At 67.9% G+C, this 55,969-nt stretch carries 55 protein-coding genes and 1 pseudogene (2 of these 56 only partly in view); 21 read left to right on the top strand and 35 right to left on the bottom strand.

The genetic code is table 11. The features are described 5' to 3' along the window. On the top strand, positions 1-73 hold the 3' end of the coding sequence (locus VFB33_03430; protein HZO80722.1) for a hypothetical protein. 419 nt of this gene lie to the left of the window's left edge; only the last 73 of its 492 coding nucleotides appear in the window; its start codon lies off the left edge, out of view; the stop codon is at positions 71-73. Between the two features lie 87 nt (positions 74-160). Further along, positions 161-1,165, top strand: coding sequence for a biotin synthase BioB (gene bioB / locus VFB33_03425; protein HZO80721.1), 1,005 nt, complete (start codon positions 161-163; stop codon positions 1,163-1,165). 106 nt (positions 1,166-1,271) lie between these two features. Here the strand turns inward: bioB and VFB33_03420 are convergent, their stop codons facing one another. From VFB33_03420 to VFB33_03395, 6 genes are all read right to left on the bottom strand, one after another. Continuing rightward, entirely contained in the window at positions 1,272-1,616 is a 345-nt protein-coding gene (locus VFB33_03420) for a hypothetical protein (protein HZO80720.1), read from the bottom strand. Between the two features lie 331 nt (positions 1,617-1,947). Then, a complete protein-coding gene (locus VFB33_03415; GenBank protein ID HZO80719.1) occupies positions 1,948-2,418 on the bottom strand; it encodes an OB-fold domain-containing protein in 471 nt (156 codons plus the stop codon). Positions 2,419-2,463: 45 nt separating this feature from the next. Further along, positions 2,464-3,693 (bottom strand): hypothetical protein, encoded by a 1,230-nt coding sequence (locus VFB33_03410; GenBank protein ID HZO80718.1) that lies wholly within the window; start codon positions 3,691-3,693, stop codon positions 2,464-2,466. 200 nt (positions 3,694-3,893) lie between these two features. Continuing rightward, positions 3,894-4,289, bottom strand: a complete 396-nt coding sequence (locus VFB33_03405; GenBank protein ID HZO80717.1) for a VOC family protein — start codon at positions 4,287-4,289, stop codon at positions 3,894-3,896. Positions 4,290-4,356: 67 nt separating this feature from the next. Continuing rightward, entirely contained in the window at positions 4,357-5,172 is an 816-nt protein-coding gene (locus tag VFB33_03400; protein HZO80716.1) for an SDR family NAD(P)-dependent oxidoreductase, read from the bottom strand. Between the two features lie 171 nt (positions 5,173-5,343). After that, the gene (locus VFB33_03395; GenBank protein HZO80715.1) at positions 5,344-5,772 is read right to left on the bottom strand and encodes a hypothetical protein; all 429 of its coding nucleotides are present in this window, start codon (positions 5,770-5,772) and stop codon (positions 5,344-5,346) included. 67 nt (positions 5,773-5,839) lie between these two features. Between VFB33_03395 and VFB33_03390 the strand changes: the two genes are divergently transcribed. Then, entirely contained in the window at positions 5,840-6,526 is a 687-nt protein-coding gene (locus tag VFB33_03390; protein HZO80714.1) for a helix-turn-helix transcriptional regulator, read from the top strand. Positions 6,527-6,538: 12 nt separating this feature from the next. On the opposite strand, the gene VFB33_03385 is transcribed toward VFB33_03390, so the two are convergent. Continuing rightward, positions 6,539-7,708, bottom strand: coding sequence for an acyl-CoA dehydrogenase family protein (locus VFB33_03385; GenBank protein ID HZO80713.1), 1,170 nt, complete (start codon positions 7,706-7,708; stop codon positions 6,539-6,541). A gap of 117 nt (positions 7,709-7,825) precedes the next feature. Between VFB33_03385 and VFB33_03380 the strand changes: the two genes are divergently transcribed. Beyond that, on the top strand, positions 7,826-8,821 hold the full coding sequence (locus tag VFB33_03380) for a LysR substrate-binding domain-containing protein (protein HZO80712.1): 996 nt from the start codon (positions 7,826-7,828) through the stop codon (positions 8,819-8,821). 23 nt (positions 8,822-8,844) lie between these two features. Here VFB33_03380 and VFB33_03375 read toward each other — a convergent pair. The 16 genes and pseudogenes from VFB33_03375 to VFB33_03300 all read right to left on the bottom strand — a co-directional run bounded on the left by VFB33_03375 (position 8,845) and on the right by VFB33_03300 (position 24,193). After that, positions 8,845-9,147 (bottom strand): annotated as a pseudogene (locus tag VFB33_03375) (ArsC/Spx/MgsR family protein). Positions 9,148-9,335: 188 nt separating this feature from the next. Beyond that, positions 9,336-9,998, bottom strand: coding sequence for a hypothetical protein (locus tag VFB33_03370; GenBank protein HZO80711.1), 663 nt, complete (start codon positions 9,996-9,998; stop codon positions 9,336-9,338). Positions 9,999-10,033: 35 nt separating this feature from the next. Then, a complete protein-coding gene (locus VFB33_03365; protein ID HZO80710.1) occupies positions 10,034-10,765 on the bottom strand; it encodes a competence/damage-inducible protein A in 732 nt (243 codons plus the stop codon). A 122-nt stretch (positions 10,766-10,887) separates the two neighbouring features. After that, complete coding sequence (locus VFB33_03360; protein HZO80709.1) at positions 10,888-12,126, bottom strand: RNA polymerase factor sigma-32; 1,239 nt, start codon at positions 12,124-12,126, stop codon at positions 10,888-10,890. 124 nt (positions 12,127-12,250) lie between these two features. Then, on the bottom strand, positions 12,251-12,448 hold the full coding sequence (gene rpoZ / locus VFB33_03355; GenBank protein HZO80708.1) for a DNA-directed RNA polymerase subunit omega: 198 nt from the start codon (positions 12,446-12,448) through the stop codon (positions 12,251-12,253). A 73-nt stretch (positions 12,449-12,521) separates the two neighbouring features. Next, on the bottom strand, positions 12,522-13,295 hold the full coding sequence (locus VFB33_03350; protein HZO80707.1) for a rhodanese-like domain-containing protein: 774 nt from the start codon (positions 13,293-13,295) through the stop codon (positions 12,522-12,524). 7 nt (positions 13,296-13,302) lie between these two features. Beyond that, complete coding sequence (locus VFB33_03345) at positions 13,303-13,836, bottom strand: OsmC family protein (GenBank protein ID HZO80706.1); 534 nt, start codon at positions 13,834-13,836, stop codon at positions 13,303-13,305. 44 nt (positions 13,837-13,880) lie between these two features. Further along, positions 13,881-15,044 carry a cobalamin-independent methionine synthase II family protein gene (locus tag VFB33_03340; protein ID HZO80705.1) on the bottom strand — a complete coding sequence of 388 codons (1,164 nt, stop codon included), beginning with the start codon at positions 15,042-15,044 and terminating at the stop codon, positions 13,881-13,883. A 102-nt stretch (positions 15,045-15,146) separates the two neighbouring features. Continuing rightward, positions 15,147-16,262 (bottom strand): ABC transporter ATP-binding protein, encoded by a 1,116-nt coding sequence (locus VFB33_03335; protein ID HZO80704.1) that lies wholly within the window; start codon positions 16,260-16,262, stop codon positions 15,147-15,149. Beyond that, positions 16,259-17,083: an ABC transporter permease subunit gene (locus VFB33_03330; protein HZO80703.1), complete on the bottom strand. Its 825-nt coding sequence runs from the start codon at positions 17,081-17,083 to the stop codon at positions 16,259-16,261. The genes VFB33_03335 and VFB33_03330 overlap by 4 nt, the downstream gene beginning before the upstream one ends. A 37-nt stretch (positions 17,084-17,120) precedes the next feature. Then, positions 17,121-17,951, bottom strand: coding sequence for a sugar ABC transporter permease (locus tag VFB33_03325; GenBank protein ID HZO80702.1), 831 nt, complete (start codon positions 17,949-17,951; stop codon positions 17,121-17,123). Positions 17,952-18,021: 70 nt separating this feature from the next. Continuing rightward, positions 18,022-19,197, bottom strand: coding sequence for an extracellular solute-binding protein (locus VFB33_03320; GenBank protein ID HZO80701.1), 1,176 nt, complete (start codon positions 19,195-19,197; stop codon positions 18,022-18,024). A gap of 70 nt (positions 19,198-19,267) precedes the next feature. Further along, complete coding sequence (gene otsB, locus VFB33_03315) at positions 19,268-20,047, bottom strand: trehalose-phosphatase (GenBank protein HZO80700.1); 780 nt, start codon at positions 20,045-20,047, stop codon at positions 19,268-19,270. 22 nt (positions 20,048-20,069) lie between these two features. Next, a complete protein-coding gene (locus VFB33_03310; protein ID HZO80699.1) occupies positions 20,070-21,569 on the bottom strand; it encodes a trehalose-6-phosphate synthase in 1,500 nt (499 codons plus the stop codon). Positions 21,570-21,823: 254 nt separating this feature from the next. Beyond that, a complete protein-coding gene (locus tag VFB33_03305) occupies positions 21,824-22,465 on the bottom strand; it encodes a peroxiredoxin (protein HZO80698.1) in 642 nt (213 codons plus the stop codon). Positions 22,466-22,675: 210 nt separating this feature from the next. Further along, positions 22,676-24,193 (bottom strand): mercuric reductase, encoded by a 1,518-nt coding sequence (locus tag VFB33_03300; protein HZO80697.1) that lies wholly within the window; start codon positions 24,191-24,193, stop codon positions 22,676-22,678. A 147-nt stretch (positions 24,194-24,340) separates the two neighbouring features. On the opposite strand from VFB33_03300, the gene VFB33_03295 reads away from it, so the two are divergent. Both VFB33_03295 and VFB33_03290 read left to right on the top strand, forming a co-directional pair. Next, a complete protein-coding gene (locus tag VFB33_03295) occupies positions 24,341-24,607 on the top strand; it encodes a hypothetical protein (protein ID HZO80696.1) in 267 nt (88 codons plus the stop codon). Positions 24,608-24,631: 24 nt separating this feature from the next. Then, positions 24,632-25,468, top strand: coding sequence for a hypothetical protein (locus VFB33_03290; GenBank protein ID HZO80695.1), 837 nt, complete (start codon positions 24,632-24,634; stop codon positions 25,466-25,468). 156 nt (positions 25,469-25,624) lie between these two features. On the opposite strand, the gene VFB33_03285 is transcribed toward VFB33_03290, so the two are convergent. After that, positions 25,625-25,966, bottom strand: a complete 342-nt coding sequence (locus VFB33_03285; GenBank protein ID HZO80694.1) for an antibiotic biosynthesis monooxygenase — start codon at positions 25,964-25,966, stop codon at positions 25,625-25,627. A 13-nt stretch (positions 25,967-25,979) separates the two neighbouring features. After that, positions 25,980-27,137, bottom strand: a complete 1,158-nt coding sequence (locus VFB33_03280) for an acyl-CoA dehydrogenase family protein (GenBank protein HZO80693.1) — start codon at positions 27,135-27,137, stop codon at positions 25,980-25,982. Between the two features lie 142 nt (positions 27,138-27,279). Here VFB33_03280 and VFB33_03275 point away from each other — a divergent pair, with 142 nt between their 5' ends. From VFB33_03275 to VFB33_03255, 5 genes are all read left to right on the top strand, one after another. Then, positions 27,280-27,885: a glutathione S-transferase family protein gene (locus VFB33_03275; protein HZO80692.1), complete on the top strand. Its 606-nt coding sequence runs from the start codon at positions 27,280-27,282 to the stop codon at positions 27,883-27,885. A 76-nt stretch (positions 27,886-27,961) separates the two neighbouring features. Continuing rightward, on the top strand, positions 27,962-28,342 hold the full coding sequence (locus tag VFB33_03270) for a nuclear transport factor 2 family protein (GenBank protein HZO80691.1): 381 nt from the start codon (positions 27,962-27,964) through the stop codon (positions 28,340-28,342). 279 nt (positions 28,343-28,621) lie between these two features. Then, a complete protein-coding gene (locus VFB33_03265) occupies positions 28,622-29,239 on the top strand; it encodes a hypothetical protein (protein ID HZO80690.1) in 618 nt (205 codons plus the stop codon). A 110-nt stretch (positions 29,240-29,349) separates the two neighbouring features. Beyond that, the gene (locus VFB33_03260) at positions 29,350-30,528 is read left to right on the top strand and encodes a CaiB/BaiF CoA-transferase family protein (protein HZO80689.1); all 1,179 of its coding nucleotides are present in this window, start codon (positions 29,350-29,352) and stop codon (positions 30,526-30,528) included. Beyond that, positions 30,494-31,396, top strand: a complete 903-nt coding sequence (locus VFB33_03255) for a nucleotidyltransferase domain-containing protein (GenBank protein HZO80688.1) — start codon at positions 30,494-30,496, stop codon at positions 31,394-31,396. Before VFB33_03260 ends, VFB33_03255 begins: the two co-directional genes overlap by 35 nt. A 4-nt stretch (positions 31,397-31,400) precedes the next feature. Here the strand turns inward: VFB33_03255 and VFB33_03250 are convergent, their stop codons facing one another. Continuing rightward, complete coding sequence (locus VFB33_03250; GenBank protein ID HZO80687.1) at positions 31,401-32,105, bottom strand: HAD family hydrolase; 705 nt, start codon at positions 32,103-32,105, stop codon at positions 31,401-31,403. Positions 32,106-32,239: 134 nt separating this feature from the next. Between VFB33_03250 and VFB33_03245 the strand changes: the two genes are divergently transcribed. After that, on the top strand, positions 32,240-33,142 hold the full coding sequence (locus VFB33_03245) for a pyridoxamine 5'-phosphate oxidase family protein (protein ID HZO80686.1): 903 nt from the start codon (positions 32,240-32,242) through the stop codon (positions 33,140-33,142). A gap of 147 nt (positions 33,143-33,289) precedes the next feature. Here the strand turns inward: VFB33_03245 and VFB33_03240 are convergent, their stop codons facing one another. Together VFB33_03240 and VFB33_03235 are read right to left on the bottom strand one after the other, a co-directional pair. Beyond that, positions 33,290-34,144, bottom strand: a complete 855-nt coding sequence (locus VFB33_03240; GenBank protein ID HZO80685.1) for an MBL fold metallo-hydrolase — start codon at positions 34,142-34,144, stop codon at positions 33,290-33,292. A gap of 143 nt (positions 34,145-34,287) precedes the next feature. Then, positions 34,288-37,722 carry a carboxyl transferase domain-containing protein gene (locus VFB33_03235; protein ID HZO80684.1) on the bottom strand — a complete coding sequence of 1,145 codons (3,435 nt, stop codon included), beginning with the start codon at positions 37,720-37,722 and terminating at the stop codon, positions 34,288-34,290. Positions 37,723-37,920: 198 nt separating this feature from the next. Between VFB33_03235 and hemW the strand changes: the two genes are divergently transcribed. Then, entirely contained in the window at positions 37,921-39,099 is a 1,179-nt protein-coding gene (gene hemW, locus VFB33_03230; protein ID HZO80683.1) for a radical SAM family heme chaperone HemW, read from the top strand. A 74-nt stretch (positions 39,100-39,173) separates the two neighbouring features. Here hemW and lysS read toward each other — a convergent pair whose 3' ends face one another. Both lysS and VFB33_03220 read right to left on the bottom strand, forming a co-directional pair. After that, positions 39,174-40,787: a lysine--tRNA ligase gene (gene lysS / locus VFB33_03225; GenBank protein HZO80682.1), complete on the bottom strand. Its 1,614-nt coding sequence runs from the start codon at positions 40,785-40,787 to the stop codon at positions 39,174-39,176. A gap of 11 nt (positions 40,788-40,798) precedes the next feature. Next, positions 40,799-41,017, bottom strand: coding sequence for a hypothetical protein (locus tag VFB33_03220; protein HZO80681.1), 219 nt, complete (start codon positions 41,015-41,017; stop codon positions 40,799-40,801). A gap of 184 nt (positions 41,018-41,201) precedes the next feature. Here VFB33_03220 and VFB33_03215 point away from each other — a divergent pair, with 184 nt between their 5' ends. The 4 genes from VFB33_03215 to ahcY all read left to right on the top strand — a co-directional run bounded on the left by VFB33_03215 (position 41,202) and on the right by ahcY (position 45,410). Then, positions 41,202-42,221, top strand: a complete 1,020-nt coding sequence (locus VFB33_03215) for a bifunctional oligoribonuclease/PAP phosphatase NrnA (protein ID HZO80680.1) — start codon at positions 41,202-41,204, stop codon at positions 42,219-42,221. A gap of 104 nt (positions 42,222-42,325) precedes the next feature. Then, positions 42,326-42,589, top strand: a complete 264-nt coding sequence (locus tag VFB33_03210) for an HPr family phosphocarrier protein (protein HZO80679.1) — start codon at positions 42,326-42,328, stop codon at positions 42,587-42,589. Positions 42,590-42,844: 255 nt separating this feature from the next. Further along, positions 42,845-44,032: a methionine adenosyltransferase gene (gene metK / locus VFB33_03205; GenBank protein ID HZO80678.1), complete on the top strand. Its 1,188-nt coding sequence runs from the start codon at positions 42,845-42,847 to the stop codon at positions 44,030-44,032. A gap of 61 nt (positions 44,033-44,093) precedes the next feature. Continuing rightward, positions 44,094-45,410 carry an adenosylhomocysteinase gene (gene ahcY, locus VFB33_03200; protein ID HZO80677.1) on the top strand — a complete coding sequence of 439 codons (1,317 nt, stop codon included), beginning with the start codon at positions 44,094-44,096 and terminating at the stop codon, positions 45,408-45,410. Positions 45,411-45,548: 138 nt separating this feature from the next. Here ahcY and VFB33_03195 read toward each other — a convergent pair whose 3' ends face one another. Beyond that, positions 45,549-46,829, bottom strand: coding sequence for an alkyl sulfatase dimerization domain-containing protein (locus VFB33_03195; GenBank protein HZO80676.1), 1,281 nt, complete (start codon positions 46,827-46,829; stop codon positions 45,549-45,551). A gap of 171 nt (positions 46,830-47,000) precedes the next feature. On the opposite strand from VFB33_03195, the gene VFB33_03190 reads away from it, so the two are divergent. From VFB33_03190 to VFB33_03175, 4 genes are read left to right on the top strand one after another with little or no spacing between them, the layout of a single operon-like run. Beyond that, positions 47,001-47,666, top strand: coding sequence for a riboflavin synthase (locus tag VFB33_03190; GenBank protein ID HZO80675.1), 666 nt, complete (start codon positions 47,001-47,003; stop codon positions 47,664-47,666). Beyond that, positions 47,663-48,139, top strand: coding sequence for an Rrf2 family transcriptional regulator (locus VFB33_03185; GenBank protein ID HZO80674.1), 477 nt, complete (start codon positions 47,663-47,665; stop codon positions 48,137-48,139). Before VFB33_03190 ends, VFB33_03185 begins: the two co-directional genes overlap by 4 nt. Before the next feature lie 26 nt (positions 48,140-48,165). Next, positions 48,166-49,341, top strand: a complete 1,176-nt coding sequence (locus VFB33_03180; protein ID HZO80673.1) for a GNAT family N-acetyltransferase — start codon at positions 48,166-48,168, stop codon at positions 49,339-49,341. A gap of 16 nt (positions 49,342-49,357) precedes the next feature. After that, positions 49,358-51,148: a hypothetical protein gene (locus VFB33_03175; protein HZO80672.1), complete on the top strand. Its 1,791-nt coding sequence runs from the start codon at positions 49,358-49,360 to the stop codon at positions 51,146-51,148. Here VFB33_03175 and VFB33_03170 read toward each other — a convergent pair. From VFB33_03170 to VFB33_03155, 4 genes are all read right to left on the bottom strand, one after another. Next, entirely contained in the window at positions 51,135-51,908 is a 774-nt protein-coding gene (locus VFB33_03170; GenBank protein HZO80671.1) for an enoyl-CoA hydratase-related protein, read from the bottom strand. The genes VFB33_03175 and VFB33_03170 overlap by 14 nt on opposite strands. Positions 51,909-52,015: 107 nt before the next feature. Continuing rightward, positions 52,016-53,095 carry a hypothetical protein gene (locus VFB33_03165; GenBank protein HZO80670.1) on the bottom strand — a complete coding sequence of 360 codons (1,080 nt, stop codon included), beginning with the start codon at positions 53,093-53,095 and terminating at the stop codon, positions 52,016-52,018. A gap of 130 nt (positions 53,096-53,225) precedes the next feature. After that, positions 53,226-54,173, bottom strand: coding sequence for an endonuclease/exonuclease/phosphatase family protein (locus VFB33_03160; protein ID HZO80669.1), 948 nt, complete (start codon positions 54,171-54,173; stop codon positions 53,226-53,228). Positions 54,174-54,203: 30 nt separating this feature from the next. After that, positions 54,204-55,969: the 3' portion of a thioredoxin domain-containing protein gene (locus tag VFB33_03155; protein HZO80668.1), read on the bottom strand. 319 nt of this gene lie beyond the right edge of the window; only the last 1,766 of its 2,085 coding nucleotides appear in the window; its start codon lies off the right edge, out of view — the gene reads right to left on this strand; it ends in the stop codon at positions 54,204-54,206.

Here is a 55,969-nt window from a genome sequence, read left to right as displayed (position 1 = left end):
GCGCCTATCCGTGGTGTTGAAGTCGCTCGAGGATAGCGCAGGCTGGATGGCATCGCTCACCGCTGCATTTTAGGCCCGTCCTCGAACAATCCGGGGAGATTCATCGTCAAGCGCGGAACCAGGCGCGGCTGTCAAAGTTGCAAGGCAAGGAAACAGGAACGTGGAACATCTGGATCTGAATGCACTCGCCGGGCGCGTGCTCGCGGGGGCGGAAATCGAACCCGACCAGGCGCATGCGATTCTGAACTGGCCCGACGAGCGGATGGGCGAACTGCTCGCCGCCACGCTCAGGGTACGCGAGGCGTCCTTTGGGCGGCGGGTCAAAATCTGCGTGCTGCGCAACGCGCAGAGCGGGATCTGCCCCGAGGACTGCCATTATTGCTCGCAGTCGCGCATCTCGCGCGCGGACATCCCGGTTTACAGGATGCAGAGCGTTGAGGAGCTGCTGGCCGGCGCGCAGGCGGCGGTCGCCAGCGGTGCGCGGCGTTACTGCATGGTCGGCAGCATGCGCGGCCCTACCGAACGCGACATCGAGCATCTCGCGCAGGCGTGCGAGCAAATCCGCGCGGCCTATCCCACGCTCGAACTATGTCTCTCGATGGGCCTGCTCAGCCGCGAGCAGGCGCAGACGCTCAAAGACGCCGGCGCCGGATGGATCAACCATAACCTCAACACCAGCCGCCGCTACTATCCCGAAATTTGCACGACGCACACCTGGGACGATCGCGTGCGCACCATCGAAAACGTCCGCGCGGCGGGACTGGCGGTGTGCTCGGGCGGAATCATCGGGATGGGCGAACGCGACGAGGATATCGTCGAGCTCGCCTACGCGACGCGCCGCCTGCGCGCCGACTCGGTCCCGGTCAACTTTCTCCATCCGATCGCGGGCACGCCGCTCGGCAACGCGCCGCGCCTGACACCCGAGCGGTGCCTCAAGGCGGCCTGCCTGTTCCGCTTGCTCAACCCGCGCAGCGAGGTCCGCGCCGCCGGCGGACGCGAACTCAACCTCGGCCCGCGCCAGGGCGAGATCTTCAACGCGGTCAACTCGGTCTTCGTCAACGGCTATCTGACGACCGCCGGATGGGACTACAAGCGGACGTGCGAACTGATCGAGCGTGCGGGCTTCGAGGTCGAGCCGGCGAGCGAGGGCGCCGCGGCGGTTTAAATGTCGCAGCGTCTAATCAATCCCTGCGTTTTCAGCTTAGTCGAGCGCGGGATGCGATCTGCGGGCGGCAGGCGCGTGCCGCTGCTTTGCCCGCGCACGCCGATGCTTAATGGTGATCGTGGTCGCCGTCGCGATCGTGACGCTCCTGCTGGTGTTTACTTAGCCATTGCGGATGGTGCTCCTGCACCCATGGCCGGTTGTTATCCAGCCACCAGTCGCGGTCGTGCCAGACGTGATGGTCGTCCCAGTCGCCGTAGCCCGGACGCACGGTCTGATAGGCATAGACCGGCGGCGCGCTATACAGCGGCGCTGCGGCGTACACTGGTGGCGCCGTATATCCCGGTCCATAAGCGTAGTAAGGACGCGGGCCGCCGTAGAAGCAGGCCCCCAGCGTCAGAGCGGCAAGAGCGGGAAACAAAGCCAGCGTGGTCCGTGAGGTTATTTTCTTCATAAATCCCCTCACCAAGGCATACGCTGACGGCACCCTGCGGTTTCCGGCCCCTTGGCTCATTCGCCGAACCACTGGGTATCGGTTGCCTCCCGCAAAGGCACCAGCGCGCAAAACGAATTATTTGGATCGTCCGACTGCCGAAGACCTCGGGGCCTTGCCAGACTGCTCGCGCCTGTTCATGTGACGCTCAGGGGCGCCCACGACGGAAAGCGACGTCGCCTGCCGGATGCGTGCCGTCAGGTCGCGGCTTGAAGCCTTCTAAAGGATCATCGACGCGGCGTTGAAACTGGCGCGCTTTCTGCGAAATGCCGCGCGTGGGCGTTTTCGCGGCTTACTCGCTGAAGCGCCAGACATTGGCCGCGGTGCCGCAGACGCGCCAGCGCGGGATAACGATGTTCGGGTCCGGTGTTTCGTCGAAGCTCACTTCGATCGGCAGCCCGATCGCAGTCTCCGATTCGTCGTTGATGAGCACGCCGGCCACGCGGGTCGCCGTGCCGTCGGCCTCGCGACAGTCGTCGAGCTCGACTATCGCGACCACGTAGGGCGCGGCGTTGACGAACGCGCCCAGGATCGGCTGCATCACCACGACGTAGCTGTAAATCACGCCGCGCCCCGCGGTCTCGAACCATCCAAGGTCCATCGACGTGCACTTGCTGCAAGCCGGCAGCGGCGGGAACCATTTATGCCCGCACGCGTTGCATTGACGGATGAGATATTTGCGCCGCTTCGTTCCCTCCCACCACTCCTTGGTGTCGGGGTCGGGCAGGATGCGCAGCTTGCTGTAGTCGATCTGTCCCGGCATCGAAAATCCTCCGGCTGACGTTGCGGCTTAAGCGCGCGCCGCGGTTCAGGCAACGATTCCGCGCAGGATAACCGAGCTGCTGGTGGTCTCGGTGCCCCAGCCCATCGAGCAGCAAATCCGCGCCTTGCGCAGCTGGCGGCATCCCGCCTTGCGGTCGTACGTATGCCGCCCCTCGGCCCATCCGGGACAGGCGTCGTCGGCGCGATGGCGCAGTTGGCGGACGTTCTCGATGATCATCTGCACGCCGTGAGTGTAGCCCTCGGAGAGATGGCCGCCGGAGAGATTCGACGGCAGCTTGTTGTCGATTTGCAGCGTGCCGCCCTTGACGAAATCGCCCGCCTCACCGCGCCCGCAAAAGCCGTAGGCCTCGAGCTGAATCAGCGTGGTGAAAGTGAAGGCGTCGTAGCAGGAGATGAAATCGACGTCCTTCTGGCTGATTCCCGCCATCCCGAACAGCCGGTTGCGCCCGTAGTTGCCGGCGACGTAATGGATTTCCGCACGCGAGTAGTTCCACGCCGGGCTGTCGGTGAGCGTGCGCGCCGTGCCGCCCATGATGAAGACCGGCGGCTGGCGCAGATCGTAGGCGCGCTCGCGCGAGGTCACGATGATCGCCGCCGAGACGTCGGTCTCCTGGCAGCAATCGAGCAGGCGGAACGGCTTGACCACCCAGCGCGAACGCTGATGGTCCTCGATCGTGATCGGCGAGCGCATCAGCGCCTTAGGATTGAGGCTCGCATGCAGGCGATGGGCGACGGCGACCTCGGCGAACGCGCGCGTCGTGCATCCGGTGTCACAGAGGTAGCGCATCGCGCTCATCCCGAAGCGCTGCGCCGGCGTGGTCCATCCCCAATGCATGAAGAACTGGTTGTCGCCGTCGGCGGTTGCCGCCGGCACCGGCCCGCCCGGCACCTGCCCGCCCATCCGGCGCCTCGAGCGCCCGTTCATCGAGCGGAAGATCACCATCACCTTGCAGTAGCCGGCCTCGATAAGGCCTACCGCGTGCGCGATCAGCGCCTCGGTGCTGGAGCCGCCGCCAACGATATCGACCGCGTAGTTGAGCCGCATCCCGAGCGCGGTCGCGACGTGGGCCGAGGTCGTCGAGTCGCCGACCTGGTAGCTGGTCATGCCGTCGATGTCGCGCGCGCCAAGCCCGGCGTCGGCCATCGCCTTGCGGATCGCCTCGCACGCCATCGAGAGCGTGGTGCGGTTGGAGGGGCGCATGTGCGGCGTCTCGCCGACGCCAACGATGCAGTACTTGTCAGTCAGGCTTCCCATGACCTCACTCGCTCCGCCGCACGCGCCGTTCCGATTTTACGCGTACTCAGCAGTGAGCCTCGCCGCCCTGGTCTGTTCATCCAGACGCTCGGGTATGATCTATGCCCCGAGCAATGGCAAAAGCTCGGCCGTCACTTCCGCAATCACTTCAGACGGCGCCTTGCCCGCGAATTGAGCGCGGCGGGCGACCCAGTCAGCGACTATGCGCCGCTCTTGCGCAGCTCGACCGTGTTGCCGTCGGGATCGAGCACCCAGATCTGACGCCCCAGACGGCGCTGATCCTCCTCGCTCAGCCGCGCCCGCATCGCGTCGCCGTCGAGGAACGGCACGCCCATCGCCTTGAGCTCGGCCTTGGTCTTGTCGAGGTCGTCGACCTCGATCGCGATATGCGGCCCGGTGGGGTCGGGGCCGTCGTCGCGCTTCTTGCTTACGATCAGATGGATCGAACAGTTGCCGACCCCGTACCACATTCCGCCGAAGGGAAAGTCAGGACGCTCGATCGGCTTGAGCCCGATCACCTTCTCGTAGAACTCGCGGCTCTTCTGGACGTCTCCGATCCTGAAAGCGGCGTGATTAAGTTCGACCGGCTTGACCATCGTCGACCTCCCTCCGGAGCGCGGGATTCGCGGGCGGGCCGCCGCGCGGCGCTCCGGGCGTTGTCTTTCAGTGCACTTCGGCGCCGCCGGCGACCACCAGCGCGGTGCCGGTGACGTTGTCGGCGCGCGCCAGATAGACCACGGCCTCGCCGATATCGGCGGGCGTCTGTTCGCGGCGCAGGTAAGTCATGGTGCCGACCGTGGCGTCGAACAGCGTCTCCTCTTTGCCGCCCCAAGCCTGGCTCAAGTACTTGTTGAGCACGTCGGTCCACATCGCGGTGCGCAGCAGCCCCGGGCATACCGTGTTCACGCGGATATTGGCCGGGCCGAGCTCCTCGGCCAGCGCCTGCGTCAGCGCCATCACCGCGAACTTGCTCGCGCAGTAAGCCGAAAGCCCGCCACGCGAGGTCTTGCCGGCGATCGACGCGATATTTACGATCGCGCCCTCCTTGTTGCGGGTAAGGTAGGGAATCGCCGCCTTGGCGCATAGGAACGGCCCCTTGGCGTTGACCGCCATCACCCGGTCCCAGGTCGCTTCGGACATCTCGGCAACCACGCCGGCCGCGATGATGCCGGCGTTGTTGACCAGGACATCGATCGAGCCGAGCGCCTTGGCGGTCTCGGCGGCCATCCGCTCGCAGTCGGCGAGCCGCGTCACGTCGGCGAGGATCGGGATGGCCTTGACGCCGAAGGCCCTGACCTCCTCGACCGTGCGGGCGAGCTCGGTATGCGCGGCGAGGTTGTAGGTGAGCGCCGGGTCCTTGGGGCTGCCGAGATCGACCAGCGCCACGTTGGCGCCGGCCGCGCCCAGCTTGAGCGCGATTCCGCGCCCGATGCCGCGCGCCGCGCCGGTGACGATCGCGTTTTTGCCCTTAAGTTCCATCGCCGCGCGCCTCCCTGTGCTCCGCTATTTAGCACGCCGGGGCCAGCGCGGGGCAAACGCCGCGCGCGGCGGGGCGGCCGAGCGCTGCCGCCCCGCTGTCATGCGCATCCACGGACTCACGATCCGCCCGCCGAGTCAGAACGCGAGGCGGAACGCGAAGGGCGGTCGGGATTAGGGCTCTTTGCGCGCGTCCTCCGCCCGTACCGGATCGATCACCCCGAACTCGCGGATGTCGTCCGGCTCGCCGCGGCAGATGACCAGCACCGTGGTTTCCACGGCGGCAAAGAAGCCGTGCGGATGGCCTTCAGGATTCAGGATGTAATCCCCGGGCGAATAAATGAGCTCGCCCGCCTTGTTACAGTAGCCGCCCGCGAGCAGGTAGACATTTTCGTCCGAGCGCGCGACCGCAATTGCCCGCACCAGCTTGCCGGGCGGCGGCGTCACCTTGAGCAGATAGGCGATTCCGCCGCCCTCGGCCCGGCGGTCGCTCAGCACTGCGCGATGCACCAGTTCGCGCCCGTCGTAAACGGCCCCCGCGCCGAGGATGCGGCTCGCCGGAACCCATTGGGCATCGTTTTGCCTCACACTGATCGCTTTCATGATTCATTTCCTCCTTGCTGGAACCGCGTCCTTGATAGCGCAGGCACATTTCGATATGCATGGAATCATGTCCGTAGATCCCGACGTGCCGGCGGTGGCCGCGACCCTGGCCGATAGGTCGCGTGCGGCGATGCTCATGGCGCTGGCGGACGGCAAGGCGCTGCCGGCGGGCGAACTGGCGCGCTGCGCCCGGGTGTCCGCCCAGACCGCGAGCTGGCATCTGGCGCGGATGCTCGAAGCAAAGCTGGTGGCGGTCGAGATTCACGGCCGGCATCGGTACTATCGGGTCGCGAACGAGCATGTCGCGCGCTTGCTCGAAGCTCTCAGCCTGTTCGCGCCGCCACGGCCCGCTTTGACTGCGCTTCAGAACGACGCCGCGCGCACGCTGCGCTTTGCGCGCACCTGCTACGGCCATCTGGCGGGAACGATGGGAGTGTCGCTGGCGGAGGCGATGCGCTCGCGGGGATACCTGCGGGACAGCGACGCTGGATGGCTGCTGACGGCGGCCGGCGAATCGTGGTTCGGCGCGCTCGGAATCGATGTTCCCAACCTGCGCCGCGCACGCAGGCCGCTGTTGCGCCAGTGCCTCGATTGGAGCGAGCGCCGCTACCATCTCGCCGGAGCGCTGGGTGACGCGTTGGCGGCGCGATGCTTTGAGCTGGGATGGCTCGCGCGCGTCAGACAGAGCCGGGCGGTGCGTCTGACCGATCGCGGCCGGGCGGCGTTGCGCGAGCGGTTGGGAATTTCGTTCTAAGCCCGAGGCCGTTCACTCGAAGGCGTTGAGGCCGGTTACGTCGCGCCCCAGCACCAGGGTCTGGACGTCAAAGGCGCCCTCGTAGGTGTTGACGGTTTCCAAGTTGAGCATGTGGCGGATGACGGGGTACTCGTTGACGATGCCGTTAGCGCCGAGCATATCGCGCGCCATCCGCGCGCACTCCAGCGCCATCGCCACGTTGTTGCGCTTGGCGAAGGAGACCTGCTCGGGGCGCATCTTGCCCGCGTCCTTGAGTTGGCCCAGGCGCAGGCAGACCAGTTGCGCCTTGGTGATTTCGGTGAGCATCGTCACCAGCTTGTTCTGCACGAGCTGGTAGCCGGCGAGCGGGCGCGAGAACTGCCTGCGCGCCTTGGTGTAGTCGAGCGCGCACTGATAACAGGTGCGCGCGGCGCCGATCGCGCCCCACGCGATCCCGTAGCGCGCCTGGGTCAGGCAAGAGAGCGGCGCGCGCAGGCCGCGCGCCTCCGGCAGATGGTCGCCCGGCCCCAGGCGCACGTCGTCGAAGATCAGCTCCGAGGTCACCGAGGCGCGCATCGAGAACTTGCCGTGGATGTCGCGCACGGTGAAACCCGGCTTGCCGCGCTCGACCAGGAAACCGGTGATACCCTCGTCGACCTTGGCGTAAACCACCGCGACGTCGGCGAGCGAACCATTAGTGATCCAGCGCTTGGTTCCGTTGAGCACCCATCCGTCGCCGTCGCGCCGCGCCCGCGTTTCCATCCCGCCCGGGTCGGAGCCGTGGTCGGGCTCGGTCAGCCCGAAGCATCCGATTAGCTTGCCCTTGGCCATCTCGGGCAGGAAGCGGCGCTTTTGCTCCTCGGAGCCCCAGGCATAAATCGAGTACATTGCAAGGGCGCTCTGCACGGAAGCAAACGAGCGCAGGCCGGAATCGCCGGCCTCGAGCTCCTGCATGATGAGGCCGTAGGCGATGTTGTTCATGCCGGCGCATCCGTAGCCCTTGAGGTTGGCGCCGAAGAAACCCAGCTCGGCCATCCGCGGCACCAGCTCGAGGGGAAACTTCTCTTCGGCGAAGTTGCGTTCGATCGCGGGCAGGACCTCGCGCTGGACGAACTGGCGCACGGTGTCGCGGACCATCCGCTCCTCGGGGCCGAGCAGCTCCTCGATGTTGAAAAAGTCCAGATCCTTCAGTAAATCCGCCATCTTAGGCTTCCTCGGCGAGGCCCCGGCGCGCGGCGTGCGGCGCACCGCCACAGCTTCGGCCGGGACCTATTGCCTGTCGGCTAGCTATCAAATATCCTTATACGACTACTGAACGGTATGCATATCGAGACGCTCAAAGTCTTCTGTGACATCATCGAGAGCGGCAGCGTTTCTTATGCTGCGTCGCAGAACTTCGTCACCCAGTCGGCGGTTAGCCAGCAGGTCCGCAGCCTGGAGGAGAAGTACGAGTGTCGATTGTTAGAACGGGCGCGCGCGGGTGTCAAACCTACTCCAGCCGGACAGATCCTGTACAACGCGAGCAAGGAGATCGTGCGCCGCTTCGTCGAACTGGAGAACCGGCTGCGCGAGATCGGCTCGGTGGTGGCGGGCTCGATCCGCGTCGGCACCGTGTACAGCGTCGGCCTGCATGAGCTGCCGCCATATCTGACCGAATTCCTGCGCAGTTACCCGCAGGTAAATGTGCATCTGGAGTACCTGCGCTCGAACAAGATTTACGAGGACCTGGTCGAGGGCAAAATCGACCTTGGTGTCGTCGCCTACCCCGCCAAGCGCAGCCAGATCGTGACGATTGCCTTTCGCCATGACGAACTGGTGCTGGTGGTTCCGCCCGGCGACCCGCTGGCCCGGCACAGCAGGATCAGCGTGAGCGACCTGGCGGGGCAGAAATTCGTCGGCTACGAGCGCGACATAGCCACTCGTAAGGCGTCAGACCGCATCTTGCGCGATCACGGCGTCAAGCCCCACTACACGATGGAGTTCGACAACATCGAAACCATCAAACGCGCGGTCGAGATCGGCCAAGGCGTCGCGATCGTGCCGCGTTCGACCGTCGAGCACGAAACCGCGCGTGGCTCGCTCAAAATGCTGGAGTTCGTCGAAGGCACGTTTACGCGACCTCTGGCAATCATTTACAAGCGCGGGCGCGAGCTCTCGCCCGCCGTGCGCAAGTTCATCGACGTCCTGACCACGGCGAAGATCCAGTCGCCCGGGATGCGCGCCGAGGGCAACGGCTCACGCGCCGAAGGCGCCGGGGCACGCTCGGAGTCGCGCGCCGAACGCGCCGAGAAGGCCGAGCGAGCCGAGCGCGCCTAGCGCTCGGGCCACCGGGTCGATCTTTAAGCCAACAGCGAGCGCAGCCGCTCGCGATCGAAGCCAGCAACAATCTCGCCGCCCGCGACCACGAGCGGACGCTTGATCAAATTCGGCTCTTTGGCCATCAGCGCCAGCGCCTGCGTCGCGGTCAGCGTCTTGCCGGCGAGCTTCATCGCCTTGAACGCCGGGCTCTTGGGATTGAGGAAGTCGCGCGGATCGCGCCCCTTGAACAGCTCCTTGAGCTCGGCGGCACTCAGCGGCTGCTTGGCGTAGTCGCGCTCGTCGAGTTCGACCTTCAATTCGTCGCGCAAGAAACCTCTTGCGTTGCGGCAGGTGGTTCAGGTCGATTTCCAGAGAAAGCGTGCCTTTTTCATCCGGGTTGCCCCCGCCCTCGTATCAGAGACGCCTTTTCGCGCCGCCGAGGCCGGCCGAACTCGACGCTCGGGCGCGCGGCCGACGCGCCTTCATCGCCAAACCTCCGCGACGCGCCCGCTCCCGAGCGCTGTCCGCGCCTTTACTCGATCGTGGTCGCCGGCAGCGGCGGAGCACTTGCGCCCGCGCCGACCGGACCACTGCCGCTATCCGCAGGCTGCGGCTTCGCGGATGTCGCAGCACCGAGGCCAGTCGTCGTACCGGTACCGCTGATCGCGGCGCCGCCCACGCTCGCGCTGGTCACCGGCGGCGGATTAGCTGCCAGCGTGGTTGCCGACGGCGCGGCCGACGCCGTGCGAGGCGCTGCCGCCGAAGCTCCGCCGCTCGCGCCAGGCGCCTGCTGGCCGGGTATCGGCGCGGTAGAGGTCGGTCCGCTGAAATGGATCGGCGTCTGCCCCGCGACCATGTCCGGCGTCAGCACATAATCGCCGCCCAGCGAGCTGCGCCAGATCGTGTCAGCGGTCTGCGTGTTACCGCCGGTCAGCAGGTAGCTCGCTCCGCCGGTGATTCCGCCGAGCACGCCGTAAACCACCTTGGCCGGCACATAGAACAAATTGCCGACCACGGTACCGGCGCCGATCCCGACGCCTTGCCAGTTGACGCCGCCCTGGGCGGGCTGCGGCACTTGGGGCTGGTTCGGGTTGGACGCCGGCGCCGCCGACGTTCCGCCCGGGCTCTGAGCCATTACCGGCAACGCGATCACAAGCGCCCCCAGCACTGCCAACAAGCCTGTCACTTTTCGCATCTCACTACCTCCTCCCCCCAGACAGAATGAAAAGCCTATTCGGTCCTCACCACCACATCCCTCGGCAGAAGACTCATCAGATGCGCAAAGGCCCGCTCCAGGTAGTCGCGGTCCTTCGATTCCAGCGTCAGTTTCACCCGGTAGGCGGGGTCGCCGAGCCTCGGATATGAGCCGAGCAGAAGATTGGGGTATTGCGCAAGACACTCATTGAGGCAGCCTGCGATCGCGCCCTCGCGCGCGGAAGTGTAAATCGTGCGGATGTAGTACGGGTCGGTCGCGAAGCGCCCGAGCAGCGCGGAGAGCTTGGCTTCGAAGAGCTGCGGGATGCCGGGCAGGATGTAGATGTTTTCCACCTGCACGGTGGGAAAGCGGATGTCGCCGCCGGCGTGGAGCACCGCGCCCTCGGGCACCACCGCCATCTTGCGGCCGGCGGCGTCGAGGCGATCGGAGAAGTGCTCGCGGATGAGGCGCTCGAGCTCGGGATGAACGGCGAGCTTGCGTCCGAAAGCCGCCGCCACGCCTTCCATCGTCACGTCGTCGTGAGTCGGGCCAACGCCGCCCGAGGTCAGCACGACGTCGAAGCGGCGCGCGCAGGTGGCGACCTCCTCGGCGATCGCGGCGACGTCGTCGGGGATAACCGCGATCCGGTTGAGCGCGACCCCGACGCGGCGCAGCTGGCGCGCGGCAAAGTAGGCGTTGGAGTCCTGCACCTTGCCGGAGAGGACCTCATTGCCCACCACCACCAGCGCGCATGTTCGCTCTTGCATAAGGCCCGGCAGACCTATGCCGCCCACCCCACGCGCATTATCGCAGCACGCGCACGCGCTGGGCAACGGGGTGCCCCGCGCGCGCGCACAATCTTCGGAGGCGCACGGCGGCGGCGGCGGCGTCAGCCGCCGGCGTGCTCGATATCGGAGGCCTGCGCCTTGATAAAGTCCTTGAGCCGACGCTTGAGCCGCGACTCGATCTGGCGCACCCGCTCGCGGCTGATCCCGAAGCGGCCGCCGACTTCCTGCAGCGTGGGCGGCTCCTCCGAGAGCAGGCGGCTGCGAAAAATTTCGAGCTCCTTGTCCTTGAGCGTGGCGGCGAACTGCTCGATCTTCTCGCGCGCGAAGTTGCGCCATTCGTCCTCGGCCGCCGCCTCTTCGGGGTTGTGTGCGGTGTCGGGCAGGACGTCGAGCAGGCGCGCGTCCTCGTCGTCGCGTACGGGCTGATCGAGTGAGACCTCGCTTTGCGCCATCCGCTCCTGCATCTCGCGCACCTCGCTCTCCTTGACCCCGATGCGCTGCGCGAGCAGCCGCGGCTGCGGCGCAAAGCCCTCGGCCTCGAGCCGCTCGGTTTCCTTGCGCAGGTTGAAGAAGAGCTTGCGCTGGGCCTGGGTGGTGCCGATCTTGACCAGCCGCCAGTTGTTGATGAGGTAGCGGTAGATGTAGGCGCGCACCCACCATACCGCGTAGGACGGAAAGCGGATTCCGCGGTAGGGGTCGAAGTTGCGCACCGCCTCCATCAGGCCGACGTTGCCCTCCTGGATAAGGTCGAGCAGGTTGCGCGAGGCGTGGGCGAACTCGCCGGCGATCTTGACCACCAAGCGCAGGTTGGAGGTGACCAGGGTGTAGGCGTCGGCGGGGTCGTGATGCCGGTAATAGCGCTTGGCGACCTCGAACTCCTCCTCGCGGCTGAGCAGGGGGAAGCGGCGAATTTCGGCCAGATAGCGGCTGAGCGGATCGAAGGGGACCAGCGCGCCGCGTTCCTCGCCCTCGGCGCGCTGCTCGCTGACCTCCTCGCCCGCGCCCGACCCTTCGCCGAGTTCCTCGGCGCGCGCGAAGCCGTCGGGGAGATCGCCGACCCCGGCGATATCCGGCATCGAAGTCTGCGTCTCGCTCGTACCGTGCTCGAGGCCGGCCCCCTCTTGCTCCGCACCGACTTCGGGTGCGGCGGCATGCGCGGCGCTGGCCTCGTTGGCTGCTACGTCGGGGATCAGTTCGGCGCTGTCGTCGGGCACCATCTCGGCTTCGACCGGGATCGGCTCGCGCCGCTTGCGGGCGGTCGAGGTGCGATGGCGAGCGGGAGGAAGAACCTCGGGCCCGCGGTCAGCCTTGCGCCTGCGGGTATCTGCTTTGCGCGCCAAATAATTCTCCGGACATCCGCCGGCGCGGCCGCTCGCGGCTCATCTGTCCCGACGATCCGCGCGGGAGTGGCCCACGAGCCGCTGGCCCCGAGGGCGCTCGGGGCTGATCCCTGGGAGCCCGGCCTCAGGCGCCTTCGGGCCGTTTCAGATCAACCTTGCCGGCTGCGATCTCACGCAGAGCGGTGACGACTTCCTTGTTGTCGGTCTCCACCAGCGGGCGCGCACCCTTGAGCAGTTGCTTGGCGCGCTTGGCGGCGCCCAGCACCAGCTCAAAGCGGTTCGGAATCTTCTCCAGACAATCTTCGACCGTGACTCGTGCCATCGCTAATGATCTTCCGGTGGGAGAAGCGGTTTGTCAACGCGCCCGCCGCCGCGACGGCGGCGGGCCGAGCGGACTATCTTTCGACGGCCATCCCGGCCCGCGCCCACTCTGCAAACGAGCCGTCATAGAGCCGGACCTCGTAGCCGAGCTGGCTGAGCGCGAGATAGCCGAGCGCGGCGCGCGGCCCGCTGCGGCAGTACGCGATCACTTTCTGCCCGCGTCCGATTCCGGCCGCCGCAACCTGCCGCTCGAGCTCCTCGCGCGAAGCGAGCAGGCGGTCGCCCGTGCCGTTGAGTTCGCGCCAGACCAGATTGACCGCGTGCGGGATATGGCCCGGGCGGCCGTCGAGGTCGCGCTCGCCGTTGAACTCCTCGGCCGAGCGAAAGTCCACCAGCCGTTCGCTCGCGTTGGCGCGGACCTCGTCGAGCGTCGCGCGGATACGCGGATTCGGAGACGGCACGAAACGGCGCGGCGTGGCGTCGACCGGGCGGTAGACGACCTCGCGCCCCTCGGACTTCCATCGCTCGAAGAAGACGTCGAGCAGATAGACCTCGGGCACGCCCAGGTACTCGAGGATCCAGGCGACCATCGCCGCGTTCTGCCCCTGCGGCGAGTCGTAGAGCAGGGGCGCCGCGCCGTCGCCGATGCCGCCCGCGCCAAGCCACGCGCCGAGCACCGCCGGGTCGAGCAGCCTGCCATCGTCGCCGAAGGCACGGTAGGCGGGCAGGTTGACCGCGCCTGGCAGATGGCCCGAGAGATACTTCATCGGCCGGCGCGGATCGACGAGCACGAAGGCGGAGGAGCCGAGGCGCTCGGCGACCCGCTGCGGGCCGACCAGCTTGACCATAGCGGCGTCAGACCTTCTCGAACTCGGTGATGATCTCCGTCGGGCGCGCGATCGTCTGGGTGACCGGCGAACCCTCGACCGCCAGCCGCCACAGCTCACGCAGCGTCTTCTCGTCGGCGTCGGCGCGCACGAAGAGCTTGGCCTTGACCGACGGATAGCCGGGGTTGCCGGTCTGGCTATGGCCGGCCCACTTCAGGATGTTGTCGAAGTTGCCTTCGAGCGCGACCTCGAGGTCGTGGATACGCACGCCGCGCTTGGTCGCGTTGAGCACGAAGCCGACCGTAAGGCAGCTCCCCATCGCCGAGAGCAGCTGCTCGTGGGCGCTGGCGGCGGCGTCTGTAGCGTCGAGCCCCTCGGGCTCGTCCATCTCGACCACGTGTTTGCGCATGTAGGCCTTGGCGCGGAAACCGCCCTGCCAGACCACGCGCGCCTTCCACGGGCCGGTGACCGCTTTGAGCGTGGCCGGGTCGTCGCGCATCGCGCACAGGATCTGGTCGATCTTGTCGGGGTGCAGGCCATTGAGGGTCTTTTCGTCAGCCATGATTGAGCCTCCTTACCACGGGTCGCGCGCCCGCGGCGGCGTGATCACGCGTACTCCCTGCGCAAAATTTCGGCCGCCCGCGCGATCGCTTGCAGCTTGCGGTAAGCGACCGGTGCGGTATTGACGCAACGCTCGGCAAAGGTGCCGAAGCCGCAGTCGGGATTGAGGTAGATCTTGTCGGGGTCGAAGTAGCGCAGGACCTCCTTGACCCGGCGCACGATCTGCTCGGGCGCTTCGATCTCGTCGGTGCGCGGATTGCTCACACCCAGACCGAGCTCCTTCTCGTTGCGGTACTCCTTGAAGACCTCGATTTCGCCGGCGCGCGGGGTCGCCATCTCGAGCACCAGCTGATGGACGTTCATGCGCATCAGCCACGGCAGCAGCGGCCCGTAGTTACCCTGGAGCAGGACGCTCTCCTTGCGGCTCCAGTTGCCGCGGCAGACGTGGACGCCGAAGTGCACGCCCTCGATTCCGTCCACCGTCTCGTTCATCAGGCGCACGGCGAACTCCAGCTCGTTGGTCGGGTCGCTGCGCGAGCCGAGCGCGGCGCACATGAAGGTCTGCTCGGCCTCGTCGCCGTACACCACCTGCGAAAGCGAGGGTTCGTCGAGCTGAATGAAATCGATGCCGAGCTCCTTGAGCCGCACGATCTCGCGGCGCAGGATTTTCACCACGTCGCGCGCGAGGTCCTCGCGCCGCGGATAGGCCTTGTCGGAGAGCCCCTCGAACCAGCTCGAGCGCGTAAGCAGGTAGGGACCGGGCAGCGGGACCTTGGTCGCGCGGCTGGTGTGCTCCTTGAGGAACCTGGCCTCGTCCACCGCCAGGCCGTCGCGCTCGCTTATCTTCTCAATCGCGATCGGGCTCTTGATCGCGAAGGCGGGAACGTCGAGCGCGCGCAGGATCTCCTCGAAGCCGGCGCGATCCTTGACGTAGTCGAGCAGCTCGGAGAGCTTCATCAGCTTCATCCCGCCAAGCTTGTCGACCACGAAGGAATAGAAGTTGTCGCGCCGCACCTCGCCATCGGCGACGATATCGACGCCGGCGTCCTCCTGGTATTTGATCGCGGCGAGCACGGCGTCGTCGGCGATCTGGTCGAACTCGGCGGCGGACAGTTCGCCGGCCTGGCGTTGGCGCAGCGCACGCACCAGCCAGTCGGGCCGTGACCACGAACCGACCACGGTCAGCGGAAAAAGCTTGGGTTGGGCCATTCGTAAAGGCGTCCTCAAGGGAATCAATGTCGCCGCTACTCTTGCAGCGCCCGTCAATTTACGCAAGGCCGGTTCTTGAGGGCGGACACGCAGGCACGTGTACTATTCCAGGCGGCGGCCGGAGGCGGGGTCGAAGAAATGCAGCCGCGCGCGGCGCATCGCGAGCATAACCGGCGTCGTCGGCTCGAGCCGCTCGGCGCTTTCGGCCTTGAGGCTCAAGCTCGCGCCGACCCGCACCGTAACCAGGTAGCGGGCACCCACGAACTCGGCATCCTCGACCTCGCCCGGGATCTCGACCGCGTCGGCGGCGCAAGCCGGGGACTTGTGCGGGCTGCTCACGCTCACCGACAGGTCGCTGGGCCGCATGCCGAGCGTGACGTCGCTATCGACCGCCGACGGCGGTTGCACGGCGACGCGCGCATCGCCGAGCATCAGCGCCTCGCGCTTGGGCGCGAGTGCCACGCGCACCAGGTTCATCGCCGGTTCGCCGACAAAGCGGGCAACGAATTCGGTCTGCGGACGATCGTAAACCTCCGCGGGCGTGCCGACCTGTTCGATCCGCCCGGCGCGCATCACCGCGAGCCGGTCGGCAAGCGTGAGCGCGTCGGTCTGGTCGTGGGTGACGTAGAGGAAGGTGCGGCCGGTGCGGCGATGGAACTCCTTCAGCTCGACGCGCAGGCTCTGGCGTAGCTGCGGGTCGAGGCTGGAGAGCGGTTCGTCCATCAGGACCACGCGCGGCTCGCGCACCAACGCGCGGGCGAGCGCGACGCGCTGGCGCTCGCCGCCTGAGAGCTCGTGCGGGCGGCGGCCGAGGTCGAGATCCAGCCCTGCCATTTTGGCAGCCGCGCCGACGCGCCGCGCGATCTCTCCGCTCCCCATTCGGCGCAGCCGCAGCGGAAAGGCGATATTGTCAAAGGCGCTCAGGTGCGGGTAGAGCGCGAAATTCTGGAACACCATCGCGACCTCTCCGCGCCCGCCGGCGCCGTCGCCGAGCGCGCGCCCGCCCAGTTCGATCGCGCCGCTTTGCGGCGTGTCGAGCCCGGCGACCAGCCTGAGCAGCGTACTCTTGCCGCATCCGGACGGCCCGAGCAGGACGAAGAATTCGCCGGCGGCAATTTCAAGGTCGATCGCGTCGAGCCCGCCGCCGGAGGCGAAGCGACGGCGGACCCCGCGCAGGCGCAGCACGGGCGCCGCGGCCGCTTCGCGCGTGGCGCTCACCGCAGCCCCCCCGCGGCCATCGCGCCGCGCAGCATCGGGCCGAGCGCGATCACCAGGCACACCGCCGGAACCATCATCAGCAGCGCAAGCGCGCTCGCCGCGCCGACGTCGCCGAAGACCATGTAGTAGTAGAGCAGGGGCGGAAGCGTGCGATGGGTCACCTGGATCAACAGCGCGTAGCCGAACTCGTCCCAGCTCAGGATGAACGCCATCACGAAGGCGCCGGCGAGCGCGCCGCGCGCCTGCGGCAGATCGATCAGCACAAAGACGCGCGCGGGCGAGGCGCCGTCGAGCCACGCCGCCTCCTCGACCTCGCGCGGCAGCGCGGCGAAGGCCGGATAGACCATCAGCGCCGCCACCGGCAGCGCGAGCGCGCTATGGACCAGCGCAAGGCCGAGCCCGCTTGGCGAGTCGTACAGCCCGACACGCCCCATCCCGATTGCGAGCGGAATCGCGACCGCGATCATTGGCAGCAGGCGCGCCGCCGTCAGCGCGCCGAAGCCGGCCGCGCGTCCCGCCCCCGAGCGCGCCATCGCGTAGCCGAGCATCGCCCCGAGCGCGGTTGCGAGCGCGGCGCTCAGCAGGGCAATGCCGAGACTCAGCAGGATCGCGCCGCGCAGTTCGGGCAGCGCGAAAACGGCGTGCAGATGGGTGCCGACGATCCGATGGGGCAGCCACAGCGGCGGCCAGGCGAAGCTCTCGCGCTCGGGCGTGATCGCCTGCTTAAGCAGCAGGTAGAGCGGAAGCGCGGCGCCGAGCACGATCGCCGCGGCGATCGCCGCGCGCACCGCCGCCCATCCCGCGCCCGCCCGCCGATTCATTGCGCGGCCCCTCCGCCGCCCACACATCGATACGCGTTCACGCCGCCACTCCAGAGGCGCCGAAGCGCCGGCCCAGCGCGATTCCCGCCAGCCCCATCAGTGTCACCATCGCCGCCAGCATCATCGCCGCCGCCATCGCGACGCGCGGCTCCTGCGAGTCGCTCCACAACAGATACGCGTAGGTCGAGAGCACCGGTGTGCCTTCGGCGCCGGTCAGCACCAGGGTGGTCGAGAAGATGCGCAGCGCATCGACCCCGCGCAGCACCAGCGCGCCGACCAGCGCCGGAGTCAGCAGCGGCAGCGTGACGTGGCGGAACGTCTGGAGCGCGCCCGCGCCGTCGAGCGCGGCAGCCTCGTAAAGCTCGGGCGGGATCGTCTGGAGGCCGGCGAGCAGAATCAGCATCACGACCGGCGTGACGTGCCAAGCATCGACCGCCATCACGACCAGCGACGCGAGCGCGCTTCCCGGCCGCAGCCATCCGAGCGGCGCGCCGCCCGCCGCGAGGAGGGCGCCGTTGAGGTAGCCGCGCGGGATAAAGATGTAGCGGGCGATCGCGAGCAGGACGATCTCGGGAATCGCGAACGGCAGAATCGCCGCGACCTCGACTGCCGCCGGCGGCTTGCGCCGTGCGCCAAGGTAGAGCGCAAGCCCGAGCGCCAGCGCAAATTCGATCGCGAGGCTGCCGAGCGGAATCGCCAGGTTGCCGAGCAGCGCGCGCCAGAACATCCGGTCGCCGAGCAGCGCGCGGTAGTTGCCGAGCGACAGGCGGCCGCCGACGTCGAACGAGAGCACGGCGCCGCTTACCGCCGGCAGCACCAGGAAAATCGCCATGAAGAGCGCCGGCACGGCGATGAACACGGCTCTCATCGTGCGGCCGGCGCGATTCATCGGTTCGTCCCGGGTTGCGATCCTCCGACCGCGCTTTGCAGGCGTGCGCTCATCGCGCGGCGCATCCGCCGGCAAACGTTTCCTGCACGGTGCCGCCGGCGGCGGCGATGGCCAGCGCGGCGGACGGCGAGTCGCCGTCGAAGAGCAGGGCGCGGAGCGCGCGCTGCCATCGGTTACTCAGAGCCGTATAGCATCGGATCGCCGGCCGCGCGCGCACGTACGGGCGCATCGCGGCGAACCCCGCGTACAGCGCGGCCTCGGCGCTTTGCGCGGGTGGCGCAACCGAACCGTACCATCCGAGGTCGGCGCTGAGCCGCCGCTGCGTGCCGGCCGTCAGGAGATACCTGATGAATTCGGCGGCGAGCTCCGGATGGGAGGCCGAGCGCGGAATCGCCAGGTAGCCGCCGCCGAGCGGCGTGGCGCGCCGCCCGTCGGGCCCGGCCGGCAGCGGCGCGCTCAGATCCTCGCCGGGCGCGAGCCCCTTGGAGGCCAGGTAGCCGATCGCAAACGGCCAGTTGAAATGGATCCAGACCGCGCCGCGCGCCTGCGCTTCGAGCACCGACATTTCGCGGAACACGGCCGACTCCGGGTTGAGATACGGCGCAAGGGTGCTGAGAAACCCGAAGGCTTCGCGCGCGCCCGGCGCGCGCGGATCGAGCGCGTCGCCGCCGGCGGCCCATACAAACGGCATCACGTCGCACACCGCGCCCTCGTAGCGTGCCGCCTTGAGCGCGAGCTTGCCCGGATGAGCGTGGGCGAAACGCGCGAGCTCGTCCCAGGTCGCCGGCGGACGGCGCACCTCGCGCCGGTTGTAGATCATTGCCTCCCACATCAGGCGATGCGGCACGAAATAGAGACGGCCGCCGTGAGTCGCGGCGTCCCACGCGACGGCGGGAAACAGCGCGCGCGCCGACCGCGGCACGATCGCGTCCAGCGGGCGCACGGCGTAGCGCGCCTCGCCCAGCATCGCCAGGTCGAGCTCGACGAGGTCGAGCGCGCCGCCGCGCGGGGTGCCCGCCGACGCACGTAGGACGTCGAGGAGATCGCCGTAGCTCTGAGCAATAAGGTTGACGCGCGCGCCCGAAGCGGCCTCGAATGGGCGCACGAAGCGACGGTAATTCGCGGCCTCGTTGGGAAACAGCGCCAGCGCGACGTTGAGCTGGCGCGCCGGCGCGCGCCCGCGCTCACATCCCGTACCGACCAGCGCGAGTATCAGCGCCGCCAACGCAAAGCTCCGGCTGGCAGGACAGTTTCCGCCCATCAGACGTTGCGACGCGGCCATCGCGGCGACCCGTTCAGGCCAATGACCCGCCGGCGGCCGCGCGGTCGAGCGCCGCGGCAAGACCGATGACCAGGCGGGCGACGTCGGCCGGCGCGTCCACGCGCCAAGGCGCGCGCGTCGGGCGCGGCTGGCCAACCATCACCGCCACACCGCGCTCGCCGAGCTCGGCGAAGGCGTCCTCGTCAGTGCGGTCGTCGCCGAAGTAAACCGGCACAAAGGCGGGGCCGGCCGCGGCGCTCAGCGCGCGCAGCGCGGCACCCTTGGAGGCGGCCCGGGGCAGCGCTTCAAGCACCATCTTGTTGTGCGCGGCGCGAAGACTCGGCGTCTCAGCGCGCACCAACTGCTCCAGCCGCGCGCACAGCGCCGCCGCCGCGACGGGGTCGGCGTTGCGGTAATGGAGCGCGACCGAAAGCCGCTTGTCCTCGACCTCGAAGCCGGCGGCGGGGTCGGCGTTGCGGCGCAAAAAGTCACGCACCCGGTCTATCTCGACGGCGCACTGCGCGGCCTCGGCCGGCACGCGCACAACGGCGTCGCGTCCGGCGATCTCCAGCCCGTGCACGCCGGCGAACATCACCTCGTCGCCCAGCCCGGTCATCCGGCGCAACTCGGCGATCGGCCGCCCGCTTACGATCGCGGGGGCGACGCGCTCAGGATGGCGCGCCAGCGCGCGTAGCGCGTCGACCACACCCGCGATCGGACGGGCAAGCGCAGGGCGGCTTACGATTTCGGCGATCGTGCCGTCGTAATCGAGGCAGAGCAGGAGCGGAGCACGGCGCGCGAGCTCTTCGAGCATCGCCGCCGGCAGCCGCGCGGGTCTATCCTCCGGCGGAGGCCTGTGCGGCAAGGGTCCGCTCGGGCAGCAGGGTGTCAAGGAAGCGCTCCGACCAACGCTCGAGGTTGTTGCGATGGATGTGGGCGCGCAGCTTGCGCAGGCGCGCGGCGCGCTCGTCGGGGCCCATCTCGAAGGCCTGCCTGAGCCGCGCGGCGATCGCGTCGACGTCGTAGGGGTTGACCAGCAGCGCGTCGGTCAGCTCGTCGGCCGCGCCCGCAAACTCGCTCAGGATGAGCACGCCGTCATCGGCGAGGTGAGAGGCGACGTATTCCTTGGCGACCAGGTTCATCCCGTCGCGCAGCGGCGTCAGCAGCGCGACGTCGGCGGCCTGGTAGTAGGCGACCAGCTCCTCGGCGCCGAACTGGGTGTAAAGATAACGGATCGGGACCCAACCCTCGGAGGAGAAGCGCCCGATGACCCGGCCGACCAGCTCGTCGAGCTGGCGTTTGAGCATCGCGTAGTCGGCGACCTTGGTGCGCGAGGGGACCGCTATCAGCACCAGCGTGACTCGGCGATGGAAGCCCGGATTGGTTTCAAGGAACCGCTCGAAGCCGAGCAAGCGCTCCAGGATGCCCTTGGTGTAATCGAGCCGATCGACGCCGAGCACGACGTGCGGCGTGCGCACGGCGCGGCGGATGCGCCGGGTGAGCTCGCGCACGCGCGGGGTTTGCGCGAGCTTGGCGAAGTAGTCGGCCGGAATCCCGAGTGGAAAGATGCCGACCCGCACGATGCCGCGCGCAGTCGCCACCTCGCCGCTGCTGCGGTCGACGCGCAGACCGAGGATGCGTTCGCAGCAGTTGAGAAACTGGATCGCGTAGGGCCGGGTATGGAAACCGATCAGGTCAGCGCCCAGCATCCCTTCGAGCATCTCCGCGCGCCAGGGGAAGACGCGGAAGAGCTGCTCGGGCGGAAACGGCACGTGCCAGAACAGCCCGATCGGGACCCGCGGGCGCAGCGCGCGGAAGCGCTGGGGCACCAGCGCGAGATGGAAATCCTGCACCCACAAGACGTTGTCGTCGGCGGCCTCGGCTGCGGCCAGCTCGGCGAACCTGCGGTTGACCGCCTCGTAACAGCGCCATTGCGCCGCGTCGAAGTGGCAGTTGGCGGTCATGAAGTGCATCAGTGGCCACAGCCCGCGATTGCACATTCCGTAGTAGTAGTGCGAAATGTCGCGCTCGCTAAGCGGGCAGAACACGATCTGGAAGCGCGGCACGCTGCTGCCCGGCGGCATCATCAGCCGCTCGGGCGCCTTCTTGCTTCCCGACCACGCAATCCACAGCCCGCCCTGACGCTCGAGCAGGCGCAGAAAGGTGGTCCCGACGCCGCCGACGGTTGGCTCGATCCGCTGCCGGGAGCCCTCGCGCACGATCCGGATCGGCGCGCGGTTGGACATCACGATGAGCCGGCGGCCATCGCGACGCAGCGAGCCGTTGGCGATGGCCGGAGTTGCGAGGGGCAATCTCTGCGGACCGTTGTGCTCCATCGGGTCCCCGCGATGCGCTCAAGCGCTGCTAAGCCCCCGAGTGCTGAAACGCAAATGCGAATGAACGGCAGTAAGGCCACTCTAACGCCGGGCTTGTATAAAGGGCAAGCGCGGCCGGCGCACGCGCGCAAAAGGACGCCAAAGGACAGGGCGGCGCATAATCCGACTCTCCGTGGCGCACCGCAACGCCACACGCGAAGGGCGCCGCGCACACTGCACGGCGTCTCGCGCGTGGCAATTGAAGGGGGCTGCTTTTATTTGTGCGGCGGCTGCGGGGTCATCCGCAGATACGGCCGCAGTTCGCGGTAGCCCTTGGGGAACTTTTCCTTGAGCACCTTGGGATCGGTGAGCGAGGGCACGATCACGCACTCGTCGCCCTGCTTCCAGTCCACCGGCGTCGCCACCGAGTACTTGTCGGTGAGCTGGAGCGAGTCGATCACACGCAGGATCTCGTTGAAGTTGCGCCCGGTGCTCGCCGGATAAGTGATCGACAGCCGGACCTTCTTGTTGGGGTCGATGATGAACACCGAACGCACGGTGAGCGTATCGTTGGCCTCCGGATGGATCATGTCATACAGCTTCGAGACCTTGCGATCGGCGTCGCCCAGAATCGGGTAATTCAGCTTGGTGTGCTGGGTCTCCTCAATGTCCTTGACCCAGCCCCTGTGCGAGTTTACGTCGTCCACGCTGAGCGCGATCACCTTGCAGTCGCGCTTGTCGAATTCCGACTTGAGCTTCGCCACCTGGCCAAGCTCGGTCGTGCACACGGGCGTGAAGTCCTTGGGATGGGAGAACAGCACGGCCCAGTGATTGCCAATCCATTCATGAAAATGAATCGTGCCCTCGGTTGACTCCTGAGTGAAATCCGGAGCCACGCTTCCAAGATGTACTGCCATTTTTCCCTACCTCGCTCCGATGTGGAGTTGGAACCAACTGTCCTCGACGGTCTGCCCCGCGCCAAAAAGAGCACCCCGTGAAGCTCTGCGCCTCAGAATCTAACTCCGATGCCTTAATCTGTCATCCATTCGGCTCTTCCCGATTTATGATAAATCGAGCTTGATAAGTTCTATTTAATACCAGCCCCCTGGGAAGGATGCAAATGCCCGCTAGCGACGCCAAGCGAAGTAGCGCGCGAGCAGCCGCTTGCGCGGCGCAGTCAGCCGCGAGCGGTTGTAAGCGTCGGCGATCTTTTTGATCGCTTCGGCCTGGGTGGGGTACGGATGGATCATCTCGGCGATTGTGCCGAGCCCGATCCGCGCCTGGATAGCCATCGTCAATTCGCCGATCATCTCGCCGGCGTGGCGCGCGACCAGCGTCGCGCCGACAATCCGGTCGCTGCCCTCGGCCACATGCACCTTGACGAATCCCTCGGTCTCGCCGTCGAGCACGGCGCGATCCACCGCACCCATCTCATGCTTGAAGGTTCGAATCGCGACCCCGCGCGACGCCGCGTCCGCCTCGCTCAACCCTACGTGCGCGATTTCCGGGTCAGTATACGTGCACCACGGCACGACCAGTCGGCTGGCGCGCGCGTGGCCGAAAAACAGCGCGTTGCGCAGCACGATCCGGGCGTGAGCGTCCGCCAGATGGGTGAACTGGAGCGCCGAACACACGTCGCCCGCCGCGTAGATGCGCGGGTTGGTGGTACGCAGATAGTCGTCAACCCTGATTCCGAGTTTGCGATCGTATTCGACGCCGGCCCGCTCGAGCCCGAGGCCCTCGACATTGGGTGCCCGCCCGGCGGTGACCAGGATTTCGTCCACTTCGATCTCGCGCGCCGCGCCGCGATACTCGAAGCACACCGAGCGACTGGCGGCGCCACGCACGACGCCTGTCACCTTGCACCCTGTTAGCACCTCGATGCCTTCTCCGACGAGCACGCGCTCAACGATCGCAGCCGCGTCGCGGTCTTCGCGCGGCAGTATCTGGTCCAGCGCTTCGAGCATCCAGACTTCGGCGCCGAAGCGGCGAAACGCTTGCGCCAGCTCGCATCCGATCGGCCCTGCGCCGATTACCGCGAGCCGCCGCGGCATCTCGGTCAGCGAGAAGACCGTTTCGTTGGTCAGGAATCCAGCCTCGGCCAGCCCCGGGATCGGCGGCGCCGCCGCACGCGCGCCGGTCGCGACGAGCGCGCGCGCAAAGCGCAGCCGCGCCTTGCCGACCTCGACTTCGTCGGCGCCGATAAAGCGAGCTTCGCCCAGGAAGACATCGACGCCGAGTTGCCTGAAGCGCGCGGCCGAATCGTTGCGGCTAAGCTCGGCGCGCAGCCGGCGCATCCGCCCCATCACAACGCCGAACTCGGCGCGCGCCGGCTGCGCCGCGAGCCCGCAGCCCGCCGCCCGGTTCACCTCGGCACTCGCGCGCGCCGCGCGAATCAGCGCCTTCGAGGGGACGCATCCGAAGTTCAGGCAGTCGCCGCCCATCAGCCCGCGCTCGACCAGCGCGACGCGCGCGCCGAGTCCCGCCGCGCCCGCCGCCGCGACCAATCCCGCCGTGCCCGCGCCAACCACGACCAGGTTGTAACGCGCCGCCGGTTCCGGATTGACCCATCCGGCGGGACGGACGTTGGCGAGCAGCGAAAGGTTGTGCTCGTCCAGTGGTGCAAGAACCGCTGCTTCCGCCATCGCACGCTCCCCTTCGCGGACCATCTCGGGCGCTCGGCCGCGCCTGGCAGCATTATCCATGTCGGCGCGCTATCGTGTAGGTTCTCACACCAGCCGGGCGGCGCGGCCGTTCCCGCGCCGCGCCCGCCAAAGGAGGTAACGCCGTCGATGAGCCGTTACCAGATGGACAAGTTCCTGCGCGACGTGAATCGCGACCAGACGCTGGCGCGCCGATGGCGCGAGGGTGCGGCGGAGGTGTTCGACGGCTACGCGCTGAGCGCCGAGGAACGCGCGGCGCTGGCGCGATGGGAGGTGCGGCGGCTGTACGAGATGGGCGCCAATCCGCTGCTCCTGCTGCTCTCGTCGATGGCGGCGGGAAAGAGCATGCGCGGCTACATCGCGGCGCTGCGCGGCGAGGCGCAATCGAGGGCCTGAAACGGGAGCGCAAGGAGGCACGTCATGGCTGAGATCGTCGCAGGAGTTGCTTGCTCGCACGTGCCGTTTCTCGCGATGCATCCGGGGTTCGAGTACGCCGAGGAGGGCCAGCGCAATCGCGTAACCGCCGGCTTCGCGCGCGCCCGCGAGCTCCTCGAGGCCGCGCGCCCCGACGCGATCGTCATCTTCTCCACCGACCATTTTGACCGCTGCTTCTTCGACAACCTGCCGGCCTTCCTGGTCGGCGTCGGCGACGAGGCCGCCGGTCCCGCGACGCCTACGCTGCCGATCCCGCGGGCGCGCGTCGCGGTCGCCGGCGCGCTCGGCCGCTTCGTCGTGAGCGAAGGGATGGAAGGCGGCGTGGATTTCGCGCTCTCCGAGGAGCTCGCGCTCGACCACGCCGAAATCGTGCCGCTGAGCTTTCTGACTCCGCGATGGGACGTGCCGATCGTGCCGATCGTGGTCAATGCGTTCGCGGCGCCGATGCCGTCGCTGAGGCGTTGCCACGACGTCGGCGCGTTCGTCGCCGGATGCGTGGCGCGCTTCGCCCAGCCGTGGCGTGTCGCAGTGGTCGGCACCGGCGGACTGTCGCACTGGGTGGGGCCGCCCGAGACCGGCAAGATCAACGCCGAGTTCGACCGATGGTTTCTCGAGCGTTTGGCCCGGCGCGAGGTCGAGCAGGTGTTCGCGAAGTATCCGCGCAACGAGCTCGAGCGCGTCGCCGGCAACGGCGGCAATGAAGTGCGCGACTGGCTGGCGGTGGCGGGTGCGATGCCGCCCGGGATGCGCGCCGAGGTGCTCGCCTACGAGCCGGTTGCGCAGTGGGCAACCGGCACCGGTGTGATGGCGTGGTCGGCATGACCTGAGCCGCCGAGGGCACGCACTTGCTGAGGTCAGCTTCTCGCGCTTGTTGTGGGGGAGGCGGCCGCCAGCCGTCGCGGCCGGCGGGTGAGGGTCGGCCCCGTCGTCCGACGCGACCCGCGCGATGCTGAATTTGCCGGGCCGCGCGCAATCCGCTCACTGGGCGCGCTTGAAGCTGTACTGATGGAGCGGCTGACAAATGCTCACGTCGTACTCGGCATAGAACAACTCGCGGCCGCGCTCCTGGGCCTTGCGATGCTCGGGATGGTCGCGCCATGCGGCGAGCGCCTCGAGCGACGCCCATTCAGTGATCCCCAGCGTCTCGCCCTTGTTATGCCACTCGCGAATCGAGACGAACCCGGGCATCCCCGAGGTGAGCTCCATCAGGCGCTGAGCCGTAGCGTTGTATTCCTCGCGCTCGGCCGCCGTCAGATCCTCGCGCATGCGAAAACGGAAGACGACCATCACGCGGCCGCGCGGCTGCTTTTCCTGAGTCATCGTCTTCTTCCCTTTACTCGCGCGACTCCAGCCCCATCCGGCGCGCGATTATCACTTTCATGATCTCATTGGTGCCGGCGTAGATCGTCTGCACCGCGGCGTCGGCGTAGTCGGTCGCCACCGGGAACTCCAGCATGAAGCCGTAGCCGCCGTGCAGTTGCAGGCACTGGCTGGCAACCCGCTTGAGCAGCTCGGTGGTCCACCATTTCGCCATGCTGACCTCGGTGACGACCTCGTCGCCGCGCACGTGGGCGGCAAGCAGGCGGTCAACGAAGGCCTGGCCAACCTCGACCTCGGTCATCATCTCGGCGAGCTTGAACTGCGTGTTCTGGAAGGCCGCAATCGGCTTGCCGAAGGCCTTGCGCTGGCGGGTGTAGGCGACGGTGTCCTCCAGGCAGCGTCGCGCGCTGGTGAGCGCTCCGACCGCGCATACCAGGCGCTCCTGCTGGAGCTTTTCCATCAGCATCTTGAAACCCGCGCCCTCGCGCCCGAGCAAATTGGCAGCCGGCACACGGCAATCGTCGAAGAACAACTCGCTGGTGTCCTGTCCGCGCAGCCCGAGCTTGTCCAGCTTGCGCCCGCGCACGAAGCCTGGGGTGTCGCGCTCGACCACGATCAGGCTGACACCGCGATGGGCCGGCACCGCCTTGGGATCGGTCTTGACCACCACCACCACGAGGTCGGCGATCTGGCCGTTGGAGATGAACATCTTGGAGCCGTTGATAACGTAGCTATCACCGTCGCGCCGCGCGGTGGTCGCGACCGCAGCGAGGTCGGAGCCGGTGCCCGGCTCGGTCATCGCGACCGCCAGGATAAGCTCGCCGCGGACCGCGCCCGGCACCCAGCGGCGCTTCTGCTCCTCGCTGCCATAGGTCACGAGGTAGGGCAGGATGATGTCCGAGTGCAGGCCCATCATCAGGCCGTGCGCGCGCGCCCACGCCAGCTCCTCGATCACGATCGCGTCATAGAGGAAGTCCGCGCCGGCGCCGCCGTACTCGGCGGGCACGTTGGCGCCCAGAAAGCCCGCCGCCCCCATCTTGCGCCAGCTCTCGCGGTCGCTCATCCCGACCCGATTCCATTCGGGAATCTTCGGCACCAGCTCGCTTTCGACGAAGCGGCGCACCTGGGTGCGGAACATCTCGTGCTCTTCGGTGAAAATGTCGCGTCGCATCTGGGTTCGGGGCCTCGGGGGAATCCTTGCATGGACGCGTCGACGTGCCAAATGGGCGGGCGCAGGCGACGGCGCGGGGTTTGTGCGCGTGCAAGCCGGCGCGCTAAATAGGATCGAACTTTGCGCCGAATCGGAGGCCACGATGCTCAAGCTTTATGGCACGTCGAAATCGCGTTCTGCCCGCTGCCTGTGGGCGCTCGAGGAGTTGGGGCTCAAGTACGAACACGTCCCGACCGAGGTCGCTAAGGCCAAGTCGCCCGACAACCTCAGGCTCAACCCCAACGGCCACATCCCGGTGCTCGAGGAGGATGGGCAAGTCTTCTGGGAGTCGATGGCGATCAACCTCTATCTTGCCTCCAAGTACGGCAAGCCGCCGCTGTGGCCGGCCTCGGCCGAGGACCGCGGCCATGCCTTCCAGTGGAGCTTCTGGGGAATGACCGAGGCCGAGCCGCATCTGGTCACGATCCTGCGCAACCGTATGCTGCTGCCGCCCGAACAGCGCAACGAGCAGGCCGCCCAGCAGGCGGCCGAGGCGATGAAGGCACCGCTGGCGGTGCTCGACGGCGCGCTCAAGGGGCGCGACTACCTGTTAGGCAAGGACTTCACGATCGCCGACCTCAACCTCTCGGCGATCATGAGCTTCGCGATGCTGGCGAAGATCGACATGAGCGGCGTGCCCGCAGTCGGGGCCTGGATGCAAAAGTGCCTCGGGCGCGACGCCTTCAAGAAGGCCCGCAGCCTGCCGTAGATCACGACCATCGGGCGGCGGGGCGCCCGACGTCCCGCCGTCCGTCAGTGCACAGCTCACGATTCGGAGGAGGCCTATGGATCGCAACCAGCTTGTCACGCTCAGCCGCCGCTTCCTCGATGCCTTCAACCGCAACGACCTCGACGCCGTGATGGCGTTCTTCGCCGACGACGCCGTCTATGACGAGTTCAACGGCAAGCGCAACGTCGGCAGGGCCGCGATCCGCGCCGCCTTCGAGCCACAGTTCGCCGGGCGCTGGGGCGCGATGAAGTTCCTCGACGAGGACCTGTTCGCCGATGCCGAGACGGGCAAGGTGATGGCGAGCTGGCGCTGCACGCTGCTGATGAAGGGCGAGCCAACCTTTTGGCGCGGACTCGACCTGCTGCACTTCCGCGGCGACAAGCTGGTGCAGAAACTGACCTACGCCAAGGCCAAATCGCCGCTGTTTGGCGAGTAACGCACATCGATTCCCGCGCGCCGCGGGCTCGGTTCGGTTAGCGTGCGGTGCGAAGCGTGTCGAGGCCCACGGTGGCGAGGCGGATCCGCCGCGCTTGCTGCGCTCTTGCAACGCATGCCCCCGCGCGTCTCATCCGCGCCGTCCTTTTCTGACCCAATCTAATCCCTGCCACGCGCGCGGCATGGCATAGCGCATGCTCGCTGCGCTTTCCACGCCGGCGTCGCTCGCTCGAGCCGGCGCAATCACGCACCGCAGGTGCCTAACTTGGGAGGACAGAGAATGAACGGAGCATGGTCGCGCCATGCGGGGGTACGTCTGTTTGCCGGTTCCCTGGTAGCTTACGCGCTGCTTGCGCTGGCCGCACCGCGCGCCGCTCGCGCCGACGGCGAGCATCACCGGCGACTGAACGTACAGTGGGTCAACCATTTCGACCTGTTGCCGGGAGATCCGTCGGTGACTTCCACCTCCGCGCTCTCGACCAGCTCGGGCGTAGGCAGCGGACTTACGGGGCTCGTCATCACTTCGAGCACGCTTGGCGACACCGATTCGTTCAACGGCAACAAAGTGGTCCAGATGGCGCTTGAGCTGCAGCAGAAGACCACCATCTTCGGCGTCCATCTGTGCTACGAGCTGTCGGATCCGGGTCCGAACGGCAGCTTCATCGATCAGATCCGGCTTGCCCAGGTCCAGGATCCGCCGAGCACTGCGCTGGTGCTGCTCGACGACCCGACGCAGCAGGATGCCAGCGGGCCGACCTGCGTCGATAGCGCCCTCGCTTCACCCCCGATCCAGTCGAAAAACGGCTCGGTGCTGCTGAGCCTGCGCATCCAGACCGGGAACACCGCCGACAAAATTGTCGTGCGCGCGCTCGGATTGCTGGTTAAGCCGCAGGACTGAGCAAACCGGATTTTCGGGATGAAGACGGCGGCGCGGCGGCCAGAGGGGCTGCCGCGCCGCTTTTTCATTGCTCCATCTTGGTGCTAATGACTAGGCAGGAGGCCACCACGATGGGAGTGCTGTCAGGCTGTAGAATCGTCGAGTTCGCCGGCATCGGACCGGCACCGATGTGCGCGATGCTGCTCGCGGACATGGGCGCCGAGGTCCTGCGCATCGACCGTGCCGAGGACGCCAGCCTCGGCATCCAGACCGAATCCAAGTACAACCTGCTTGGCCGCAGCCGCCGCTCGGTCGCGGTCGATCTCAAGCGGCGTGAGGGCACCGAGCTTGCCCTCAAGCTGATCGAGAAGGCCGACGCGCTGATCGAGGGCTTCCGCCCGAAGGTAATGGAACGCCTGGGACTCGGGCCCGACGTGTGCCTGGCGCGCAATCCGCGCCTGGTGTACGGGCGGATGACCGGATGGGGCCAAGAGGGGCCGCTCGCCCTCGCCGCCGGCCACGACATCAACTACATCGCGCTCACCGGCGCGCTTCATGCGATTGGGCGCAAGGGCGAAGCGCCGGTTCCGCCGCTCAACCTGGTCGGCGACTTTGGCGGCGGCGGGGTTTACCTCGCGCTGGGAGTAGTCGCCGCGATGTTCGAGGCGAGCAAGTCGGGCAAGGGCCAGGTGGTCGACGTCGCAATGATCGACGGCGCGGCCTCGCTGATGACGGCGATCTACGGCCTGTTCGGCGCGGGGATCTGGAGCGACAAGCGCGGCGAGAACATCCTTGATACCGGCTCTCACTACTACAACGTGTACGAGACCAGCGACGGCAAGTACGTCGGGATCGGCTCGATCGAGAGCAAGTTCTACGCCGAGCTGCTGCGCCTGACCGGGCTGGAGGGCGAGAAGCTCCCGCGCCAGAATGACCGTGCCGCATGGGAGGCGATGCAGCAGCGCCTGCGCGCGATCTTCAAGACCAAGACGCGTGACGAGTGGTGCCGCATCATGGAGGGCAGCGAGGTTTGCTTCGCCCCCGTGCTGAGCCTCGAAGAGGCGCCCAAGCATCCGCACAACCGCCATCGCTCGACCTTTGTCGAGTACGAGGGCGTGGTGCAGCCGGCGCCGGCGCCGCGTTTCCTGCGCACGCCGAGCGCGATTCAGCGCCCGCCCGCGCGCCCCGGCGAGCATACGGAGGAGGCACTGCGGGATTGGGGCTTCAGCACCGTGGAGGTCGAGCGGATGCGCGCTGCCGGCGCGATCGGCGTGCGTGGAGCAGAACCCCGAAAAGCGATGGGCGCCTAGACCGGACCTGCCGCAGTGGCTGCGCGCGCTGTGCGAGCGCGTTGCCGCGCGGCTCATCCGGGTCCAGGGCATCGAAGCGATCGCACTTGGCGGCTCGTGGGTGCGCGGGATTGCGCGGCCCGATTCGGACGTCGATATCGCGCTCTACTACGAGCCCGACGCCGCCTTCTCGCCCGAGGAGCTCGACACGGCGGCATCAGAGCTTGACGATCGCCACGCCCAGCGGCTCGTCACCAGCTTCGGCGACTGGGGCGAGGGGGTGAACGGCGGCGGCTGGCTCGTGATCGACGGCCGCCAGGTGGATTTCCTCTATCGCAACCTTGCCCGCGTGCGCGAGGTAATCGGGCTCTGTGGCGACGGCAAGCCCGGAGCGGTTTATCAGCTCGGCCATCCGCTGGGCTTCCAGACCCAGATCTACGTGGGCGAGATTTTCTTTTGCCGGCCGCTCCACGACCCCGGCGACGAGCTTGCGCGGCTCAAGCGGCTGTGCGCGCAGTATCCGGCGGCGATGCGCCGCGCGCTTATCGAAAAGCATCTGTTCGACGCCCGCTTCGAAATCTCGATCGCGGCCGGGCCGGCGGGCCGCGGCGACACGATGTACGCCGCGGGATGCCTGTTCTGCGCGGCCGGCCTGATGACGCTGGTGCTCTACGCGCTCAACCGCCGCTACTACGTCAACGAGAAGGGCGCGTTCGCCGAAAGCCGTGGATTTGCGATCAAGCCGACCGGCTTTCACGACGCGGTCGAGGCCGTGCTCGCCCGCCTCGGTGGCGCGCCGGATGAACTGGCGGCAAGCGCGGCCGCGATGGGCTCGGCGTTCGCCTCGCTCGAGGAGCTATGCGGCCGCGAGCTCGCAGCGTCCGGGTGAGCCCTCATGTGCGCTCGCCCACGCGCGCCGCGTTGAGCAGCGCGGGCAGCTCGTAATTGACCAGCTCGCCGATGCGCGCGATCGTGAGGTCCGCTGGCGGATAGCCGGCGACGTCGGCCCCGTGCGCGTAATGGCCCTGGCGCGGAAAGACCGTGGTCACCCGCACGCCCCATACCTTCTTCACCGCCGTCAGGATCCGAATCTTGTCGTCAACCAGCACATAGTGCGCGGCCGGATAGCGCCGCTCGACCTCGCCCAGTTCCTGCTCCTTGTGGATGTAAATGAGCACCCGGCCCTCGACCGCCTCGAACAGCCCCGAGCGCGCGACCTTGCGCGGCTGGAAGACCACGTCGCCGTCTGAGAGGATGACTGTCGGCCCGAAGGCTCCCAGATGATCGATCACGTCGAGCGAGCCGGGATAGAGCCGGTTGGCGAACGGGTAGTCCACCAGGTAGGCGGAAACGGCCAGCAGATGGGTGTCGTGTGGATGCTCGACGCGATAGCGCTGGAGCGCACCGAGGTAGTCCGCGTAGCCCAGCTCCTGGCGCAGCGCCTCGAAGATCGTCCAGTAGCGCTCCTGCGGCCCGGCGCCGACTTCGCGGACGAGAAAGCGCTTGAGGTCTTCGGTCACCCGGTCGTTGTCGAGCAGCGTGTTGTCCACGTCGAGCAGGAAGACGACCGGACTGGGCGAATCGATCGGCGGTGTCATCGCGAGCCTCGGTGTTTTCGGGATGCGCGCGCGGGCGGCCACGCCGGCGATATTTGGCGCGGTTCCCGTCGTACGGATTTTACGCTATCAGGCTGCATGGCCCTATCCGATGGCTGAGGGGCCCGCATCGCGCGATGAAATTCCACGAGGGCGAAATCGCGGTACAGACGCGCGCCGGCGGACGCGAGATGGCGGCCAAGATCGGCGGCGGCATCCGCGCCACCATCGCGCCCGAGCGGTGCGAGTTTGTCGCGCGCCAGCCACTGGCGGTCCTGGGAACGATTGACCAGGCCGGCCGCCCATGGGTATCGGTCATCACTGGCGAACCCGGCTTCATGCGCGTGCTCGAAGGCGACACCATGCGAATCGCCGCGCTGCCGCCCGTCGGCGATCCGCTGCTCGGCAATCTCAACGGACGGTCCCACGTCGCGATGCTAATCCCGGAGTTTGCAGCGCGCCGACGACTGCGGCTCAATGGCTGGGGCCAGATCGCCGACGGCGCCGCCATCATCGTGCGTCCCGAGCAGGTGTACGGCAACTGCCCGCGCTACATACAGGCGCGCGTGTTAGTCGGCAGGCAGGCTTGGTCCGCCACCGGGGGATCATCAGCCGCGGTCAAGTGCAAGCAGCTCTCGCCCGAGCATCAACGGCTCATCGCACGCGCCGACACGATGTTCATCGCGACCGACCATCCCAGGGCCGGCGCCGACGTCTCCCATCGCGGCGGCAATCCCGGCTTTGTGCGCGTAATCGACGCCGGCCGCCTCGCGATCCCCGACTACGCGGGCAACCGGATGTTCAACACGCTGGGCAATATCGCGGCCAACCCGCGCGCGGGGTTGTTGTTCGTCGATTTCGAAAGCGGACGCACGCTCCAACTGACCGGTCTGGCCGCGATCGACTGGCATCCGGCGCGGGCGGCGGCGATTGCAGGCGCCGAGCGCGTGGTCGACTTCACGCTCGACGAGGCGATCGACAATCCGCACGGCTTTGCCCTGCGCTATACTCTGCGCGACTACTCGGAATTCAATCCTTAGCGTCCCCGGCCATCCCGCGCGCCCTGCGCAGGCCCGCGCCACCGCAGGGGCCGGCGCGATTAAAAGGGTTCCCCCGTTATCGAAAAAGCGCGGGGCGGAACCAGAGCACCGCCCCGCCGATTGCCCTACCGCCGTGCGACAGGCCAGCTACTTTTCGAAGACGAACTTGCCGCCGCGGCGCACGATGTGCCCGGAGGTCGGTCCGGCGAAATGGGTGCCGATGACGTGCACCGGCTGGTCGCAGTAGCGCTCGACGAACTTTCTGCGCGTATCGGAGGCCATCGCCGGGTCGGTGTCGAACTCGCAGACCCACTCGGGATGAGCGACCTGGATCGGATGGTGGATCATATCGCCGGTGATGACCGCGTTCTCGCCGCGCGAGGAGATCCGCACACTGGTATGGCCCGGCGTATGGCCGGGGGTCGGCTCCAGCCAGACCTCGCCGGTCAACCTGCGCCCCGGCTCGACCAGCTCGGCCTGCCCGGCCTCGATCACCGGGCGCACCGAGTCGTCGATGGGCAGCTTGAAGTCGGCCAGACCATCGAACTTCGACCAGTGCTCCCACTCGCGCTCGCACATCATGTAGCGCGCCTTGGGGAAGGTCGGCTGCCAGCGCCCGTTGACCAGCATCGTGTTCCATCCGACGTGGTCGAGATGGAGATGGGTGCAGACGACGGTGTCCACCGAATCGCGCGACACGCCGGCCTTTTCAAGATCGGCCAGAAACGGCGTGTGCAGCATGTTGAAGTCCTTGAAATTGGGGCGCGGCTTGTCGTTGCCGACGCAAGTATCGACGATGATGCGCCGGCCCTCGGATTCGACCAGCAGGGCGTGAATGCTGAGCAGGATCTTGCCGCTGTCGTCGATGAAGGGGGCGAGCCATTCGCGTTCGCCCTTGATCGCGTCGACGGTCGCGTTGGCGGTGATCATGGTGCCCGGCCATACCGGCTGCTGTTCCTGGAGCCTGGTGATCCGAACGTCGCCGATTTTCCAGCTTTGCATTGGGCTACCTCCACGGGTTTGTTGAGCGCGCCTAACTTAGCCCGCCCGCGCGCACACGGCAAACGCGGTGCCTCACCTCTCCCTGGCCCTTCCCTCGGAGTAGAGGAGCGAACCAGGCCCCCATTGTGCAGGGCGCGGTCAGCTTACCATGTGTCGATGCAGGTGCGCTTCTTGCCCGTGCGCGGGGCAGGCGGCGGCGCGCTGCGCAGCGCCGTCATTATCCATTTGCGCGAGTCGAGCGGGTCGATGACGTCGTCGAACTCGAAGTGCGAGGCGACGTTGAGCGCCTTGCCCGACTCATACATCTTGGCCACCATCTTGTCGAACAGCGCCTTGCGCTCGGCCGCATCGTCGACCGCCGCCAGCTCGTTGCGGTAGCCGAGTTTCACGGCCCCCTCGAGCCCCATCCCGCCGAACTCGCCGGTCGGCCATGCCACGGTGAAGAACGGGGCCTTGAAGCTCCCCGCCGCCATCGCCTGCGCCCCCAGCCCGTAGCCTTTGCGCAGGATGATCGTGAAACACGGCACGCTCAGGCTCGCGCCGATGACGAACATCCGCGCCGCGTGCCGCACCAGCGCGGTCTTCTCCACCTCCGGGCCCACCATGATGCCGGGCGTGTCGCACAAAAACAGGATCGGAAGGTCGAAGGCGTCGCACAGCTGCATAAAGCGGGCGGCCTTGTCCGCCGCCGCGCTGTCGATCGCGCCGGCCAGATGGACCGGGTTGTTGGCGACCAATCCCAGCGGACGCCCTTCGACCCGGATGAGCGCGGTGACCATCCCCAGCCCGAATTGCCGGCGCAACTCGAGCACCGAGCCGCGATCGGCGAGCGTCTCAATCACGGCGCGGACGTCATAGACGCGCAGGCGGTTTTCCGGAATCAGTCCGCGCAGCAGGCGCTGGTCGGCGCACTCCCATCGCGGAAGCGGCCCTTGGAAATAGCTGAGGTACTTCTTGGCGACGCGCACTGCTTCGGCCTCGTCGGCGACCGGCACGTCGACCACGCCGTTTGGCACCTGCACCTCCATCGGACCGACCTCCTCGGGCCGGAAGATGCCCAGCCCGCCCCCCTCGATCATCGCCGGCCCGCCCATCCCGATATTCGACCCGGCGGTCGCGATGATCACGTCGCAACATCCGAGCAGCGCCGCGTTGCCGGCGAAGCATCGCCCCGAGGTTATCCCGACCAACGGCACCAGCCCGCTTAGCCGCCCGAAATAATGGAACGCCATGCAATCGAGACCGGCGAAGGCGAGGCCGTCGGTGTCGCCGGGACGTCCGCCCCCGCCCTCGGCGAAGACCACCACCGGCAGCCGCCATTTCTCGGCGAGCTCGAAGAGGCGGTCCTTCTTGCGATGGTTCTGCGAGCCCTGGGTGCCGGCGAGCACGGTGTAGTCGTACGACATCACCGCGCAGCGCGAACGCGACTCGTCGAACAGCTCGCCGTTGACGCGGCCGATGCCCGCGATCATCCCGTCGGCCGGGGTACGCTTTATCAGGTCCTCGATCGAGCGGCGCCGGCGCTGCGCCGCGATCACCAGCGGCCCATACTCGACGAGGCTGCCCGGGTCGCAGAGATCCTCGATATTCTCGCGCGCGGTGCGTTGGCCGGTCCTGCGCCGGCGCTCGACGGCGTCGGGGCGCGCGGCGTCGAGTCCGATGTGGTGGCGCTCGTGCACGGCGGCAAGGTCGGGCCGGATGTAGTCGGGATCGACGGCCTCCGCCGCCTCGCTTTCGGCGACGGAGACTTCGGCCTCCTCGATGAAGGCGAGCGGATGGCCCTCGAAGACGGCGTCGCGCTCGGCGACCGCGATGCGGCGGACGATTCCGCTCACGTGGGCGCGGATGACGTGCTCCATCTTCATCGCTTCCATCACGAAGAGCTGGCGCCCGCGATGGACCTGGTCGCCCTCGCGCACGTCGATCGAGACGATCGTGCCTTGCATCGGTGCCGCAACCGCAACCGTCCCCGGCGGCCCGGCGATCGCGGGGATGGGCGCGGGCGCGCCGCCCGCGGACAAGGCGAACGACGCGGTCGGCGCCGCTGCGGCGCCGCTTTTGCCGTGATGGAGCACGGCGAGCGGATCGACCGAATCGATCCGCGCGCCGGCAAGCCGCGGCGCTCCCGCGGCCGAGGCCCGCGCGCCCGCGCCGCCGTCGAAGAAGAGCCGCCGATGGTGCGCGTCGGCGGGCGCGACCAGCTCCGCGATGTGGTCCTCGATGAAGTTGGTGTACAGGCGGTTGGCGGCGAAATCGGGATGGCGCAGCAGGTTGAGGAGGAAGCCGATATTCGTCGCCACGCCTTCGATCCTGAGCTCGCACAGCGCCCGGTAGGCCCTCGCGATAGCGGCCGAGAACTCCGACGACGGTGAATGCGCGATCAGCTTGGCGAGCAGCGAGTCGAAGTTCGGACTCGTCGTGTAGCCGGCGTAGGCGAAGGTGTCGACGCGCACGCCCGGCCCCGAGGGCGGCTCGAAAGCGCTCAGGGTGCCGCCCGCCGGGCGCGTGCTGCCGTCCGCGCCCATCGACTCCATGTTGATGCGGAGCTGGATCGCATAGCCGCGCGGAGCCGGAACCTCCGCCTGGCACATCCGCAGTTCCTTGAGCGTCGCGCCCGCGGCAAGCTCCAACTGGAGCCGGACAAGGTCGATGCCAGTGACTTCCTCAGTCACGGTGTGCTCGACCTGGAGGCGCGGGTTGGCCTCGATGAAGGCGAAGGCCGGCTCGGCGTCGGGCGCCGAAGCGTCAACCAGGAACTCGAAGGTGCCGAGGTTGTTGTAGCGTGTGGATTCGGCGAGCTGGACCGCGGCGTTGAGCAGGCGTACGCGCAGCCGCTCGGGCAGGCCGGCGCTGGGCGCGATCTCGACGAGCTTCTGATGGCGCCGCTGGATCGTACATTCGCGCTCCCATAGATGGATGGCCGCGCCGGTCCCGTCGCCGACGATCTGGACCTCGACGTGCCGCGCGCGCGGCATCAGGCGCTCGACGTACACGTCGGGATTGCCGAAGGCGGCGCGCGCCTCCGACTGGCATCGTTTGTAAGCCTCCTCGACGTCGTCGAGCCGATGCACCACGCGCATTCCGCGCCCGCCGCCGCCGCTGACTGCCTTGATCACCATCGAGCCGCCGCCGCCCATCGCGGCCAGGAACTCGCGCGCCTCCGCCAAGGTGGTCGCGCCGGCGCTGGCCGGCAACACCGGTATGCCGCATCGCTCGGCCAGCGCGCGCGCCTTGACCTTGTCGCCGAACAGTTCGAGCATCTCGGGCCGCGGCCCAACGAACATCATCCCCTCCTCGGCGCAGCGGCGCGCGAAAGTGGGATTCTCGCTGAGGAAGCCGTAGCCCGGATGGATCGCGTCGCATCCGGCAGCGCGCGCGACGGCGACGATCTGCTCAATGTCGAGGTAGGCGGCCGCGCCGATCCCGCGAAGCGCGCGCGCGTCGTCGGCCTTGCGCGTATGCAGCGAGCGGGCGTCGTCCTCGGAGAACACCGCGACCGTGCGGATGCCCATCTCGGCGGCGGCGCGCATGACGCGGATCGCGATCTCGCCGCGGTTGGCGACCAGGAGACTGTTCATGAACCGTGCCGTGACCTTTCCATTTTTCGATGTCGCCTGCGCTCGACCATCGAATCCTCGTTGAGATCTAGCACGCAACGCAAGTGCTCCCGAACCGCCTGCAAAGCGCGCATTGCAGCCCGGGCCTTGGATAGCGGCCGTTCACCGAGGCCCCTACCGCCGTGGCTCCCGGCCAGCGTACAATTTGGCTCAAGTGGCATGACCCCTACCGACAGTTGTATCGGCGGCGCGGCGTTCTCGCTCTACGTCCACATCCCCTACTGCCACTCGAAGTGTCCCTACTGCGACTTCAATTCGTACGCCGCTGCGAGCTGGCCCGAGGATGCCTATGTGCGCGCGCTCGCCAGCGAGATGCGCGGGCGGGCGGCCGAGCCGGCGTGGACCGGGCGCCGCGTCAAGACGATTTTCTTCGGCGGCGGCACGCCGTCGCTCTTCCGCCCGGAGTCGATCGCCACGGTTATCGCGGCGGCCGAGCGCAGCTTCGGAATCGAAGACGGCGCGGAAATAACGCTGGAGGCGAATCCGGGCACGGTGGACGGCGCGAAGCTGCGCGGTATGCGCGCCGCTGGGGTCAACCGGATAAGTTTCGGCGCGCAGTCGTTCAATCCGGCGACGCTCAACTTGCTCGGCCGCATCCACAGCGCCGACGACACCCGCACGGCGGTGCGCCTTGCCCATGGCGCGGGCTTCGCGCGGCTCAACCTTGACCTCATCTTCGCCGTCCCCGGGCAGAGCGTGGATGACGTGCTGGCGGATATCGAGGCGGCCGTCGCGCTTGGGCCGGACCATATTTCGGCCTACAACCTGACCTTCGAGGAGGGCACCGCGTTTTTCGCCGATATGAAGCGCGGACGCATCCGCCCGCTCGACTCGGACCGCCAGGCCGAGATGTACGCCGCCGTACGCCGTGAGCTGCCGCGCCGCGGCTACATGATGTACGAGATCTCCAATTACGCGCCGCTCGGCCATGAAGCGCGCCACAACCTCAGCTACTGGCGCGCGGAGAGCTACCTCGGCTTGGGCGCGGGCGCGCACAGCTTCACACACGCTTCAGGCGGCAGCCGGCGATGGTGGAACGAGCGGATGCCCGCCCGCTATATCGAGCGCGCGCTTGGGGAGGGTATCGCGGAGGCGGGTGCCGAGGAGGTTGACGCGCGGAGCGCGATGGGCGAATTCGTTTTCCTCAACCTGCGCCTGCGCGCGGGCTTCGCGCTCGGCGATTTCCAATCGCGCTTCAACTGCACCTTCGATGAGGTCTTCGGCGCGCGGGCCGCGCCTTTGGTCGAGGGCGGCCTGATTCGCCGCGAGGCGGGACGCGTCTTGCTGAGCGAGCGCGGGCTAGAGCTCGCCGACTCCATCTTCGCCGAGTTCGTCTAAACGCTGGCTCGGGCTCGCGACTGCTCAAATCAATACACCGGCAGGCTGGGACGCCCGCCCTGAGGCTGGCGCGATCAGTTGAGCGCGGCCGAGACGATCTCGGCGACGCGGGCGGGGGTGGTCAGGCGGATGAAGGGGCCGAGGCGGGGGCCGCGCTCCTGGCCAAGCAGCACGCGGTAGAGCAGCGGAAAAATCTGGCCCGGCTTGTCGTAGTGCGCGCGGCCGAGCTCGTAAATCGCCTTTTCGATCTCGTCGGCACCGGCGCCGGCGTGGCGCACGAGCCAGTCACGCAGCGCCGCGAGCTGCTCGCGCTCGCCGTCGCTCGGCGTGTAGGGGCGCTTGGTCGGCTCGACGAAGTCGCGGTAGAAGTTCAGCGCGCATTCCATCAGCGTCCGCGCCATCTTTGCGGTTTCCGGGTCGCCCTCGATTCCGGGGTCGTAGTGCGCAAGGTAGCGCCAGATGAGCTCGCGGTCGGCGGTGCCGAGCGCGGCGACCAAGTTCATGATTAGCCCGAAACGGAGGGTCGAGTTGAAGCGGCGCACGCTTTGGCTCTGGAGCACGAACTCCAGTTCCGAGTTGCGCCGCGCCGTCTCCGGCTCCGCCGCAGCCCATCGCTGGAGCGCGTCGAGATACTCGTCCACATACTGCGGAATCGCTTCGAGGAAGAGCTTGCGCGCGCGCCGCGGGTTGAGGATGAGGAAATATTTGAGCACCTCGATCGGCGCATAGCGCCGCCATTGCTCGACCCCGACCCCGCGCCCGATCGACTTGGAAACCTTGTGCCCCTCCTCGTCGAGATACATCTCGAACGGGAAGCCGAGCGGCGGCCGCCCGCCGAGCAGCCGCAGGATCTGTCCCGACAGCCGCGCCGAATCGATCAAGTCCTTGCCGTACAGCTCGTAATCGACCCCCAGCACGTACCATCGCAGCGCCCAATCTACCTTCCATTGCACCTTGGCCCTGCCGCCGAGCACGCTCTGTTCGCCGCCAAAGCCGCATCCGTGGGAGCCGCCGAAGCTGCGCTCGCAGGAGAATTCGACCGTGGCGCGCTCGGGATGGTACGCGGTCACGAGGGTCGAGTTTATCTGACCGCACGCCGGGCAAAGCGGCATGAACGGTGACCATCCGCGCCGGTTCTCCTCGCGCAACGTCGGCGTGACGATCCGGATAATCTCGTCGTGCCTAGCGAGGATGAGGCGCAAGGCGTCGTCGAAGCGTCCGCCCGCGTACACCTCGCTCGAGCGCATCAGCTCGTATTCGACCTCGACCGGCGCCAGGAACTCCGCCAGCAGCCCGATCATGTGGCCGGCGAAGCTCGGATGGCAGTCGCCGAACGGGTCGGGGATGCGCGAGACGGGCTGGCCGAGGTAGCGGGCGGTCGGCTCGCGGTTGGGGATGCTCTCGGGCACCTTGCGCAGGCCGTCCATGTCGTCGATGAAGACGATGAGGCGACTGGGATGGCGGTAGGCGGGGTTGTCGGGCTCGACGGCGGCCAGCACCTTGAAGGCGTGCTGGACGTAGGCCGGGCGCAGCACCTCACCCATCGTGCCCAGATGGGGCAGGCCGGAGGGCCCGAAGCCGCTTTCGAAGATTACCGCGCGCGTCGGCGGATAGTCGGCGACACGCAGGGCGAGCCGGCGCGCCTCCTCGTAGGGCCACAGGTCAAGTAGCTTGCGCTCCGCCGCCATCGCCACTTCATTCATTCCCTGCCCTTGAGCACACGCGCGACCGCCTCGTGCAGCCACGGGTCGATCTGGAGGTCGCGGGATTTTTCCGAGGCCAGACGCAGCTTCACGCCGCAATTAGCGCAGATTAACGCTTCTTGACGAAAGCCGCCCCGATCTTCCACGCTCAGCCGCAGGAACCAATCCTTTATCGGACGCCGGCAGAGTTCGCAACTTTGTTCGTCGGTCGCCATCTGACATCCGCCTCCGCCGATGGTTACTGTTATATCATTGATGGACGGGGACGGGCGTGTTAAGGGTGTGGTCCATAGCAGTGACCATCCCCACGCAACTGCAAGCGTTTAACCTGGCATAAAGCTCTGAGCTGTCGGCGCCCGTAGCCCTATGCTGCGCGCGGGCCCGGGCGTTTCCCCTTGCATGGACGAATCCTACACCAAACAGAAGATCAAGGAGCTGCGCGCGCTGGTCTCCGAAGGCGACCGCGTCGCAATCCTGTTGCAGGACGATCCCGACCCCGACGCGATGTCGAGCGCGATCGCGTTGCGCGCCCTGCTCGGGCGCAACAAGCTGACCACGCCGATCTTCAGCTTCACTCCGGTCACCCGCCCAGAGAACAAGACCATGACCCACCTGCTCGAGATCGAGATCGCGCCGGCTGACACCGAGGAGTTGGCGGCCTTTGACCGGGTGGCGATGGTTGATGTGCAGCCGCCCTACTTCAACGGGCGCCTGCGCCGCGCTGACATCGTCATCGACCACCATCCCGGCTATCCGCCGAGCACCGCTGCCTTCCAGGACGTCCGCCCCGGCTACGGCGCCACCGCGACCATCATGACCGAGTACTTGATCGCGGCCGACGAGCGGATAAGCGAGCGTCTGGCCACCGCCCTGCTCTACGGCATCCGCAGCGACACCCTGATGCTCAAGCGCAAGGTGACCGACGCCGACATTCAGGCCTTTACCCATCTCTATCCCCACGCCAATTACAACCTGCTGCGCCAGATCGATCGGCCCGAACTGCCGACGCGCTTCGCCCGCGTGCTGGCGAGCGTGATGCGCCGCTTCGAGGTGCGCGACGGCGTCGCCCTGATCCATCTCGGGCGGGTCGAGCGCGACGACCTGATCGTCCAGATGGCCGACTTCTGTCTGCAATTCGAGAACGTCGAGTGGACGGTGGTCTCGGGCAAGCTCGGCGACAACCTGGTCATCGCCGTGCGCAACCACGGGATTGGGCGCGGCAACGCGGGCGAGGTTGTGCGCCGGTTGTTTGGCGAAATCGGCAGCGCCGGCGGCCATCGCAACATGTCCAAGGCGGTCATCCCGCTCAAGGCCTGGCGCGCGCGCGAGGGCTCGCTGCGCGACCGCGCGATCGAAGAGCGCCTGCGCGCGCTGTTCGAAGCCCAGCTCCACGGCGAACACGACCACGATTCCAACTAGCCTCGCGCGCCGCCGGATCGCGCGCGGCCGGCGCGCCGCAACGCGGAACGCCTCCGTGGTTTACCACCTGCGCGCATGCGTCTATCGTGTTGAGGATGGGTGTGGTGGAGGCGACAGTGCAGGTGACCAACCGCCTCGGGTTGCATCTGCGTGCGGCGACCAAGCTCGCCGAGACCGCGCGCCGCTTCAACGCCCAGATAACCGTCACCACCGACGGCGGCAAGGCCGACGCGCGCAGCGTTATCAACCTGATGATGCTCGGTGCAGCGCAGGGCGCGCGGCTGAAGTTGCGCGCCGAGGGCGAGGAGGCGCGCGCCGCGCTCGACGCGGTGCGCCGGCTCGTCGAAGAGCGCTTCGGCGAGGACTGAGCGCGCGCAGGGCTGACCGCGGCGCGCGCCGCGGTCAGCGCCCAGCGCCTTGATCAGGCGGCATGGGTTGGTTATACCAAGGCATCATTTTTTTGTTCTGGACGGAAAATTCTGATCGATTCGGGCGCTGTGCGGCAGCCCTGAGCCGTGGCCGCGCGGCGGGCCCGAGACGCATCGCCGCAGCGCCGATGAGGCTGCGCCACGCCGAAGCCGCCGTTGACCGAGGCCGGCTGCCTTCCAAGGAGACAACCGCGAATGCCGCTTAAGGACTTCCTCTTCACTTCCGAATCAGTGGCCGAGGGCCACCCGGACAAGATGTGCGACCAGATCTCCGACGCGGTCCTCGACGCGCTCATCACCGAGGATGCCGACTCGCGCGTCGCGCTGGAGACCCTGGTCAAGACCGGGCTCATCGTGCTCGCCGGCGAGATCACCAGCCGCGCCCATCCCGATTTCGCCAAGATCGCGCGCCAGACCGCGCTCGAGATCGGCTACAACCATATCGACACCGGCTTCGACGCCAACACCGCCGCGGTGCTGACCGCGATCGAGCCGCAGTCGCCCGACATCTCGCAGGGCGTCACCGAGGGCGAGGGACTGCACAAGGAACAGGGCGCCGGCGACCAGGGCCTGATGTTCGGGTTCGCCTGCGACGAGACGCCCGAGGCGATGCCGTTGCCGATCGCGCTTGCGCATCGCCTGATGGAAAACCTCGCCGGGCTGCGCCATCAGGGCAAGGCCGACTTTCTGCTCCCCGACGGCAAGAGCCAGGTTACCGTGCGCTACGCGGGCGGACGCCCGGTCGAGGTCACCACCGTGGTGGTCTCCGCGCAGCATAGCCGCGGCGTCGGCCACGCCACGGTCCAGGAAGCGATCATCGAGGAGCTGATCAAGCCGACCATCCCCAAGCAGTTCCTGACCAAATCGACGGTCTTTCACGTCAACCCAACCGGTAGCTTCGTGATCGGCGGGCCGCATGGCGACTGCGGCCTGACCGGGCGTAAGATCATCGTCGACACCTACGGCGGCTACGGTCGCCATGGCGGCGGCGCCTTTTCAGGCAAGGACCCGAGCAAGGTCGACCGCTCGGCCTGCTACATGGCGCGCTACGTGGCCAAGAACGTGGTCGCCGCCGGGCTCGCCGCCAAGTGCGAGATCCAGGTCGCCTATGCGATTGGCGTGGCTGAGCCGGTCTCGATTCTGATCGACACCTTCGACACCGGCGCCGTGCCCGACCACAAGCTGGCCCCGGCGCTGCGCGAGCTGTTCGATTTTCGCCCCGCCGGGATCATCCGGACGCTGGGGCTGAAGCGTCCGATCTACAAGGCGACGGCCGCTTACGGCCACTTCGGCCGCACGCCGCGCGCAGGCCTGTTCCCCTGGGAGCAGACCGACATGGTGGACGCCCTGCGCAGCGCCTTCGGGCTCAACGGCGGCCGCTGATCCGCGGGCGGCACGGCCCGCGCGCGCCGCCGCATCACACATTTTCGGAGCACCCCCACTGATGGAAGCAAAGAGCCTCAAGCGTAAAGTTCTGTCCACGGCCTCGCGCAACGGCGCGCGCGCCGCCGCCTACGACGTGCGCGACCTCAAGCTCGCCGCCGGCGGGCGCCAGCGTATCGAGTGGGCCGACGAGCAGATGCCGGTGCTGCGCCGCATCCGCGAGCGCTTCGCCCGGCAGAAGCCGCTGCGCGGCCAGCGTCTCGCCGCCTGCTTGCACATCACCACCGAGACCGCCAATCTGCTGCGCACGCTCAAGGCGGGCGGCGCCGAGGTCGTCTGCTGCGCCTCCAATCCGCTCTCGACCCAGGACGACGTCGCCGCCGCGCTGGTCAAGGAGTACGGCATCCCGGCCTTCGCCATCCGTGCCGAGGATCGCGACAGCTACTACCGCCATCTGCGCGCCGTCCTCCAGCGCCATCCGACGATCACGATGGACGACGGCGCCGATCTCGTAAGCCTGCTGCACACCGATTTCCTCGACCAGGCGGAGGAGGTGCGGGCCTCGATGGAGGAGACGACCACCGGCGTGATCCGGCTGCGCGCGATGGAGCAGGACGGCGCGCTGCGCATCCCGGTGGTCGCGGTCAACGACGCGCAGACCAAGTTTCTCTTCGACAACCGCTATGGCACCGGGCAGTCCACGATGGAGGCGATCGTGCGCGCCACCGGCGTGCTGGTCGCGGGCTCGGTGCTGGTGGTGTGCGGCTACGGATGGTGCGGGCGGGGCGTCGCGATGCGCGCGCGCGGGCTCGGCGCCAACGTAATCGTCACCGAGGTCAACCCGATCCGCGCCTTGGAGGCGGCCCTCGACGGCTTCCAGGTGATGCGGATGGCGGAAGCGGCGCGGGTGGGTGACATCTTCGTCAGCGTCACCGGCGACCGCGAGGTTATCGCGGCCCATCACCTCGCCACGATGAAGGACGGCGCGATCGTATGCAACGCCGGCCACTTCGACGTCGAGATCGACCTGCCCGGGCTGCGCAAGCTCGCGCGCAGAGTCGAGCGCCATCCCCTGCGCGAAGTCGAGACCTACCACCTGCGCAACGGACGGCGGCTGTTCCTGCTCGGCCAGGGGCGGCTGGTCAACCTCGCCTGCGCCGAGGGCCATCCGGCGCAAGTGATGGACATGAGCTTCGCCACCCAGGCGCTGGCCGCCGAGTGGGCGGCGGCGGCCCAGCTCGCGGTCAAAGTCCACAACGTGCCGCAAAAGATCGAGGACGAGGTCGCGAGCCTCAAGCTGGCCGCGATGGGGATCCGAATCGACCGCCTGTCGGCCGAGCAGAAGCAGTACCTCAGCAGTTGGCAAAGCGGCACCTGACGCGCGGCGCCCAAGCCCGCTCGGCGGCTATGAACTCGCGCGTAGCCGCGGCGCGCGGGGTCGCAATCCCGTTGCCCTTCAGACGGTGAGGGGCCACCCGCCCCCCCAAGCGGAATGCGACGCCCCCGAAGAGCAAACCTACAGCGTGCGAGCGGCCGGGGGCGGCGGCAGGCCGGCTTTGGAGGCCGACTCGACCGCGGCGGCGCGGAAGATTCCGTGCGCCATCGTCGACGTCGCCTCGGCCGCGCGGGCCGCGTAGATGCGCATCCGGGCCTCGTGCGCCGCCCGCGGGTCGGACGCCGCCGCTGCCGCCCAGTCGATAAGTTGCGCCGCGAGCGCGAGCTCGCCCGCCTCCAGCTTCGCCAGCGCCCGCCCGATTAGGACGTCGGCGCCGCCCGCCAGCGCCGCGACCTCGGCCGCGAGCGCGCGATGCGCTGGCGGTTTCAGATGTGAGGCCACGCCGTCGTACCATCCGCCCTCCAGCCGCCATACGTTGCGCACGATAAATTCAGGCTCGTCGTACACGGGCTGCAAATAGGGCTTCTCGGCGAGCGCCGCCGGCGGCTTGACGCTGTGCACGATGTCGTCGAGCGTCGCGCCGGCGTTCATCATGGCCAGCGTCTGGTCATGGAGGCTTTGCAGATAGTCGGCGGTGTCGCTCAGCATCTGGCGCACTCGCGCGGCGCCGAACACGGGTATCCCGTGGCCGGGGAGCAGCACCTCGGCGCCCGTCTTCGCCATCGCGCGCAGCGCCTCCGCCCATTCGCGCGCGTAACGCTGCGCCTTCTGCGGATTGCCCGCGTTGGGCGCGGCCCAGATGACGAAGTCGCCGGTCACCAGCACTTTGCGCGCGGGGATAAAGACCCAGCAGTGGTCGTCGGTCTCGCCGCGCGCGTGATGGCATTCCAGACGCGTCGCGCCGACCGCGACGTTGAGCTGATGATCGAAATAGGTATCGGGATAGACGTACTCCTGGGGCCATTGCACGGGGGCGCCGAACTGGCGCGCGTTGACAAGGCCGTTGTAGCCGGCGGTGCGCCGATAGCGGTCGAAGCGCGCGGCGACCGCGCGATGGCCGACCACGCGCGGGCGCGCGCGCCGCGCACTTTGCGCCTCGGCCACAAACGCCGCCATCCCGGCCGCATGATCGACGTGGCCGTGCGTATAGATCGCGGTGTGCACGCGCTCGTTCGACCATCGCCGCACCATCGCGAGCGTCTGGCCCTGGTTTTGGTGCGCGCCGGTGTCGATCAGGACCAGTCCCTCCTCGGTTCTAACCGCCGTGAGGTTGGCGAACCATCGCCAGAACATCACGGCCGGCGCGACCTCCTCGGACTCGCCGGTGGGCATCAACGGGTGGCGCTCGCGGATCGATAACGCGCCACTGAGAAGCTTCTCCGACTCTTCTCGAAACCCCATCGTTAATGGACCTCGCGCAAATTATCGGCGCCTTTGTTCGCCGCGTGCAAACGCGCGGCGCTCACAGGTCCGACCACAAGCGCGCGGCCGCCGCAAAGTTCCTCGGTTGCGCCGGGCGCGCGCAAAAAGTAAGATTTTTCTGGATTTTTTGCGCGCATAGACAATAGACAATTGTTCACCGGCATCATCGAAGACCTCGGCATCGTCGAGGAGATAACGCGCACGCGCAAGGGCGCGCTGCTCCGCCTGCGCACCGCCCTGCCGGTCGCACGCATCGCGATGGGCGAATCGATCGCGGTCAACGGCGCGTGCCTCACCGTGGTCGCCAAGGGCCGCGGCAGTATCGCGATGGACGTCTCGGCGGAAACGCTACGCCGCACGACGCTTGGAGCGCTTGTGGCCGGTGATCGGGTCAACCTCGAGCGCTGCCTGACGCTGGGCAAGTTGCTCGGCGGCCACCTGGTTTCCGGCCACGTTGACGGCGTCGGCCGGATCGTCTCGATCACGCCCGAGGGCGACTCGCGGCTGTACACGTTCGAGGTTCCGGCGGGGCTGGAGCGCTACCTGGTCGAGAAGGGCTCGGCCGCGATCGACGGCGTGAGCCTGACCGTGTTCGGCATCCGCGGACGGCGCTTCGACGTTGCGCTCATCCCGCATACGCTGAAGCTCACCACGCTGGGACGCAAAGGGCCGGGCGCGGCGGTCAACGTCGAGGCGGACATGATGGTCAAGTACGTCGAGCGCATCCTGGCGCCCCATCGCAACGGCGGCGCAGCCGCAAAGCCGGCGCGCCGCGCCGTGCGCCCGCGCCGGCGCAGGGCAGGAGCAGCGTCATGAGCCTGATGCAGATACCGCGCAAGATCGAATACGCGTTGCGGGCGATGATCTACCTCGCCGACCATCCCGAGGGCGTCGCGCGCGGCACCGAGATCGCGCGCCGCGAGCAGATTCCCAAGTACTACCTTGAGAAGGTGATTCGCGACCTGATGCATCGCGGGCTGGTGCGCGCGCGCCGCGGTCCCGGCGGCGGCTATCAGCTCGCCCGCTCCGCCGCTGCTATCACCTTCAAGGACGTGATCGAGGCGGTCGAGGGTCCGATCACGCTCAACGTATGCGTTGACGGCTCGAGTTCGTGCGCCTTGCAGCCGACCTGCCGGATGTTCCGGGTATGGGAGGAAGGGCAGCGCGTGCTGCTCGAAGTCTTCTCGCAGACCACGCTGCAGGAGATCGCATCCTCGCAGCCCACGGCCGCCCGGCTCGGACGCTTTGCCGCCGCCGACAAGGAAGTTATTGCGGCCGCCAAGGCCTGAGCGCATCCGCCGCCCGACCGATCGCATTGAGCGCCAGCGAAGCATCGATCAGCGAAGCCCCGGAAGCGACCGCCGGCGCCGCGCTCTTCAACGAGAAGTCCTTCTACCTCGAGGAGTTCTACGGCAAGAGCCTGCTGTTCGCGCTGGTTCCTCCCAGCGGCGAGCGGCTGGGCGAACTCGATTCGCTGGCGCGCACGCTGCGCGAGTTGCGCCGCAACCAGACCCGCGGCATCGTGATCGCCTCACGCAACGCGCTCGGCCGCGTGATGCGCCGACTGGGACGGCTCGCGCCGGCGGGCGAGCCGCCGGTCTTCAATCCGGCCGCCGGCCTGCGCTCGCGTCCCTACCCACCGGATTCGGCCGTCGCCCGCATCTGGCAGGGGCTGCGCACGGGCTCGATCGTGGTCGGCGCGGCGGACACCAACGATCCGATCGATCTGACAGTGTTCGCTCAGGAACTGGCCAGCCGCCTGCGCGTCTTCAAGCTCATCCTGCTCGACCGCCAGGGCGGCCTCACCGGCCGCGACGGCCGGCGGCTCTCGTTCGTCGAGCTCGGACGCATCGCGCACGCGCTGCGCGCCGACCGCGGCCGGCTGCGGCGCGCCGAGCTGCGCGCGGTGGCGCGGGCGCTCGGCGACGGCGTCGGCTCGGTCAACCTGGCCGCGCCGCGCGGCGTATACGAGGAGCTGTTCAGCTTCGTCGGCACCGGCACGCTGTTCACCGAGCGCCGCTACGGCTTCGTCCGCCCGATCTCGATCGACGACTTCGGGGAGGTCCAGGCCCTGATCGAGCGCGGCCAGAGCGAGGGCTACCTGCTCCCGCGCTCGCGCGAGGAAATCGCCCAGCTCTTGCCCTCGTGTTTCGGCTATCGCGTCGGCGACGAACATCTGGCGGGCGTATGCTCGCTGCTCACCGAGCCCTACCGGCGCGAGCGCGCGGGCGAGCTGACTGCGCTTTATACTCTCACCCGTTTCGCGGGCGAGGGCGTCGCCGCTGAACTGGTTAAGGAAGTCCTCAACGAGGCGCGCGCACGGCCGCTGCGCTACGTCTTCGCATGCACCGCGCAGGAGCGCGCCGCCAGCTTCTTTACCCGGCTCAAGTTCCGCCGCGTTTCGCCCAAGGACGTGCCGCTGGCCAAGTGGCGCGGCTACGATCGAGCGCGGATGGCGCGGCTGTTCATCTTCCGCTACGACCTCGCCTGACTGCGGGCCGCGCGCGATGAAATCCCGAGCACCCGGCGGCGCGCGCGACCGCTCCCGCGCGCGCGGACGGCCAAGGACGGCGCTGCGATGGCGTCTGGCGGCCGCCGCGGTGATCCTCGCCGCCGCCGCCGTCGCCCTCCATCGCCTCGATGCGGCCGAGGTATGCGGCGCCAACGAGGCCATCGAGGGAATCTTCGTCCAACAGATGGTCGAGCACGGCGTGCTGCTGTTCCCGCTGGAGAACGGGAACTCGCCGATGTACAAGCCGCCGCTCTTCCATTGGACCGCCTCCGCGCTCGACCGCCTCGCCGGCGCGCCCAAGGTTACCGCCTTCAACTTGCGACTGCCCTCGGCGCTGTACGCGATCGCGGGGGTGGCGCTGACGATCGTGTTCGCATGGTCTCCGTTGGGGGAAGGCGGCGCTTGCCTTGCCGGTCTGGTCCTTGCTGCCTCCTACCAGTACATGAGCCAGGCGCGGATTGGGCGGGTCGATATGGCGCTGTGTTTTTTCGAGACGCTCGCGCTGATGGCGTGTCTGTGGATGCTACCGGCGCCGCGCGCCGCGCCCTCCGCCGCGTCTGCGCAGGCGGCGGCGCAATCCGGCATTGGCGCGGCGGCGCGCTTCGGTGAAATCGCGATGCGCTACGTGTTCGCACTCGCGCTCGGGCTCGGCGTGCTCGCCAAGGGGCCGGTCGCGATCATTTTGCCGCTCGGCGCGATCGGCCTGTTCCTGCTGCGCGAGCGGCGGCTGAGCGAGCTATGGGAGTTGTTCACGCCGGGCAGCCTGTTCGTCGCGATCGTGGTGAGCCTGAGTTGGTACGCGGCGTGCGCGATGGGCGCGCGCTACGGATTTCTCAACCGCCAGCTCGGAAGCGAAAATTTCGGCCGCTTCTTCGGAGCGCTCGGCGCGATGCCGCCGTGGTACTACGTCAAGCCGCTGCTGCTGAACTCGGTGCCGCTGAGTCTTTTCACGCCGCTTGCTGTCGCCGCCGCCCTTCTTGGCTCCGGAGGCTCCTTTGCTTCGTCCAGGGCGATGGTTGGGGAGACGTCAGACGCTCGTGCTAGCAACAGCGCTGACGCCCCCGCCGGGGTGAGGTCGCACGCCATCCCATCCACACCCGCCGCGGATTTGGCCGCGCGCCTCTTCGCGACCTTCTGGATCGTAACCGTCGTCTTCTTCTCCATCGCCGCCTACAAGCGGCGCGCCTACCTGCTGCCGCTATGGCCGGCCTCGGCGTTCCTGCTGGCATGGGGCGCGCTGACGCTGGCGCGGCGCGCGCGACGGGCGCGCTTTGCGCCCGCGGCGCTCGGCGCACTATGCGCCGCGATGGTTGTGTTCAACTTTTTCTATCTACCGCGCCATGAGCGCGCCGGATGCGTCGGCGGCTCGTACGCCGTGGCGGCGGCGCGGATCAACCGGGTCGTCGGCGCCGGCGAGCCGCTCTACCTTTGGGGCTTCGAGGAGGATCCGGCGGCGCTGCTCTTCTATCTCGATCGCACCGCGCCGCTCATCGGCGGCAAGCTCGGCGACGCGCCGCCGGGCTACGTGATCGCGCCGGAGCGGCTATGGACGCGCGACCGCAGCCAGGCACTCGAGCTCACGCCGGTGCTGACCGTGGAGGTCGGCGGTGACCGCTTCGTCCTGCTGCGCCACGGCCCCGCTCTGGCGCTGGCTGCAAAGTGCGTCATTCCCGCGCGCATGTCTGCCGCGCAGGCGAAATTCCGCTTGCCCAAACATCCGGCCGGCCGGACGCCCGCCCGCCAAGACAAAACAAGAGGGATTCTGCCGAGGGCTACCGGCCTTTGAATTGCGGGGCGCGTTTTTCGAGGAACGCGCGCATCCCCTCCTGGTAGTCGGCCGTGCGCGAGGCATCGCCCTGCGCGATCGCCTCGGCCTCCAGCACGTCGGCCCACGCGCGGCCGATCGTCTTGAGCATGACACCCTTGGAGATGCGGAACGCCGCGGTCGGCCCGGCCGCGATCTCGAGCGCGAGCTTGCGCGCCGTCTCGGCCAGCTCGCCCGCCGCCACCGCGCGGTTCACCAACCCGCGCTCGGCCGCCTCGCGCCCGCTCAGCCGCCGGCCGGTGTAGATGAGCTCGAAGGCCAGATGGCGCCCGAGCAGATGGAGAAGGTGGAAGTGCCCGCCGGAATCGAGCACCGCGCCGAGCCGACCGAAGGGCGAGGAGATCTGCGCGTCCTCGGCCGCAATCACGATGTCGCAGGCGAACGCCAGTCCCAGCCCGCCACCCATGCATGCGCCCTGGACGGCAGCGATCGTCGGCCCCGGAAACTCGTAGATCCTCGTGAGCAGCGGGGTGAAGTCGTTGCGCAGAATTTCGGTCGCGTCCTCGTTGGCCGGATCGGCTTGTGAAAGATCGCGTCCGGCGCAAAAGGCGCGCCCCTCGCCGCGCAGCAGCACCGCGCGCGCCCGACTTTCGGCAGCCTCCTCAAGCGCCGCGTGCAGCTCGCGGATCATCAGATGGTTGATCGCATTGAGCTTGTCGGGGCGGTTGAGCACGATCTCGACCATCCCGCCCGCGCGCGCGACCCAAATCGTCTCGGCCATCGTGGGGTATCCTCCTGGGCAGAGTTGACCGGCCTCGCCGCCGACGCTTGCGCGGCGGTCGTGCTGGGTGGTTTATAGCAGACCCGCTGCTGAGCGGGAGCCGCGGCCTAGAAGACCGGGATAATGTCGGCGGCGGTGATGTCGCCGACGTCGACGCCCTCGAGGTCCAGCTCGGGAATCGCCGGGAATTTGATCCCCCAGTCGCCAACCACCTTCTTGACCTTGGCGATTGCCATCCGCCAGTTCTCGGCCTGCTCGTCGTAGCTCAGCACGCCGAGCCCGGCGTCGCGCGCGCAGTCGATCAGCACGCGATGATTGGGCAGGAAGTAGGGCGGCAACTCCCAGAACAGGTTGGGCGGCTCCCACAGGATCATCGAGAGAAAGACGAAGCCCGCGCGCAACTGCTTGGTGATGAGACTCTTGTAGTCGTCGGTCAGCCCCGGCCAGTCGTCCTCGAGCATCTTGAGGCAAATCGCCAGGTGACGGCTCTCGTCCTGACCCACTCGCGTGAAGACGCCCTTAAAAACCTCCGAGGTCGTTTTGCGCGACATCCCGTAGAACAGCGTCGAGGCCGCGACTTCGCCGAGCAGGAAGGAAGTAAAGAGCACCGAGAGCGGGTACTTGTCGAGCGAGGCCGAATAGCCACGCCAGTAGCGGGCGCCGTTATGGAACAGCCACTGGATGTTGTTGAGCGCAGCGCGCTCGAGCGCCGTGCGCGCCTCGAAGCGCAGCGGCCCGCCCGGCATCACGCGCGCGATCGCGCGCTGGCAGCACTCTTCGTGATTCACCTCGTCGCGGGTGACGCTGAAGAAGCACTTGCGGATCGGATCCTCGGCATGGACCTCGTAGGAGTGGATCATCGCCTTGGCGAAGACCGCAGGCCCCGAGCCGTCGAACACCGACAGCACCGCGTACCAGTACATGATCCCCAGCCGCTGCTCGGCAGTGAGGCGGGCCGGGTCGAGTTTGTTCCACGGCAGGTCGGAAGGGTTCCAGGCCTGGACCTTGGCCTTCTCATAGAGCGCGGCCAGCGACTCGGTCTTGACCTCCCATTCGAGCGGAAAGATGTTGGGCTGCGCGATCTCGGGCGCGGCTGCAAAGCCGCCCTCGGGGATCACCAGGTCCGCGGCGCGCGTGCCGTTGGGGTGATGCCTGTTGGTCCTGATCGCGGGGCTGCCGTCGGCCATCGCTGGTCCTCCTGCCGATGTTCTCCCAAAATCGACCGAACGGTCGGTTTAATTGAAGAATGCCGCCAATGCCGACCGGATGTCAAGCCTCGACGCGGCGCTCCGGCCGCCGCACCGACCGCGCGGGCACCTACATCCGGAATTCTGAAACCACGAAGTCGTGATCCGAAATCCGCGGGCCCCAGCGCGCGGCCTGCGCGGGCACGACCGCGGCCGAGCCCGCCACCGGCGTCAGCCCGCGCGCCGCGATCCAGTCCAGCTTTGGACGCCATTGCGGCGGCACCAGCCGGCTCGGCGCGAAGGTCGGCGCGCGCGCGACGTTGGCCCCATCGAGCACAAAGCCGTGTCCGCGCAGGCGCTCGAACAGCGGCTCGTACGGCTGCGGCGCGCGGAAACGCCGCGGCCTGACGAGCATCGTGGCCCCGGCTCGCACCAGCGCCGCGCGCACGCCCATGTCGAGCGTCGTCGTGTTAAGGTCGCCGCCGATCACAACCGGGTTGTCGGCGGCGAGCGCGCCGAGAAAGCGCTCCATCTGGAGCGCGCGCCCCGCCGGAGCGCATCGCCGCTCCAGATGCACCACCGCGATCGTCAGCCGGCGGCCGGCGACGCCGATAGTCGCCGCCAATCCGGTGGGCGTCCCGGGCATCCTGTAGTAACCCAGGAAACGCGGCCGGACATCGGGCAAACGAACTATGCGGAGATCGTCGAGCGGCTGGGCGCACAGGATCGCATTGCCGACCGCGCGGATTTCGCCGCCATCCTCCGCACGTCCGAACGCGGGGATGAAGGCGAAGCTCATCCCGAGCCGGGCAGCGAGTTCGGAGGCGAATTTCACGCGCCGATGACGCGGCACGCGCCAGCTCGCCTCGCACACGAGTATAGTGCCGGCGTCGGCCATCGACGGACGGCTCAGGCAGGCCGCGATCGCGCTTACGTTGGCGCCACCGCCGGCGTTGAAGACGACCACCTTGAGCGGCGAGCGTGCCGCCACGGAGGCGCGGTTCAGCGCGACAAGATCGAAGGGCGGCCCCGGGCGCGCGCTCGCATCGGCCCGCCGCAGCGCTTCCTGACCCGCCATCCCCGCCCCGTCTTCGCGCCGAGACCCCGCTCAGCCCGCGAGCTCGGCCTGGAGCGCGTCGAACGACGTGATCGGCGCGGTACAGGTGCGCTCGCGGCAGACGTAGGCGGTAAGCTTGCCGCCGACCTGGGCCTTGCCGCGCACCTGCTCGGGCAGACGGGTGTCGGAAGTATCGCGCGGGTCGGCGACGAACAGCGCCCGATTTGGCAGGTAGAACAGCCCGAGCCGCTCCATCCACTCGATCAACTCCGGCGCGCCGCGCTCGCCGACCATCACGATCTCCACCGGGCCGCGCTGGTAGAGGTCCACGGCTTCGAGCATGTGGGAGAACGCGAACGGCTGTTGCGCGATGAAGCCGTGGAGCAGGCTGAGCGTGCGTTGCGCCTCGGCAAAGTAGCGCACCTCGCCGGTGTAGCCGTACAGCCGCAGCAGCGCCATCACCGCGGCGCTGTTGCCCGACGGCGTGGAACCGTCAAAGACCGCCTTGGAGCGCGTGATGAGCCGCTCGTGATCGGCGGAGGTGAAGAAGAAGCCGCCCTTGTCGCGGTCGAGGAAGCGCTCCAGGATGGCCTCGGCCATCGTCTGCGCCGCCGTGAGGTGGCGGCGGTCGAGCGAGGCCTCGTAAAGGTCGATGGCGCCGGCGGCGATCAGCGCATAATCCTCGAGATAGGCGTTGAAGCGGGCGGCGCCGTCCTTGAACGAGCGCTTAAGCGCCCGCCCGTCCCACATCCGGCCCATCACGAAGTCCAGCGCCCGTGAGGCCGCCGCCAGGTAGCGCCCCTCGCCAAGCGCGCGATAGCCCTCGGCGAGCGCTCCGATCATCATCCCGTTCCACGCGGCCAGGATTTTGTCGTCGCGCGCGGGCTTGACCCGCCGCTCGCGCGCCTCGAACAGGCGGCGGCGAATCTCCTCGATCGCGCGCTCCATTTCCTCGGCGCTCGTCCCGAACAGGCGGGCGGCGTCGTCGCGCTCGATGGTGCGATGGAGGATATTGCGGCCCTCGAAGTTACCCTCCTCGCTGATATCGAAATAGCGCTCGGCTATCCGGCCGAGCTCCTGGCCCAGCGCCGCATGCGCCTCGCCGCGGGTCCAGAGGAAGAATTTGCCCTCTTCACCCTCGCTGTCGGCGTCCTGGGCGGAGTAGAAGCCGCCCTCGGGGCTTGTCATCTCGCGCAGCACGTAGTCGAGGGTCTCGCGCGCGACGGTGAGGAACTCTGGCTCGCCGAGCGCGCGGCCGGCGTCGAGGTACAGCCGGGCAAGCAGAGCGTTGTCGTAGAGCATCTTTTCAAAATGCGGCACCAGCCAGCGGTCATCGACGCTGTAGCGATGGAAGCCGCCGCCGAGCTGGTCGTAGATGCCGCCCTTGGCCATCTTCGTTAGCGTCTCGCGCACCATGTGGGCGTATTCGGGATCGCCCTCGGCCTGGTACCTGCGCAGGAAGAGCGAGAAGACGAAGATGTTGGGAAATTTCGGCGCCCGCCCGATGCCGCCGTTGACTCGGTCGTAGTGCTCGGCGAGCGCGCGCGCCGCCTTCTCCACCGCGTCGGGCCCCAACTCGCCGCCATCGGGACTGAACTCGGCGAGGCCTTCGAGGCCCTTGGCCAGGCGCTTGACGTTGTGCTGGACGTCGGCGGGCTTGTCGCGGAAGGCGGCGGCGAGCGCCAGTAGCACGCGCGGAAAGCCGGGCATCCCCTGGCGATCCTGCGGCGGAAAGTAGGTGCCGCCGAAGAACGGCTTGCCTTCGGGGGTAAGAAACACCGTCAGCGGCCATCCGCCGCGCCCTGTCAGGAGCTGGA

It is taken from the genome of Candidatus Binataceae bacterium (assembly GCA_035650475.1).
In the GTDB taxonomy this organism is placed as follows: Bacteria; Desulfobacterota; Binatia; order Binatales; family Binataceae; genus JAKAVN01.
The sequence above is the reverse complement of the archived record's forward strand: the minus strand, read 5'-3'. Positions and strand labels throughout refer to the sequence as shown.

Excerpts from the sequence above, each read along its gene's own strand:
- VFB33_03290 (HZO80695.1), top strand. The coding sequence starts at position 24,632 with ATGGCTGAGATCGTCGCAGGAGTTGCTTGCTCGCACGTGCCGTTTCTC.
- VFB33_03365 (HZO80710.1), bottom strand. The coding sequence starts at position 10,765 with ATGCAAGAGCGAACATGCGCGCTGGTGGTGGTGGGCAATGAGGTCCTC.
- VFB33_03390 (HZO80714.1), top strand. The coding sequence starts at position 5,840 with ATGTCCGTAGATCCCGACGTGCCGGCGGTGGCCGCGACCCTGGCCGAT.
- VFB33_03295 (HZO80696.1), top strand. The coding sequence starts at position 24,341 with ATGAGCCGTTACCAGATGGACAAGTTCCTGCGCGACGTGAATCGCGAC.
- VFB33_03400 (HZO80716.1), bottom strand. The coding sequence starts at position 5,172 with ATGGAACTTAAGGGCAAAAACGCGATCGTCACCGGCGCGGCGCGCGGC.
- VFB33_03285 (HZO80694.1), bottom strand. The coding sequence starts at position 25,966 with ATGACTCAGGAAAAGCAGCCGCGCGGCCGCGTGATGGTCGTCTTCCGT.
- VFB33_03350 (HZO80707.1), bottom strand. The coding sequence starts at position 13,295 with ATGGTCAAGCTGGTCGGCCCGCAGCGGGTCGCCGAGCGCCTCGGCTCC.
- VFB33_03345 (HZO80706.1), bottom strand. The coding sequence starts at position 13,836 with ATGGCTGACGAAAAGACCCTCAATGGCCTGCACCCCGACAAGATCGAC.
- VFB33_03165 (HZO80670.1), bottom strand. The coding sequence starts at position 53,095 with ATGGCCGACGGCAGCCCCGCGATCAGGACCAACAGGCATCACCCCAAC.
- VFB33_03245 (HZO80686.1), top strand. The coding sequence starts at position 32,240 with ATGAAATTCCACGAGGGCGAAATCGCGGTACAGACGCGCGCCGGCGGA.
- VFB33_03185 (HZO80674.1), top strand. The coding sequence starts at position 47,663 with ATGAGCCTGATGCAGATACCGCGCAAGATCGAATACGCGTTGCGGGCG.
- VFB33_03420 (HZO80720.1), bottom strand. The coding sequence starts at position 1,616 with ATGAAGAAAATAACCTCACGGACCACGCTGGCTTTGTTTCCCGCTCTT.
- VFB33_03170 (HZO80671.1), bottom strand. The coding sequence starts at position 51,908 with ATGGCCGAGACGATTTGGGTCGCGCGCGCGGGCGGGATGGTCGAGATC.
- VFB33_03330 (HZO80703.1), bottom strand. The coding sequence starts at position 17,083 with ATGAATCGGCGGGCGGGCGCGGGATGGGCGGCGGTGCGCGCGGCGATC.
- VFB33_03265 (HZO80690.1), top strand. The coding sequence starts at position 28,622 with ATGAACGGAGCATGGTCGCGCCATGCGGGGGTACGTCTGTTTGCCGGT.
- VFB33_03370 (HZO80711.1), bottom strand. The coding sequence starts at position 9,998 with ATGCGAAAAGTGACAGGCTTGTTGGCAGTGCTGGGGGCGCTTGTGATC.
- VFB33_03325 (HZO80702.1), bottom strand. The coding sequence starts at position 17,951 with ATGAGAGCCGTGTTCATCGCCGTGCCGGCGCTCTTCATGGCGATTTTC.
- VFB33_03250 (HZO80687.1), bottom strand. The coding sequence starts at position 32,105 with ATGACACCGCCGATCGATTCGCCCAGTCCGGTCGTCTTCCTGCTCGAC.
- VFB33_03215 (HZO80680.1), top strand. The coding sequence starts at position 41,202 with ATGGACGAATCCTACACCAAACAGAAGATCAAGGAGCTGCGCGCGCTG.
- VFB33_03410 (HZO80718.1), bottom strand. The coding sequence starts at position 3,693 with ATGGGAAGCCTGACTGACAAGTACTGCATCGTTGGCGTCGGCGAGACG.
- VFB33_03405 (HZO80717.1), bottom strand. The coding sequence starts at position 4,289 with ATGGTCAAGCCGGTCGAACTTAATCACGCCGCTTTCAGGATCGGAGAC.
- rpoZ (HZO80708.1), bottom strand. The coding sequence starts at position 12,448 with ATGGCACGAGTCACGGTCGAAGATTGTCTGGAGAAGATTCCGAACCGC.
- VFB33_03310 (HZO80699.1), bottom strand. The coding sequence starts at position 21,569 with ATGGAGCACAACGGTCCGCAGAGATTGCCCCTCGCAACTCCGGCCATC.
- VFB33_03385 (HZO80713.1), bottom strand. The coding sequence starts at position 7,708 with ATGGCGGATTTACTGAAGGATCTGGACTTTTTCAACATCGAGGAGCTG.
- VFB33_03280 (HZO80693.1), bottom strand. The coding sequence starts at position 27,137 with ATGCGACGCGACATTTTCACCGAAGAGCACGAGATGTTCCGCACCCAG.
- VFB33_03300 (HZO80697.1), bottom strand. The coding sequence starts at position 24,193 with ATGGCGGAAGCAGCGGTTCTTGCACCACTGGACGAGCACAACCTTTCG.
- metK (HZO80678.1), top strand. The coding sequence starts at position 42,845 with ATGCCGCTTAAGGACTTCCTCTTCACTTCCGAATCAGTGGCCGAGGGC.
- VFB33_03235 (HZO80684.1), bottom strand. The coding sequence starts at position 37,722 with ATGAACAGTCTCCTGGTCGCCAACCGCGGCGAGATCGCGATCCGCGTC.
- VFB33_03260 (HZO80689.1), top strand. The coding sequence starts at position 29,350 with ATGGGAGTGCTGTCAGGCTGTAGAATCGTCGAGTTCGCCGGCATCGGA.
- VFB33_03270 (HZO80691.1), top strand. The coding sequence starts at position 27,962 with ATGGATCGCAACCAGCTTGTCACGCTCAGCCGCCGCTTCCTCGATGCC.
- VFB33_03415 (HZO80719.1), bottom strand. The coding sequence starts at position 2,418 with ATGCCGGGACAGATCGACTACAGCAAGCTGCGCATCCTGCCCGACCCC.
- VFB33_03195 (HZO80676.1), bottom strand. The coding sequence starts at position 46,829 with ATGGGGTTTCGAGAAGAGTCGGAGAAGCTTCTCAGTGGCGCGTTATCG.
- VFB33_03275 (HZO80692.1), top strand. The coding sequence starts at position 27,280 with ATGCTCAAGCTTTATGGCACGTCGAAATCGCGTTCTGCCCGCTGCCTG.
- VFB33_03305 (HZO80698.1), bottom strand. The coding sequence starts at position 22,465 with ATGGCAGTACATCTTGGAAGCGTGGCTCCGGATTTCACTCAGGAGTCA.
- hemW (HZO80683.1), top strand. The coding sequence starts at position 37,921 with ATGACCCCTACCGACAGTTGTATCGGCGGCGCGGCGTTCTCGCTCTAC.
- otsB (HZO80700.1), bottom strand. The coding sequence starts at position 20,047 with ATGCTCGAAGAGCTCGCGCGCCGTGCTCCGCTCCTGCTCTGCCTCGAT.
- VFB33_03220 (HZO80681.1), bottom strand. The coding sequence starts at position 41,017 with ATGGCGACCGACGAACAAAGTTGCGAACTCTGCCGGCGTCCGATAAAG.
- ahcY (HZO80677.1), top strand. The coding sequence starts at position 44,094 with ATGGAAGCAAAGAGCCTCAAGCGTAAAGTTCTGTCCACGGCCTCGCGC.
- VFB33_03395 (HZO80715.1), bottom strand. The coding sequence starts at position 5,772 with ATGAAAGCGATCAGTGTGAGGCAAAACGATGCCCAATGGGTTCCGGCG.
- VFB33_03160 (HZO80669.1), bottom strand. The coding sequence starts at position 54,173 with ATGGCGGGTCAGGAAGCGCTGCGGCGGGCCGATGCGAGCGCGCGCCCG.
- VFB33_03380 (HZO80712.1), top strand. The coding sequence starts at position 7,826 with ATGCATATCGAGACGCTCAAAGTCTTCTGTGACATCATCGAGAGCGGC.
- VFB33_03340 (HZO80705.1), bottom strand. The coding sequence starts at position 15,044 with ATGGCCCAACCCAAGCTTTTTCCGCTGACCGTGGTCGGTTCGTGGTCA.
- VFB33_03240 (HZO80685.1), bottom strand. The coding sequence starts at position 34,144 with ATGCAAAGCTGGAAAATCGGCGACGTTCGGATCACCAGGCTCCAGGAA.
- VFB33_03175 (HZO80672.1), top strand. The coding sequence starts at position 49,358 with ATGAAATCCCGAGCACCCGGCGGCGCGCGCGACCGCTCCCGCGCGCGC.
- lysS (HZO80682.1), bottom strand. The coding sequence starts at position 40,787 with ATGGCGGCGGAGCGCAAGCTACTTGACCTGTGGCCCTACGAGGAGGCG.